This window comes from Shewanella sp. 4_MG-2023 (assembly GCF_030548015.1).
Lineage (GTDB): Bacteria > Pseudomonadota > Gammaproteobacteria > Enterobacterales > Shewanellaceae > Shewanella.
On sequence record NZ_JAUORL010000033.1, the window covers coordinates 1 to 52648 of the forward strand.

General features: G+C 43.2%; 44 protein-coding genes. 32 read left to right on the forward strand and 12 right to left on the reverse strand.

All coding sequences use genetic code 11. The features are described 5' to 3' along the window. Positions 1–86: 86 nt before the first annotated feature. Positions 87–3260 (reverse strand): DUF3427 domain-containing protein, encoded by a 3174-nt coding sequence (locus tag Q4546_RS15900; RefSeq protein ID WP_303446594.1) that lies wholly within the window; start codon positions 3258–3260, stop codon positions 87–89. A 290-nt stretch (positions 3261–3550) separates the two neighbouring features. Then, positions 3551–4414, reverse strand: a complete 864-nt coding sequence (locus tag Q4546_RS15905) for a YicC/YloC family endoribonuclease (protein WP_102440189.1) — start codon at positions 4412–4414, stop codon at positions 3551–3553. Between the two features lie 304 nt (positions 4415–4718). On the opposite strand from Q4546_RS15905, the gene lgt reads away from it, so the two are divergent. Further along, complete coding sequence (lgt, locus tag Q4546_RS15910; RefSeq protein WP_102520343.1) at positions 4719–5501, forward strand: prolipoprotein diacylglyceryl transferase; 783 nt, start codon at positions 4719–4721, stop codon at positions 5499–5501. A 165-nt stretch (positions 5502–5666) separates the two neighbouring features. On the opposite strand, the gene Q4546_RS15915 is transcribed toward lgt, so the two are convergent. Next, on the reverse strand, positions 5667–6731 hold the full coding sequence (locus Q4546_RS15915; RefSeq protein WP_102520342.1) for a 2-dehydropantoate 2-reductase: 1065 nt from the start codon (positions 6729–6731) through the stop codon (positions 5667–5669). A gap of 156 nt (positions 6732–6887) precedes the next feature. Between Q4546_RS15915 and rph the strand changes: the two genes are divergently transcribed. Together rph and pyrE are read left to right on the forward strand one after the other, a co-directional pair. Beyond that, positions 6888–7601, forward strand: coding sequence for a ribonuclease PH (gene rph, locus Q4546_RS15920; RefSeq protein WP_102440192.1), 714 nt, complete (start codon positions 6888–6890; stop codon positions 7599–7601). 83 nt (positions 7602–7684) lie between these two features. Continuing rightward, a complete protein-coding gene (pyrE, locus tag Q4546_RS15925; protein ID WP_303412469.1) occupies positions 7685–8326 on the forward strand; it encodes an orotate phosphoribosyltransferase in 642 nt (213 codons plus the stop codon). A gap of 95 nt (positions 8327–8421) precedes the next feature. On the opposite strand, the gene folE is transcribed toward pyrE, so the two are convergent. The 5 genes from folE to coaBC all read right to left on the reverse strand — a co-directional run bounded on the left by folE (position 8422) and on the right by coaBC (position 13703). Continuing rightward, positions 8422–9075 carry a GTP cyclohydrolase I FolE gene (gene folE, locus Q4546_RS15930; protein ID WP_303412471.1) on the reverse strand — a complete coding sequence of 218 codons (654 nt, stop codon included), beginning with the start codon at positions 9073–9075 and terminating at the stop codon, positions 8422–8424. Positions 9076–9264: 189 nt separating this feature from the next. Then, on the reverse strand, positions 9265–11235 hold the full coding sequence (locus Q4546_RS15935; protein WP_303446595.1) for a S9 family peptidase: 1971 nt from the start codon (positions 11233–11235) through the stop codon (positions 9265–9267). 185 nt (positions 11236–11420) lie between these two features. Further along, on the reverse strand, positions 11421–12014 hold the full coding sequence (slmA, locus tag Q4546_RS15940) for a nucleoid occlusion factor SlmA (protein WP_076538032.1): 594 nt from the start codon (positions 12012–12014) through the stop codon (positions 11421–11423). Positions 12015–12048: 34 nt separating this feature from the next. Next, complete coding sequence (gene dut, locus Q4546_RS15945; protein ID WP_076538029.1) at positions 12049–12507, reverse strand: dUTP diphosphatase; 459 nt, start codon at positions 12505–12507, stop codon at positions 12049–12051. Continuing rightward, positions 12504–13703 (reverse strand): bifunctional phosphopantothenoylcysteine decarboxylase/phosphopantothenate--cysteine ligase CoaBC, encoded by a 1200-nt coding sequence (coaBC, locus tag Q4546_RS15950; protein WP_102476564.1) that lies wholly within the window; start codon positions 13701–13703, stop codon positions 12504–12506. Before coaBC ends, dut begins: the two co-directional genes overlap by 4 nt. 226 nt (positions 13704–13929) lie before the next feature. On the opposite strand from coaBC, the gene radC reads away from it, so the two are divergent. From radC to Q4546_RS15975, 5 genes are all read left to right on the forward strand, one after another. Continuing rightward, positions 13930–14607, forward strand: coding sequence for a DNA repair protein RadC (radC, locus tag Q4546_RS15955; protein WP_102440196.1), 678 nt, complete (start codon positions 13930–13932; stop codon positions 14605–14607). A 122-nt stretch (positions 14608–14729) separates the two neighbouring features. After that, positions 14730–14966, forward strand: a complete 237-nt coding sequence (gene rpmB, locus Q4546_RS15960; protein ID WP_055025225.1) for a 50S ribosomal protein L28 — start codon at positions 14730–14732, stop codon at positions 14964–14966. A 6-nt stretch (positions 14967–14972) separates the two neighbouring features. Continuing rightward, the gene (rpmG, locus tag Q4546_RS15965; protein ID WP_011494790.1) at positions 14973–15146 is read left to right on the forward strand and encodes a 50S ribosomal protein L33; all 174 of its coding nucleotides are present in this window, start codon (positions 14973–14975) and stop codon (positions 15144–15146) included. A 395-nt stretch (positions 15147–15541) separates the two neighbouring features. Further along, on the forward strand, positions 15542–16867 hold the full coding sequence (gene argA, locus Q4546_RS15970; RefSeq protein WP_102440197.1) for an amino-acid N-acetyltransferase: 1326 nt from the start codon (positions 15542–15544) through the stop codon (positions 16865–16867). Positions 16868–17085: 218 nt separating this feature from the next. Continuing rightward, positions 17086–17610 (forward strand): PH domain-containing protein, encoded by a 525-nt coding sequence (locus Q4546_RS15975; RefSeq protein WP_102440198.1) that lies wholly within the window; start codon positions 17086–17088, stop codon positions 17608–17610. Positions 17611–17624: 14 nt separating this feature from the next. Here Q4546_RS15975 and rarD read toward each other — a convergent pair whose 3' ends face one another. Together rarD and Q4546_RS15985 are read right to left on the reverse strand one after the other, a co-directional pair. Beyond that, complete coding sequence (rarD, locus tag Q4546_RS15980) at positions 17625–18521, reverse strand: EamA family transporter RarD (protein WP_102476562.1); 897 nt, start codon at positions 18519–18521, stop codon at positions 17625–17627. 195 nt (positions 18522–18716) lie between these two features. After that, on the reverse strand, positions 18717–19181 hold the full coding sequence (locus tag Q4546_RS15985) for a thioesterase family protein (protein ID WP_102440200.1): 465 nt from the start codon (positions 19179–19181) through the stop codon (positions 18717–18719). A gap of 156 nt (positions 19182–19337) precedes the next feature. Here Q4546_RS15985 and recQ point away from each other — a divergent pair, with 156 nt between their 5' ends. The 7 genes from recQ (at position 19338) to glpK (ending at position 30361) form a co-directional block, all read left to right on the forward strand. After that, a complete protein-coding gene (gene recQ, locus Q4546_RS15990; RefSeq protein ID WP_303446596.1) occupies positions 19338–21209 on the forward strand; it encodes a DNA helicase RecQ in 1872 nt (623 codons plus the stop codon). Between the two features lie 763 nt (positions 21210–21972). Beyond that, positions 21973–23541 carry a 2-isopropylmalate synthase gene (leuA, locus tag Q4546_RS15995; RefSeq protein ID WP_102440202.1) on the forward strand — a complete coding sequence of 523 codons (1569 nt, stop codon included), beginning with the start codon at positions 21973–21975 and terminating at the stop codon, positions 23539–23541. Further along, entirely contained in the window at positions 23538–24632 is a 1095-nt protein-coding gene (leuB, locus tag Q4546_RS16000; protein WP_102440203.1) for a 3-isopropylmalate dehydrogenase, read from the forward strand. The genes leuA and leuB overlap by 4 nt, the downstream gene beginning before the upstream one ends. Continuing rightward, positions 24632–26035 (forward strand): 3-isopropylmalate dehydratase large subunit, encoded by a 1404-nt coding sequence (gene leuC / locus Q4546_RS16005; protein WP_102476554.1) that lies wholly within the window; start codon positions 24632–24634, stop codon positions 26033–26035. The genes leuB and leuC overlap by 1 nt, the downstream gene beginning before the upstream one ends. Positions 26036–26059: 24 nt before the next feature. Next, on the forward strand, positions 26060–26665 hold the full coding sequence (gene leuD, locus Q4546_RS16010; RefSeq protein ID WP_102440205.1) for a 3-isopropylmalate dehydratase small subunit: 606 nt from the start codon (positions 26060–26062) through the stop codon (positions 26663–26665). Positions 26666–27195: 530 nt separating this feature from the next. Next, a complete protein-coding gene (locus tag Q4546_RS16015) occupies positions 27196–28554 on the forward strand; it encodes an outer membrane protein transport protein (RefSeq protein ID WP_303446600.1) in 1359 nt (452 codons plus the stop codon). 325 nt (positions 28555–28879) lie between these two features. Continuing rightward, positions 28880–30361: a glycerol kinase GlpK gene (gene glpK / locus Q4546_RS16020; RefSeq protein WP_102440207.1), complete on the forward strand. Its 1482-nt coding sequence runs from the start codon at positions 28880–28882 to the stop codon at positions 30359–30361. A 28-nt stretch (positions 30362–30389) separates the two neighbouring features. Here the strand turns inward: glpK and Q4546_RS16025 are convergent, their stop codons facing one another. Continuing rightward, positions 30390–30659, reverse strand: a complete 270-nt coding sequence (locus tag Q4546_RS16025; RefSeq protein WP_303446597.1) for a hypothetical protein — start codon at positions 30657–30659, stop codon at positions 30390–30392. A 543-nt stretch (positions 30660–31202) separates the two neighbouring features. On the opposite strand from Q4546_RS16025, the gene mraZ reads away from it, so the two are divergent. The 15 genes from mraZ to lpxC all read left to right on the forward strand — a co-directional run bounded on the left by mraZ (position 31203) and on the right by lpxC (position 48236). Then, positions 31203–31661 (forward strand): division/cell wall cluster transcriptional repressor MraZ, encoded by a 459-nt coding sequence (gene mraZ / locus Q4546_RS16030; RefSeq protein WP_102440224.1) that lies wholly within the window; start codon positions 31203–31205, stop codon positions 31659–31661. Between the two features lie 22 nt (positions 31662–31683). Next, positions 31684–32625 carry a 16S rRNA (cytosine(1402)-N(4))-methyltransferase RsmH gene (rsmH, locus tag Q4546_RS16035; protein ID WP_102440209.1) on the forward strand — a complete coding sequence of 314 codons (942 nt, stop codon included), beginning with the start codon at positions 31684–31686 and terminating at the stop codon, positions 32623–32625. 14 nt (positions 32626–32639) lie between these two features. Beyond that, entirely contained in the window at positions 32640–32954 is a 315-nt protein-coding gene (ftsL, locus tag Q4546_RS16040; protein ID WP_102440210.1) for a cell division protein FtsL, read from the forward strand. Positions 32955–32964: 10 nt separating this feature from the next. After that, the gene (locus Q4546_RS16045; RefSeq protein WP_102440211.1) at positions 32965–34701 is read left to right on the forward strand and encodes a penicillin-binding protein 2; all 1737 of its coding nucleotides are present in this window, start codon (positions 32965–32967) and stop codon (positions 34699–34701) included. After that, on the forward strand, positions 34698–36233 hold the full coding sequence (gene murE, locus Q4546_RS16050; RefSeq protein WP_303446601.1) for a UDP-N-acetylmuramoyl-L-alanyl-D-glutamate--2,6-diaminopimelate ligase: 1536 nt from the start codon (positions 34698–34700) through the stop codon (positions 36231–36233). The genes Q4546_RS16045 and murE overlap by 4 nt, the downstream gene beginning before the upstream one ends. Then, entirely contained in the window at positions 36230–37603 is a 1374-nt protein-coding gene (gene murF / locus Q4546_RS16055) for a UDP-N-acetylmuramoyl-tripeptide--D-alanyl-D-alanine ligase (RefSeq protein ID WP_303446598.1), read from the forward strand. The genes murE and murF overlap by 4 nt, the downstream gene beginning before the upstream one ends. Beyond that, complete coding sequence (gene mraY, locus Q4546_RS16060; RefSeq protein WP_102440214.1) at positions 37604–38686, forward strand: phospho-N-acetylmuramoyl-pentapeptide-transferase; 1083 nt, start codon at positions 37604–37606, stop codon at positions 38684–38686. A gap of 6 nt (positions 38687–38692) precedes the next feature. Next, positions 38693–40018 (forward strand): UDP-N-acetylmuramoyl-L-alanine--D-glutamate ligase, encoded by a 1326-nt coding sequence (gene murD / locus Q4546_RS16065; RefSeq protein ID WP_102440215.1) that lies wholly within the window; start codon positions 38693–38695, stop codon positions 40016–40018. Then, complete coding sequence (ftsW, locus tag Q4546_RS16070; protein WP_303446599.1) at positions 40005–41219, forward strand: cell division protein FtsW; 1215 nt, start codon at positions 40005–40007, stop codon at positions 41217–41219. The genes murD and ftsW overlap by 14 nt, the downstream gene beginning before the upstream one ends. A gap of 8 nt (positions 41220–41227) precedes the next feature. Continuing rightward, on the forward strand, positions 41228–42316 hold the full coding sequence (gene murG, locus Q4546_RS16075; protein ID WP_102520412.1) for an undecaprenyldiphospho-muramoylpentapeptide beta-N-acetylglucosaminyltransferase: 1089 nt from the start codon (positions 41228–41230) through the stop codon (positions 42314–42316). 1 nt (position 42317) lies between these two features. After that, entirely contained in the window at positions 42318–43784 is a 1467-nt protein-coding gene (gene murC, locus Q4546_RS16080; protein ID WP_102440217.1) for a UDP-N-acetylmuramate--L-alanine ligase, read from the forward strand. A 152-nt stretch (positions 43785–43936) separates the two neighbouring features. Beyond that, on the forward strand, positions 43937–44665 hold the full coding sequence (locus tag Q4546_RS16085; protein WP_076538400.1) for a cell division protein FtsQ/DivIB: 729 nt from the start codon (positions 43937–43939) through the stop codon (positions 44663–44665). Next, positions 44665–45900, forward strand: coding sequence for a cell division protein FtsA (gene ftsA, locus Q4546_RS16090; RefSeq protein WP_076537973.1), 1236 nt, complete (start codon positions 44665–44667; stop codon positions 45898–45900). The genes Q4546_RS16085 and ftsA overlap by 1 nt, the downstream gene beginning before the upstream one ends. Positions 45901–45926: 26 nt before the next feature. Beyond that, positions 45927–47105, forward strand: coding sequence for a cell division protein FtsZ (gene ftsZ / locus Q4546_RS16095; protein ID WP_102440219.1), 1179 nt, complete (start codon positions 45927–45929; stop codon positions 47103–47105). Positions 47106–47315: 210 nt separating this feature from the next. Further along, on the forward strand, positions 47316–48236 hold the full coding sequence (gene lpxC / locus Q4546_RS16100; protein WP_076537968.1) for a UDP-3-O-acyl-N-acetylglucosamine deacetylase: 921 nt from the start codon (positions 47316–47318) through the stop codon (positions 48234–48236). Between the two features lie 5 nt (positions 48237–48241). Here the strand turns inward: lpxC and Q4546_RS16105 are convergent, their stop codons facing one another. Continuing rightward, complete coding sequence (locus Q4546_RS16105; RefSeq protein WP_076537966.1) at positions 48242–48694, reverse strand: DUF721 domain-containing protein; 453 nt, start codon at positions 48692–48694, stop codon at positions 48242–48244. Positions 48695–48721: 27 nt separating this feature from the next. On the opposite strand from Q4546_RS16105, the gene Q4546_RS16110 reads away from it, so the two are divergent. Further along, on the forward strand, positions 48722–49621 hold the full coding sequence (locus tag Q4546_RS16110) for a M23 family metallopeptidase (RefSeq protein WP_102440220.1): 900 nt from the start codon (positions 48722–48724) through the stop codon (positions 49619–49621). Positions 49622–49679: 58 nt separating this feature from the next. After that, positions 49680–52400: a preprotein translocase subunit SecA gene (gene secA, locus Q4546_RS16115; protein ID WP_102440221.1), complete on the forward strand. Its 2721-nt coding sequence runs from the start codon at positions 49680–49682 to the stop codon at positions 52398–52400. Positions 52401–52648: the final 248 nt, after the last annotated feature.

A 52648-nucleotide genomic window follows, 5' to 3' on the forward strand; every position in this document is an offset into this window, starting at 1 on the left:
CTTGATTATGCTTGATTATGCTTGATTATGCTTGATTATGCTTGATTATGCTTGATTATGCTTGATTATGCTTGATTATGCTTGATTTAACCCACAGCGAGTTTAGCGGTTTGATGCCATAAATAGGCTGGCATAGGGTGTTTCAGTTTCCATGTGATATTCATCGGTTGACTACCTTCATATTTCACAAAATCGATAGGGCCAAAGTTAACAAACCCCATGGTTCTGCCGTGTTGATCCTTAGCTTGTTCTCTGACAAATAAAATGAATGTTTTACCGTTTTTACTTTGGTTTATATAACTCAAACCTCGGCCTGAACATGGTTTGGAACTATTTTGGGTTTGCCAATGAAACAGGGTCGGGCTAATCGCATAATCATGATACATGGTGGTTGCTGAGAATTGTTTTTCACATTTATTTAAAGTAACAAATAGCAGCGCAACATTGGAATTTGGTATATCTAAAATACCTTCACGGCTTGATGATTTTTTATCGAAAGTACTGTCACCAAAAGCCACTAGAATATGCTCTTTTGGGTAACGAACATGCATTTTTAATGGTGACGTATCTACCACTGAATTATTAACCACTTGCATAGAGAATTCATTTACTTCAAGTCTTTCTATAAGTAGAGACATGACTTGGCTCAACTCATCTTGTAAGCTTTGATTTTGTAAGGCCAACAGGCTGTCTTTCAGAGTGTTAAATCCAGCGCTTTTACCTGTTTTATCCCAAAAATCATAATGGCACATTAGTGCTAAAAGTCGCTCGTTGGTTGAATGATTATGGAAGTTACTTTCACAGAGCGCTTTTACAAAGCGTAAATAGGAAATAGATGAACAGCTCAATAAGCGATTCTTAATCGCACGATAATAGGCTTCATAAATTGTTTTGCTATCTGGCGATACTTCTTCTCCTTTACTCAATGCCAGCAATACAGTCCATCCTCCTAATTTGTCATGTTTAACTTTGTAAATGTCTTCTAGGCTTATATTTGGGTGGATATGCAAGAAGTTAATCAAGGTTAAAGGCAGGTTGGTCACATGCGGGTAATTGATGATTAAGCTAATAAGCTTATTTTTATTGAGGGTAGCTTGGGTAATATTTTTAAGGATCATGGATTGAGTTTTTTCTTGTAACTCAATGCGGCAGCCTAAAGGTAAATGCGGAAAACCCTGCTTTATTTCTTTAGCGATCGGCTGATTAGTTTTACCCACTAATGCTCTAAATTTATGGGAAAAATCATACTCAGGTCGTGAGTTACCTACAAAGTCTAAAATGGTGCAGCATTCTTTATCATTAGTTAATCGTAAGCCGCGACCCAGTTGCTGCAAAAATATAGTTAAACTTTCAGTAGGGCGTAAAAAAAGCAAGGTGTCTAACTCGGGAATATCGACCCCCTCATTAAAGATATCAACCACAAACAAGACATTTATTTGCTTTAATTTTAACTGCTGTTGCAACACTTCACGGTCGTTACTGTTATCGCTAGTTAATACGCCACAAGCAATATTATGTAAGGTAAACTTTTGCGCCATGAACTTTGCGTGAGCTTTACTAACGCAAAATGCCAACGCCCGCATTTGGGTTATATCTGTCATTATCTCGTCAAGACTTTGCAATATCCGCTGTAGGCGTTGATCGTTATAAGTATAGAGGTGGGTCAATTCGGCAATATCATAACGACCTTTTGACCAAGATATTCGTGTTAAGTCGGTGTCATCATCAATAGCAAAATATTGAAATGGCGATAAGTGCCTTTGATTAATGGCCTCTGGTAAGCGAATCTCAGCAGCAATGACATTACAAAAGTCAGTTAAAATATCTGCCCCGTCATTGCGCTCCGGTGTTGCAGTTAAGCCTAATAGAATTTGGGGGGCAAAATGCTGTAATACCGCTCTATAACTACTTGCTGCAATATGATGTACTTCGTCAATGACGATGTAATCAAAGTAATCTTCACTCAACGCTATGCTATCAATTTGATTATTTAGGCTTTGAATAGAGGCAAATAGTTGCTGAAATTGTGTTGGTTTGTGATTACCGACCCATAACTCACCAAAGGCACTATTTTTTAACACGCCACGATATGCCGCTTGGGCTTGTTTTAGTATTTCTTCGCGATGGGCAATAAATAAGAATTTGGCTTCGGGATTATTTTGATAAAAGCGTGCGAAATCAAAAGCTGAAATAATGGTTTTCCCAGTTCCGGTGGCCGCAACAACCAAGTTTCTGTATCTGCCATGTAGCGCTCGTTCAACTTTTAACTTATCCAGAATGGTTTGCTGGTGAGAGTGAGGCTGAATATCAAAATAGAAACTCGGCGCTGTGGTACTGAATTGTCCCTTTGCTGCTTGCAGTGCTACATGCAATTTTTCACGGCTTTCAATGTTACCGTCAAAGTACTCAAAATCAGGTGACTCCCAATAGGTTTCAAAAGTACTTAACGACTTTTCAATGATATGGGGGATTTCTTGAGAAGTGATTTTTAGGTTCCACTCTAAGCCGCTTGTTAACGCTGAATGTGACAGGTTAGAAGAACCAATATAACCGGTGTGAAAGCCCGTGTTACGCATGAATAAATAGGATTTTGCATGCAAACGTTCACGATTGGTGTTGTAGCTAAGTTTAACTTCAGTGTTGGGTAGTGATGCTAGAAACTCAACCGCCTTTGCATCAGTGGCGCCCATATATGAAGTGGTAATAATTTTTAATTGCTTACCGCTGCGAGTAAAAGATTCTAGTTCTTTTTTAAATATTCGAATACCTGCCCACTTTATAAATGAAACTAACCAATAGATTTTGTCAGATGACAGGATCTCTCTTTTAATTTCAGTTTCTAGTGAAACGCCCACATTACTGCCACAAAATAACTCACTCTGCGTGAGACCTGTGATTGGCATTATGGCTTCTACGTGCTTAGGTAAATCAGCTGCAATGGGATTAGATTTATCAAATAGCGCAGTAAGAATCTTTCCTTGGCTATCGATTAAGTTTTCGTTAATTAATTCTTTATCGTGAATATGAGTACTGAGCCACTGAACGATAGCATTAGCTAAATTGATCTGCTGATGAACTCTAGTATCGCTATTGGGAACAGAATCCATGGCGATTTCAATAATGCGGGTTAAAAATCGAGATAAGAATGTGGCCGCTTCAGCGGCTTCCAATGTGCGTTCACCAACATAAAAAGAATCACGATCTAAGTTGTGCTCAACCAACTGGGTAATGAGTTGCTCGTATATACCTGCTTGATTCATTGAAGCTCGTTGTTATCTACTATTTGTCAGCCAGGATAACTTAAATGCCTGTAAAGATGAATGGTGTGAATAATATTAAGGTAATCTTTTAAAAACAGCGGTTTGAATGGATTTTAAGGCAGGGGAAGGCGATAAGGTATACAAACTTACCGCCTATAGCGTGTAAAAGTGATTTTAACGGTTATAGCGTGTGAAATTTGATTGCCTAGACAATGGATAAACACTTATCGGCACAAACACAAAACCCAGCAGATGCTGGGTTTTATTGCGTGCTATAAAAGTAAATCTAATTACTCTACATTCTGGATCTGTTCTCTCATTTGCTCAATCAATACTTTAAGCTCTACCGCTGCTGCAGTGACTTCTGCGCTGATTGATTTAGACGCTAGGGTGTTAGATTCGCGGTTAAATTCTTGCATCATGAAGTCTAAACGGCGGCCTTGTGCGCCACCTTTTTTAAGGATTAAACGCGTTTCAGCAACGTGTGCATCAAGGCGGTCCATTTCTTCTGCGACATCCATTTTTTGTGCAAGCAATACCATTTCTTGTTCCATACGTGCTGGATCAAGTTCGCCGGTGATTTCGGCTAAACGGTTAGTGAGCTTGTCACGTTGCCATTGCATCACGGCTGGCATGTGCTCGCGCACGATGGCCACTTGTTCAACAATTTGGTCTAGGCGGGTTTGCAACATAGTATTGATTGCTTCACCTTCACGGCCGCGAGCTTCGATAAATTGCGCTACAGCGCCATCAAAAGCCACCAGTAAGTCTTTATTGATGTCGCCCATGTCTTGCTCTGCGCCAGACATCACACCAGGCCAGCGTAGAATGTCGGCTAAGTTAAGCTCGCCATGGCTAGATTCTTTCTTTAACCACTCTGCTGCGTTAAGTAGTTGCTTGGCCAAGTCTTGGTTTAGGCGCATTTCACTGCTGCCAGACTCTGATAGTTCATAACGTAAGTTGACCTCAACCTTACCGCGGTTTAAGCGTTTACGTAGGCGATCGCGCAATACTGGCTCTAGGCTACGCATTTGCTCTGGTAAGCGTAAGTAGGTTTCTAAGTAGCGTTGATTGACTGAGCGGATTTCCCACGAGGCTGTGCCCCATTCGGCTTTGTGCTCAATGCGAGCGTAGGCGGTCATACTTTGGATCATTGTGAACCCTGATTAATTAGCAACGTAAATAGTGTGTCGATTATAGTCTGCTGATTGTGAAGGTCAAAGCTTAGCAAGTTTTATCAACTGGCTTTTGAGCTATTTATACTGGTTAGTGTGCAACTTAAGCGGCTTTTATCAGTCACAGCATTGCGATTAAGGTACGAGTGTCGTCTACCTATCATGGAAATAGTCTGCTGTGGTGACCATAGTCATCGAATTAAGCCGATGAATTGTTTATAGTAGCGGCAATTATTTGCTCACGCCTGCTGCGTGAGTGGTTGTTAATGTTTGGAGTAGTCAATTGGACCATTTTGTGTGGAATCTCGACCCAGTATTAATTTCATTTATGGGTTTACAAGTACATTGGTATGGGGCTTTGTTTGCGGTAGCCATTGCCAGTGGTTTTCAAGTTATGAAGCACATGTACAAAAAAGAAGGTTTAGATGTCGCATCGCTAGATAATCTACTGACTTATTGTGTGGTGGGGATTATTGTTGGCGCCCGTTTAGCGCACTGTTTTTTTTACGATCCAAGTTATTATTTTGCCAATCCAATGAAGATTTTGGCCATTTGGGAAGGCGGTTTAGCCAGCCATGGCGGTGGTTTAGGTGCCATTTTAGCGCTTTACTATTACAAGCGTAAAACCGATATGCCGTTTTTGTTTTTACTTGACCGCTTAGCCATTGCGACAGCGATATTTGGCTTTTTTGTACGGATGGCAAACTTTGCCAATTCAGAGATTTTAGGGCTACCGACCACTAAACCGTGGGGCATTATTTTCGAACGTATTGATATGCTGCCGCGCCATCCGGCGCAGTTATATGAGGCCATTAGCTATTTAGTTATCTTTATTGCTTTGTTTGCTGTGTATAAATTTACCAACTTAAAACAAAAGCACGGGGTTATTTTTGGACTGTTCTTGTGTAGCGTATTCAGCGCACGTTGGGCCATCGAAATGGTCAAGGTTAAGCAAGCCGCTTATGCCACAGATTGGACCATGAGTGCAGGGCAATTATTGAGTATTCCATTTTTAGTGGTAGGTGTGGCGCTGTTGGTGCTGCCTATGATTAAAAAGACTAAGTAGATTTAGCGAGACTATTTACGACTATTAATTGTTTTAAGGCGTTAAAAAGCCGAGTTGGTTGCTGCATGCAGTGATGAGCTCGGCTTTTTTGTATCTAGCTGAAAGCAATGCTAGCGGTATATCAGGGCTAACTTTCTGTAAGTGCTGGCGCTATATAGGTGCGAGTTAAGCTCGGATCATGCGGTAAATCTCATCGATACTGATTGTCTTGCCTTGCTCTAATTTTTTAATTCCTGCGACTATGGCGCTGTTTACTGGGGTTGCCACTTGGTGGTTGAGCCCAAGCTTTACGACTGCGCCATTTAGGTAATCAATTTCTGTGGGGCGCTGTGCGTGTATATCTTGCCACATCGATGAACGTGCGTGCGGGTCGATTGCCAACATGGGTTTTGCTATCAAGGTAAATAAGCTATCAGGTAGCGATAAAATCAGCGGTAGCAAGCGGGGTTTAACTTTGGTGAATTGGGCCAGTGGTAAGTGTGCTTGTTTGCAGACCTTAAGCCACTCTTGCATTGCCATGGCCAGCAGTTTTCGGGTTTTGCGCTGGCTTAATTGCTGCTTTATCGGTACATCACATATGGCGTTTAAGGCGTTATTGAGGTTGAGCAGTAATTTACCATTAATAATGGCCGTCATATCGGTTGCTAATGTGCAGCTGATATTTGCCTGTGCATTGTTCATCGCGGTGTCAATGGCGTGAGTTTGCGGGCATGTTTCGAAGGTAAATACCCCTTCAGTGCCTTTATGAAAGCTGGCGTTGTCTTGCTGCAATACATTAAACGGGGTGATGCCCTGAAAGATTTGCCTTACTTGATTGCGGTTTTTAAAGGCTTGCTGAAGGATTTCAAGGCTACCTAGGCCATTTTGCATTAATACGATGGCGCTTTGCTGGGTTGATATTGCTAATAAGTCATCGATGATGCTGGTGAGTTGGTGGCATTTTAGGGTGACAAAGATGACATCGAATTGCGTTATTTGCTCATTATCGCCGCTATTATTATCACTTTTATTACGGCTCTTATTAACAGACTGGTTGATATCGGTCATCAGTGCATCTGGCATGACGCGTTGATCTAAGCCTTGATAGTCGGTAAGCCGAATACCGTTATTTTCAATAATGCTGTGTTTAATCCGTGGCCGGCAAATAACACTGACATCAAGCTTAGCGAGCTTGAGTTCGCCTGCTAAAAAACAGCCTGTTGAGCCGGCACCAAAGATGGCAATTTTCATGTGTCTCACATCATTTAAACAATATTTAATCCCTCAGTGTGCCGTTTTGTTAATAAAAATCCAATAAGGGTTTTGTTAAGCGTGGCATCCACTGAAACAAGTCACTATAATATGCTGCGAAATTAAGTCATCAATTCCACACTATAGGAAATGCATATGCGTCCAAGCGACAGAACACCTGCACAATCTCGTCCAGTTACGATTACTCGTCAATTTACAGCTCACGCTGAAGGTTCGGTGTTGGTTGAATTTGGTGACACAAAAGTTTTATGTACTGCCAGTTTTGAAGAAGGCGTACCACGTTTTCTTAAAGGCCAAGGCCAAGGCTGGGTAACTGCTGAATACGGTATGCTTCCGCGTTCGACTCATAGCCGTATGCAACGTGAAGCTGCACGTGGTAAGCAGTCTGGTCGTACTCAAGAAATCCAACGTTTAATCGGCCGTTCATTACGTGCTGCTGTAGACATGAAAGCATTGGGTGAAAACACTATCGTTATCGATTGTGATGTGATTCAAGCTGATGGCGGTACTCGTACTGCTGCAATTACTGGTGCCTGTGTTGCATTAGTAGACGCATTAAACTGGGCGCGTGGTAAAGGCATTTTAAAAACTAACCCGCTTAAGTTCCTTATTGCTGCTGTTAGTGTTGGTATTTATAAAGGTGAGCCAATCTGCGATTTAGAATATATCGAAGATAGCGCTGCTGAAACTGACATGAACGTTGTTATGACAGAAACCGGTAAGATGATTGAGATCCAAGGTACTGCTGAAGGCGAGCCATTCAGTCATGAAGAGCTATTAAGCTTACTTGAGTTAGCCAAGCACGGCATCCGCGAAATCGTGGACATTCAGAAAGCGGCATTAAGCTAAAAATTGATTTGAATTAAGGGCCCATTAGGGCCCTTTTTTAAAATGTATTCTACAAAAAATGATAACAGTATAAAGGAGATAATGTGAAAGCATATCAACGTGAGTTTATTGAATTTGCGCTTGAGCGTCAGGTATTACGCTTTGGTGAGTTTACCTTAAAATCAGGCCGTACTAGCCCATACTTTTTTAATGCGGGTTTATTCAATACGGGTCGTGATTTAGCACGTCTTGGTCGCTTTTATGCTGCTGCATTAGTTGATTCTGGTATCGATTACGATTTAGTGTTTGGCCCTGCTTATAAGGGCATTCCAATTGCAACGACCACAGTGGTTGCCTTGTGCGATCATCATGATAAAGATGTGCCATATTGCTTTAACCGTAAAGAGGCGAAAACTCATGGTGAAGGCGGCTCATTAGTGGGTAGTGAACTTGCTGGCAAAGTGATGTTAGTGGATGATGTGATCACCGCGGGCACCGCAATTCGTGAATCGATGGAAATCATTGAAGCCCATGATGCAAGCCTTGCAGGCGTATTGATTGCCCTAGACAGACAAGAAAAAGGCAAAGGCGAGTTATCAGCTATTCAAGAAGTTGAGCGTGACTTTGGCTGTGACATCGTGTCTATCGTTAAGCTGTCTGACTTGATCAGCTACTTATCTGAAAAACCAGGTATGGAAAAAGAGCTAGCGTCAGTGAGTGCTTACCGCGAGCAATACGGTATTTAATCCGTCTTCACTTAAAGCTAAAAGCAAAAGCCAGTCATATGACTGGCTTTTTTGATTCTGTTGTTTGGCAATGCTACCAATTTATACCGAGCAAATTAGCACTTAGATTGATGTAAAAACTCAGCGCGGGTAGCAGGGTTTGATTTAAAAATCCCGCCTAATGCAGTGGTGGTGGTTGAGCTAGTTGAGTCCATAACGCCGCGAGATTTAACACAGTAATGCACCGCATCCATTTTTACCGCCACATCTTTGGTTTCAAGCAAGGTTTGCAGGGCAACCAGCACTTGCTGAGTCAGTCTTTCTTGTACTTGTGGACGCTGGGCAAAGAAGCGCACGATGCGGTTAATCTTCGACAGGCCAATAATCTTAGTACGGGGCAGATAAGCAACTGTAGCAAAGCCATCAATGGTCACTAAGTGATGCTCACAGGTGCTGGTGAGGCTGATGTCTTGCACTCGCACCATTTCATCAACGCCCATCTTATTATCGATGACAGTGATTTTAGGGAAGTTTTGGTAATCAAGGCCGGAGAAGATTTCATCGACATACATTTTGGCAATACGGCGTGGGGTGTCCATCAAGCTATCATCCGATAAATCCAGCGACATTAATGTCAGGATTTCTTTCATATGATGCTCAATTTTCTGCTTACGCTCTTCTGCTGTGTAAGTTTGAGGCAGCATTGGGGTTTCAAGCCCTTGTTCAGTTAGTGCTGCTTTAACTTTCAACGCGGCTTCACTTAGTGCCATCTTATCCTCCAACCACAGGGGTAATACTTAATGAGTGTATGCTAAAAATGACGTTAACGCTTTATGGGCAAGCGCTGCATCAAAGATCAGGGACGGGATAATAACGTGATTTAGGTCAAATTAATATTATTGAAATAAAAAAAGCCGACCTTTTTAGTCAAGTATCGGCTTTGGTGTGAGGCGACAAAATTACAACTTGAGATTATCTTTCAAAAAACTCAACATCTTATTGTAGTATTTGGCTCTATGTTCATCATTATAAAAGCCATGACCCTCATCATCCATGACTAGTTTTTGATAAGGGTATTTGTGCTGCTTTAAGCCTTTTTCTAATGACTCTAACTGCTCAATGGGTGCTCTCTCATCATTGCCGCCATGAACGAGTAATAAGCTGGCTTTAAGCTTATCGGTATTAAAGGCGGGTGACATGGCTTTAAGTTGTTGAGGGTTTTCCCCAAGCACATCTTTTAAATAGCTAGTGCCACTTCGAGATTCTTGTACATCACCTTCTTCAAACATCATTTCTAAATCGTAAACACCGGCAAAGCCAATGGCGCACTTGAATAAATCAGGCTCAATAATGGCACTTTGTAGGGCGCTGTAGCCGCCAAAACTGCCGCCCACAATACAAATGCGATCTTTATCTGCAAAACCTTGGTCAACTACATATTTGGTGCCATCAATGATGTCGTATTGAATCTCAGAGCCCCACTTTTGATAACCATCTTGTTGAAATTGTCCACCAAAACCACCTGAACCTCGAAAGTTAACCTGTAATACCGCCATGCCTTGATTCGCCAGTAACTGATTTTGTGGGTCAAAACCCCAATTGTCGCGGATATAATGTGGGCCGCCATGGGGGTTAACAATCAGTGGTAGGTTTTTGGCTTCTTTACCTGCGGGCAAGGTGAGGTAACCAGAAATCGTTTTGCCATCACGACTGGTGAAGCTGATAGGTTTCACTTCAGCCATGGCATCAGGGTCTAGCCAGCTTTTTTCAGACAAAAGATATTCAAGTTTGGTGTTTTCGGTATCAAATAAGTAGTAATCACCAGGGTTGCGATCGTTGAAGGCTTTAATGATAGCGAGTTTAGCGTCGTTAGTTTCACTGACTATTTGGATTTGATGTCCAGGTAGTGATGCCAGCAATTGTTTAACTAGTTTGGAGTGGGGATCTTGTTTATCTACAAAGGCATAAGTTGGATATCCGCTATCGAATTCGACGGCATAAAGCTGTTTGGTTTTTTTATTAATCCAATAGTTGCTTGGGTCAACATCTTCATCTTGAACAACCAGTTGCTTTTCGCCGCTAGTTAAATCAATTTTATACACCCCCAAGGTGTGATTGTCTTCTCTGCCTGCGGCAAAAATGGTGTCAGGGTTATTGGCGAATGAAATGGGATAAAAATCAGTCAAACCAAGATTAAGCTTGCTACTGTTCAGCCAATCGCCTTCATGGCGATAAAATATTTGGGTTTTATTTTGACTATCGATACCAGCTACAAATTTTACTTCGCCTGTATGATTGGTTAAAAAGCTAGCTTTACCTATGGGAGAGGTAACGATTTTGCGTCTTTTACCAGTATAGAGATCGACACGATATACATCTTGAAGGCTATCATAACCTCTCGAAAGCGCACTGCTCCATGGTATCGCATTGACCAGCATGTGTTTATTGTTTTCTGGCATTGGATCAAGTATGAATGCAGTGGCATTAATAGCGGTGTTTTTCTTTATATGGGAACCGGTTTGTTGCTCGCCACTGTTATAGCCAAATAAGTATTTTTTGCGTGAGCCATCAGCGTTAATAGCAAATAATTCGCCATAATATTGTGGAATGTCGGACCAACCTTTTAAATAGACTTTTTGTAGCACAATACGTTCATGGTTTGCCCATACATAATTGCCGACTTCGGCATTACCTGGAAAGTTGAGCGCATTGAGCAGCTTTTTGGTTTTTGTTTCTAAAATAACTAAGGTTTTTTTGCCATTGTGGCTAGTTAATGCACTGAGGTAATCACCTTCTGGAGAAATTTTGACATCGCTAAACTTTGCCCCTTTACTGAAAAGGCTCGCATCAGATAATGATGCCGCATGAGATATTGAGGGAATAAAGGCCAGCAGACAGGCTGCAATAACAGCAGTGTGTTTCATAAACATCCTTGTTAATTTTTGTAGTGGTAATATTTATCGATAGCTATCGATAAACTAAAGCCAAAGTACGACATTTAATTAACAAATACAATTTATCGGCAATAAAAAACGCACCGAAGTGCGTTTTAGATATGTTGTTGTTTTGTGTTAATTCAACGACCATAATAAGCGATATTAACAATGCTAATAGGTTAGCTTCTCAACAGTTGCTGCTGAATAAACTGCCACTGTTCATCGAAGTGCTTAGTGGGCTTTTGTTTGAACTCACTACGCACAAACTGAGCGATTCTCCCTTCTGCTACTGCAAGCAGTAGGTTGGCAAGTATGGCTTCGTCGATATTAAAACCTTTGCCTTCACGGAGGGTTTTTTCACGCAGTATTTGTTTGATTTGGGTTTCAATTTTGGCAAACAGTGCGCTAATGCGGCTGCGTAAACGTTCATTTTCACCTAAAAGTGCATCACCATTGAGCACCCGTGAGATCCCCGGGTTACGCTCTGAAAACACCAGTAAGAGTTGCAGTACCAGCTCACAACGTTTCATGGTGTCTTTTTCTTCATCCATGATGATATTCAAGCGCGATAAAATCGCATCTTCAATAAACTCGATCAAGCCTTCAAACATTCTCGCTTTACTTGGGAAGTGGCGATATAACGCCGCTTCTGAAACACCAACTTCAGCTGCCAACTTAGCAGTGGTAATACGTTGACCAGGGCTGGTTTCCAGCATATGCGCAAGGCACTGTAAAATGTGCTCACGACGATTTATTTTTGGGCTAGCCGCCATTATTTATTCCTAGGATTGTGACTACTTGTAAAGGTTATTTGGTGCCAGAATGACCAAATCCACCTTCACCACGTTCTGAGGTATCAAACTCATCGACTAAGGTAAACTGCGCCTGTACTACAGGCACAAAAACTAACTGCGCTAAACGATCGCCTATTTCGATGCTGTAGGCTTTATCGCTGCGGTTCCAGCAAGACACCATTAAGGGGCCTTGGTAGTCTGAATCAATTAAGCCGACTAAATTGCCTAATACGATGCCATGTTTATGACCTAAGCCTGAGCGAGGCAAGATCACGGCAGCTAAGCTTGGATCGGCAACATGTACAGCTATGCCAGTTGGGATTAATACGGTTTCACCTGGCTCGATAACCATAGTGGTATCAATCATGGCACGTAAGTCCATACCTGCACTGCCTGGGGTGGCATAAGCAGGTAAAGGAAACTCGCTGCCAATACGCGAGTCGAGAAGTTTAAGTTCTACAGGTGTTTTCATGATGTTTTAATCTTTGCTGCTATCAAAGTAAGTAATTGCGTTGCCAGTGTCAGTTTGTCTGTTGCGGGCAGTTTTTCACTACCGTCTTTCCAGAACACCTGCAGCGCATTGTTATCGGCGTTAAACCCTAGACCTGCAATTGATACGTCATTGGCAGCAATAAGATCTAATTTTTTGCGTTCAAGCTTGCCACGGGCATATTCTTCTACGTTATCGGTCTCTGCAGCAAAACCTACAGTGAAAGGTCGATTTTTTAGCGCTGAAACGCTGGCTAAGATATCAGGATTGCGAACGAGCGCAAGTTGCATATGCTCAGCCGACTTTTTGATTTTAGATTCAGCGACGGTGGCGATGCGGTAATCGGCCACTGCAGCGCAGCCGATAAAAATAGCTTGGTCTTCAATGTTTTCCATGACGGCATCTAACATCTGTTGTGCTGATTCGACATTGATGCGCTTAACGCCTGAAGGTGTGGCCAGATTAACAGGGCCGCTAATGAGGGTGACTTCAGCGCCCATTTGGGTTGCGGCTGCGGCTAATGAAAAGCCCATTTTACCTGAGCTATGGTTAGAGATGTATCGAACCGGATCGATTGCTTCACGGGTTGGGCCCGCAGTCAGGATCAATTTGTAACCGTTTAATGGTTTTTCAGCTGGGGCGAAATACTGCACCAGTTGCTCAGCAATGGCCAAGGGCTCTTGCATTCGACCTGGGCCGACTTCGCCACAAGCTTGATCGCCACTGGCAGGCCCCCAAACGGTGATGCCTTTACGTTTAATGTTGGCAAGGTTCTCTTGGGTTGCAAGGTTGCGATACATTTGCTGGTTCATGGCTGGGCAAACGATAATTGGCGCTTCAGTAGCAAGGCAGGTGGTGGTTAACAGTTCATCTGCCATACCTGCATTAATACGCGCAATGAGGTTAGCGGTCGCTGGTGCGACGATAACCACATCAGCCCATCTGGCGAGCTCAATATGTCCCATTGCGGCTTCAGCTGCTGGATCGAGTAAATCTGAGGCCACAGGATGACCTGATAGCGCTTGAATTGTCAGTGGGGTAATAAACTCCATGGCGCTTTGGCTCATGACCACACGAACATCAGCACCGCGCTCTTTAAGGCGGCGTATTAAGTCGGCACTTTTATAGGCAGCAATACCACCACCTATGCCTAGAAGGACTTTTTTATTTGTCAGCATGTTTTGCTCAATCCTGCTCATCGCGATATTGCGGCTAAGATATCACAATCTAAATAAGGATGATGATCCGAAATTAAAAATATAGACCATAATGATGTGCTAAGGGTCACAACAACTAAGGGTCACAACTCGCTATTTACAAAAAGTTATTGCTACCCACTATCTATAACTTACTCATACAAGTATGAGTGCCCCCATCACGGATGACATTAAACAAGGAGTGTTTATGGCGATTAAAGACTGGCCTGAAGGAGAAGGGCCAAGAGACAAATTATTACATTTAGGTGCAGGGCATTTATCGGATGCCGAGTTACTGGCGGTTTTACTGCGAAATGGCATAGCAGGTCAAAATGCGGTCGATCTTGCCCGAGATATGATTGGTCAGTTTGGCGGATTAAGGGCTTTATTTTGTGCACCGCGTAGTCAAGTTTGCCAATTGTCGGGTGTTGGGCCGGTAAAATATGCCCAATTACAGGCGGCATCGGAGATTTCTAAGCGAATTTCGCAAGAAAATCTGCGTAGAGGGCAAATTTTGGTAAATCCTGATTTAACTCGGGACTATTTAATGAGACAATTAGCAGACCGATCCTATGAAGTGTTTGCATTACTATTGTTGGATAGCCAACATAGAGTGATTCAATTTGTAGAATTATTCCGCGGAACGATTAATTCTGCATCAGTCTACCCACGTGAAGTGGTGAGCTTGGTGTTGGAAAAAAAAGCTGCGGCAGTCATAGTGTGTCATAATCACCCGTCTGGCATTGCAGAGCCAAGTCAGGCAGATCGGCAAATTACTGACAGATTAAAAAAAGCCTTATCTACTATCGATGTTTCTCTTTTAGATCATATGGTTGTAGGCGATCAGGAGATAGTTTCTTTTGCTGAACGCGGGTGGATAAATTAAACAACGCTTGACCTTATTTTTGTTATCGTGTATAAAATGCGCCCTCTTTGTGCCTCGGGCGACGGCCACACGAGGCACATAAATGCTCGAGCGTTTTAAAATTGTTTTTGGAGAAGATTGACATGTCAAGAGTATGCCAAGTTACTGGCAAGAAGCCTATGGTTGGTAACAACCGTTCGCACGCTAAAAATTCGACTCGTCGTCGTTTTTTACCTAACCTACAAAACCACCGTTTTTGGTTAGAAGAAGAAAAACGCTTCGTGCAACTACGTGTATCTACCAAAGGTATCCGTATCATCGACAAAAAAGGTATTGAAGTTGTTGTTAAAGAACTTCGTGCCCGCGGCGAGAAGGTATAATAGAAAATGGCTAAATCTAAAGGTAATCGTGAGAAGATCAAATTAGTATCTAGTGCTAAAACTGGTCACTTCTACACTACTGAAAAAAATAAGCGTAACATGCCTGAAAAAATGGAAATCAAGAAATTTGATCCAGTTATTCGCCAGCACGTTATGTACAAAGAAGCTAAAATCAAGTAATTGATTTTGTTCTTTTAAAAAAGTCCCTTTATGGGGCTTTTTTTTTGCCTGTCAAAAATGTAATCCAGATCTCCGCGTTATCAATTTCAATCAGTTATGCTTTTCTCTTGCTTTATAAACAACGCCTTACAGTGATAGAGGTCGTTACGCTTATTTTGTCTTCATTATTCACTTATTGACGCTATATTGCCGCCTTATGCATAAACGCCATTTGAACTATTTGGCGGTTATGTGAGCTTATTTACTGCTTTATAGGCACTATTTATGGTCTAAAACTATTACTAATGCGATAAAATGCTTTTAAAGTGAATTTAAATGCAATATTATTGCGTAATTATATTTGTTGGTGGTTTTGTCACTGACTGTTCTGATTGATTATTTGTTTAGGGGTTAATGTGCCTTTAAGAACCACAGAGCTGGTTGATGGTTTCCGCCATTCAGCGCCATACGTTAATGTTCATCGCGGAAAAACCTTTGTTGTCATGCTTGGCGGCGAAGCCCTGCTGCATAATCAATTTAGAGGCATCTTAAACGATGTCGCCTTGTTGCACTCCTTAGGGATTAAAGTGGTGTTGGTCTACGGCGCAAGGCCGCAAATTGATAGCGCCATGCACAGTGCGGGTATTGAACCGAGTTATCACAACGGCGTGCGCATTACTGATGAAGACTCATTAAAAGTGATTAAACAAGTTGCAGGCTCAGTGCAATTTGATATTACAGCAAGGCTGTCAATGAGCCTTGGCAACACCCCAATGCAAAATGCACAAATCAACCTTGTCAGTGGCAACTTTGTTATTGCTCAGCCTTTGGGAGTCGATGACGGGGTGGATTTTTGCCTAACGGGCAAAGTGCGCCGTATTGATACTCAAGGTATTGAACGCCAGCTGGAAAAAAATTGTATTGTATTGATGGGGCCTATTGCGGTTTCTGTCACTGGCGAATGTTTTAACTTAACCGCCGAAGAAGTGGCCACCAAAGTGGCTATAAAGCTTAAAGCCGACAAAATTATTGGTTTTAGTAATACCCACGGCATTTTGGGCAAAGACGGCGAGGTGATTGCTGAGCTGATGCCAAATGGCGCGCAGTCCATCTTGGATGAAATGCAAACGGCGGGTAAATCCTGTGTGGGCACCATGGCATTTTTAAAGGCCAGTATTGATGCTTGTCGTAATGGCATTCCACGTTGTCACTTGGTGAGCTACCTTGAAGATGGCACTTTGCTACAAGAGTTGTTCTCCCGTGAAGGTATTGGTACCCAAATTGTTACTGAAAGCGCTGAGCGCTTAAGACGCGCCACCATTGGCGATATCGGTGGAGTATTAGACCTTATTCGCCCATTAGAGGAGCAAGGGGTGCTAGTGCGCCGCTCCCGTGAGCAGCTAGAAATGGAAATTGAGCAGTTTATGTTGATTGAGCGCGATAGCTTAGTCATTGGCTGCGCGGCGTTATATCCCTTTGAAGAAGACAATGCCGGTGAGTTTGCCTGTTTAGTGGTGCATCAAGACTATCGTGATGCTGACAGAGGCAGTGTGTTGCTGAACAATATTATTGGCCAAGCACGGGTTCGAGGTTATTCGAAACTGTTTGCGTTAACCACCCGCAGTATTCATTGGTTCTTGGAGTTCGGCTTTAATATTGTTGATGTTGAACAACTGCCTAATGCGAAAAAGAAGCTGTATAACTTCCAACGCAATTCAAAAGTTCTGGCGTTAGATTTGTAAGGTTTCTGAAGGCTAAGCCGCTATAGCAATGCCACCGTGGAGGTTACTTTACGGTGGCATTTTTGTGTATTTCAGATGTTAACTCATCATGGTTACTGATTTTTAGGCAAGATTTGGGGTGATAAAACTATGCCGGTCAGCATGTTATGAAGATTATGATAATATTGAAAAATGAATAAAGATGTATCCTTATAAAAACACATCACTAAGTAGGAAAAATGACTGAAATAGCATTAGCAGGATTAAGCAGTCACGGCATGTTCAATTTTGTCGGGGTGCTGGTTGGGTTAGTAGGGCTAACGGCGCTGATTTGGGTAAAGAAATTACCGAGCACTGCGTTGTATGTTAGCTACGGGATTATTTTATTCCTGTTTATGCTGTTCTCATGGACCCTGTATCAAACCAATAATAGCCAGTTGACGCTAAAGCCTGACAATAAGCCTTTGACGTTATCGATCCCCCTTTACAGTCAGGATTTCAACACGGATGAATTACTTTGGCAGCAAGTGAGAGTAGTGGACTTAACAACTGAATTAGAATTAACGCCACAGTGGCGTACAAACGGCATAGGCATTGCCGGATACTCACTAGGATGGTTTACCCTTAAAAACGGCGATAAGGCGCTGGTGTCACTCACAAGGGACGATGCCTTGCTACTGCCAACCACTAGAGGCTATGTAATGCTAGTAACCCTAGAGGATAACGAGGCCGCAATGAAAGCCATTGCGGCAATGAAGCATTGAAAAGGCGATAGCTATTAGCTTTGCTTTAAACGGCGACGGCGCTGCAGCGCCATATCAGCGGTAAACAACACTAATGCACTCCAAATAAAGCCAAATGTGACCCCTTTTTCAATATCAAAAGGCTCTTTGAATAAAAATATTGCCAACATGAACATGATACTTGGGCCAATATACTGGAAAAAACCTAGCATGGATAATGGGATACGAATGGCTGCCCCTGCAAAGCACAATAGTGGAATGGTGGTAACAATACCTGCGGCCACTAAGGTTAAGTTCATTCCAATATCGTTAGTGAGCATATTTGCCGATGCGGTATCAAGCGTTAGGGCTAAATAAGCTAATGCCACAGGCAGTAAAATAGCGGTTTCAACCAATAAACCCGCTTTAGCATCAATGTTGACTTTTTTACGTAATAAACCATAAAAACCAAATGATGCTGCCAGCGCTAAAGACACCAATGGGATAGAGCCAAAGGAGATGAGCTGGATGAGCACCCCGATACAGGCAAGCGCCACCGCAAACCACTGTAATTTTCGTAACCGCTCAGATAAAAATACCATTCCAAGCAATACGTTAAATAGTGGATTAATGAAATAACCTAAACTGGCATCGAGCATGTGGCCGTTGTTGATCGCCCAAATGAAAATCAGCCAATTAAGTGCAATCAGTACCGAGGTCAGCGCCAACACCAGTAATTGTTTTGGCTTTTTCAATAACAGTGTTAGGCGTGAAAATCCGCCAATAAACTGCATTAAAATGATGATAAAGATAAAGGACCACACCACGCGGTGAGCCAAGATTTCGAAGGCTGACACATCAGCCAGTAATTTAAAATACAGTGGTGCTATGCCCCATAAGCAATAAGCACAAATGGCGAGGATAATGCCTTTACGTGTTTCAATATCTTGCATGAATTTCCACAAACAACTGACAAAGAGAGGGCGATTGTAGGTTGCCTTTGCCGATCTCTCAAGCTAATAGCTGGATCATTTTTCAATAAGATCCACTAATTAGCCTCAGCATTATCGCAGTTGGTATAAATCGGCAAGCTAATATGTTTTAAGTTTATGTTTATGTTCGTTTTTTATGGATTTAGTCCTAATGAGTTAACCCACCATATAGGTCCCAGTACCGAAGGCGATATGGGTACCTTGTTCATTATGTAATTCCATGCGACAGACTGATACCCGATTACCTGAACGAATGACGCAACCAGTGCCAGTAAATATTTCTCCACGTCCAGGGCGCAAAAAATCAACCCGCATATCAATAGTGCCTAAGGTGGTTAGACGTTGTTGTAATTGCTCCAAGGTCCAGTCGTCTCTGCTTGATACTAAGCCGGCAAAACAGGTCAGCCCGCCAACTACATCGAGCAAGGTTGCCGTCACTCCGCCGTGTAAAATATTTTGATGAATATTACCAATAAGCTCAGGCTTCATTTTTATCACCACTTCGACACCATTTTCGTCATAGCGCTTTATCTCTAAGCCGAGTAAATTATGAAATGGCACATGTTGGTCAAATATTTCAGCGACTTGCTTTAATGCTTGTAGTTGGACATCCGTAGTCATATGCAGCCTAATTTCTATCGTTATTATTGTAGAGCATTTAATCTAGCCTAATCCCTTTGGTAAAATCAATGCTGCATATTTGAGCTGTTGCGGTTTGTGTGCAGACATCTTCGCCTCAGTGCTTTAAAATGCTGCATCTGATCTCAAGCCCTATTAATGGATAATCTTATTTCTAGCCCAGTCGAGTCTCAAGTTCCAGCGCAAGCGATTGTCTCAGCAACCCCAGTTGTGGAAGATGTGCTTGGACAGCAATTACAGCAAATCTTTGGTTATCGTGACTTTCGCGAAGGTCAGCGTGAGATCATTGAGCAGACCTTAAGTGGCCAAGATACCCTAGTGATTATGCCAACCGGTGGCGGTAAGAGTATGTGTTATCAGTTGCCAGCATTGATCCTCCCGGGATTAACCATTGTGGTCTCGCCGCTGATTTCGTTAATGAAAGATCAAGTTGATAGCTTGACTCAGTCAGGTGTTGCCGCCGCATATTTGAATTCCTCTTTACCCCGCGATGAAACCGTTGAGATTTTAAAACGCTTACACAAAGGCGAAATTAAACTGCTTTATGTATCACCAGAGCGTTTGCTGCGGCCTGACTTTATCGAGCGGATGCATGAGTTACAAATCTCACTGTTTGCCATTGATGAGGCTCACTGTATTAGTCAATGGGGTCATGATTTTAGACCTGAATATGCCGCCCTTGGCCAACTGAAACAGTTGTTCCCGTATGTGCCACTGATGGCGTTAACCGCGACGGCCGATCAGGCCACCCGTGAAAGTATTTGTCAGCGCCTTCAAATCAGTCCTTTTTGTTTACTCTCCAGTTTTGATCGCCCCAATATTCGCTATACCGTGGTTGAAAAACTTAATGCCGCTAACCAGCTCAAACAGTTTTTACAATTGCAAAAGGGCAGTAATGGCATCATTTATTGTAGTAGCCGTAGGCGAGTCGATGAAGTTGCCGATCGCTTAAAACTGCAAGGCTTTAGTGCAGCGGCGTATCATGCGGGGATGACCCAAGAAGAGCGTGGCGCGATTCAAGATAAGTTTTTAAAAGACAAAATCGATATTGTGGTCGCCACTGTGGCATTTGGTATGGGGATTAACAAATCCAACGTCCGCTTTGTGGTGCATTACGATATCCCCAAAAGTGTAGAGTCTTATTATCAAGAAACAGGCCGTGCCGGCCGTGATGGTTTAGATGCCGAAGCTTATATGTTGTTTGATCCTGCCGATATAGGCCGCGTTAAGCACTTGATTGAGCAATCAGAACCTGGCCCACAGCAAGACGTTGAATTACATAAAATGAATACCATGGCAGCCTTTGCTGAAGCGCAAACCTGCCGTCGACAAGTATTACTGCATTACTTTGATGAAACTGGCTCAAAACCTTGTGGTAACTGTGATATTTGTCTCGACCCTCCTAAGCGTTATGATGGCAGCGAAGATGCCAAAAAAGTGCTGTCGTGCATTTTTAGACTCAATCAATATTTCGGTGTTAACCAAGTCATTGATGTACTGCGGGGCTCAAAAGCCGCCAACGTGATGGATCGCGGCCATAACAAGCTGTCCACTTGGGGCATTGGTAAAGATCACAGTCATGAATATTGGCTCAGTGTGATTAGGCAACTTATTCATTTAGGTTTAGCGAGCCAAGATATTACTCGCGGCTCTTCAGTAAAGCTAAATGAATCAGCACGACCAATATTACGCGGGGAAGCCAGCTTACAGCTAGCTGAACCTCGCATTCAATTAGTGACTACTAAGCGCCGCACCAGTTCATCACGTGCACCGCAGCAATATGATCGTAAATTGTTTGCCAGGCTCAAGCTACTGCGCCGTGAACTGGCTGAAAAACATGATGTGCCACCATACTTGGTGTTCAATGATGCCACCTTAGCGGAAATGGCGGCGATGGTGCCCACCAGTGCCGGTGAAATGCTGGCAGTAAATGGTGTCGGTGAGCGAAAGCTAAGTCGCTTCGGCGGTGATTTTCTTGATGAAATTAGTCAGTATTTGATTGAGAATTAACTCACTCGCCTTCAAGGCTATGTTAATTGCTTTAGCTTAACCTGCTTATCTGCAGCATTGGCGGTGACTACTTAGCCGCTAATGCTGGTTCTAGTTCCTGATAAACACTCCTACCTAATCATTTGATGGCTTTGATTGCCCTAGTCTGTTTGCATTTTAAAACAAGCATGTCATGGTTTATCTTCCTCGCTTAGCCTCGTAAAGAGCTAAGCTTCTTTGTGCTTAGATATAACTAAAGCCTTCCTTTAAACAGATTAATATTAGAAATTTCAAATCCATTTTTTTGCATATTAATAAAGTCAAAAATAAACGATAAATTACGTGTAAACAGCAGTGTACGGGCATGTGGGGATTTATTTGTGCTTAAAAGCGATGAATAATTCAGGCTTTTAAGCTGCAGTGTTGCACAAAAGATGAATAAATTGGGGTTGACACAGCCAGCTGGTCAGGATAAAAAGTGGGTATAGATAAATTAATCGCAGAATAATTAGTTAAATAAAATGAATATTTATAGTGGTAACATTTTACTGGGTCTCCTTCTTCTCTTACGCAATATTTGCGCGGAGTCCTTTGTGTTACAAGCTAAATAAGTTTACTAGTATTCACAAACCCCGCGCTAATAGCCGCGGGGTTTTTTGTTTCTGCCTCTGATTGATTTATATAACAAACAAAAAGTCTAATGAACTAAATGAGCAAAGCACTCAAATCCATTAGCAAAGCGAACAAACTTTAACGTGAATAACCAGGTTCGATGGAGAAAAAGATGTCCGATAGAGTCATAATATTTGATACCACATTAAGAGACGGCGAGCAGGCGTTAGCAGCCAGTTTAACGGTTAAAGAAAAGCTGCAAATTGCATTGGCTCTTGAGCGTTTAGGTGTTGATGTTATGGAAGTGGGCTTTCCTGTGTCATCGCCTGGTGATTTTCAGTCAGTGCAAACCATTGCAAAAACCATTAAAAATAGCCGAGTGTGTGCCTTATCTCGTGCATTAGAAAAAGATATCGATGCCGCAGCGCAAGCATTATCTGTTGCTGATCAGTTTCGAATTCATACCTTTATTTCAACCTCAACCATTCACGTTGAAAGCAAATTAAAGCGTTCATTTGATGACGTATTAGAAATGGCAGTGAGTGCGGTTAAATATGCCCGCCGCTTTACTGACGATGTTGAGTTCTCTTGTGAAGATGCTGGGCGTACCCCCATTGATAACCTTTGCCGTATGGTAGAAGAAGCTATTAAAGCGGGTGCTAGAACCATTAATATCCCAGATACCGTGGGTTACACCGTCCCAAGTGAGTTTGGCGGCATTATTCAAACCTTATTTAACCGAGTGCCGAATATCGATCAAGCGGTGATTTCGGTGCATTGTCATGATGATTTAGGTTTATCGGTAGCGAACTCAATTACTGCTGTTGAGCATGGTGCTCGCCAGATTGAATGTACGGTTAATGGTATTGGTGAGCGCGCTGGTAATTGTTCATTAGAAGAAATAGCGATGATTTTGGCAACCCGCAAGAATTTACTCGGGCTTGAAAACAACATTAATGCCAAAGAAATTCACCGCACTTCATCCCTTGTAAGCCAGCTATGTAATATGCCGATTCAGGCTAATAAAGCGGTAGTGGGGACTAATGCATTTTCGCATTCATCGGGTATTCACCAAGATGGCATGCTAAAAGCTAAAAATACCTATGAGATCATGACGCCTGAAAGCATTGGCCTTAATCGTAATAACTTGAATATGACTTCGCGCTCAGGTCGCCACGTGATTAAGCACCGCATGGAAGAAATGGGCTATAAAGAAACCGATTATGATATGGATAGTCTTTACGATCAGTTTTTGAAATTGGCAGATAAAAAAGGCCAGGTATTTGATTATGATCTTGAAGCCTTAGTGTTTATCGAAGCGCAATCTCAAGATGATGATAAGTACTCACTGCAACATTTAATGGTGCACTCAGATTCAACTGAAGGTGTAGCCACTGCCACGGTGCGTATAGTGGTTGATGACAAAGAAATAACCGAAGCGGCAACCGGTAATGGCCCAGTCGATGCAGCATACAATGCTATTGCCCGTGCAACTGGTCGCAGCATCAATATTACTAATTACAAATTAAGCGCTAAAGGCGAAGGGCAAAACGCCTTAGGCCAAGTGGATATTACAGCTGAATACAATCAGCAAACATTCCATGGTGTCGGCTTGGCAACAGATGTTGTCGAGTCATCGGCTCAAGCGTTAGTTCATGTCATGAACTTAACCTATCGCGCCGATAAAGTGGCTGATTTTAAACAACAGATTCATAAAGAAAGGGAGTTAGGTGGAGTATGAGTTATCAAATAGCTGTATTGGCCGGAGATGGTATTGGGCCAGAAGTCATGGCTGAGGCACGTAAAGTGCTTAATGAAGTTGAAGCCCGATTTGCGCTGGACATTGAATATGCTGAGTACGATGTGGGTGGTATTGCCATTGATAACCATGGTTGCCCGCTGCCTGATGCAACCTTAAAAGGCTGTGAAGCCTCAGATGCCATTTTATTCGGCAGTGTTGGCGGGCCTAAGTGGGAAAACTTAGCCCCCAATGATCAGCCAGAGCGTGGCGCATTATTACCGCTACGTGGTCACTTTGAACTGTTTTGTAATTTACGTCCGGCAAAATTACACGCAGGGCTTGAACATATGTCACCATTGCGAAGTGATATCTCTTCACGTGGCTTTGATGTGTTATGTGTGCGTGAATTAACGGGTGGCATTTACTTTGGTAAGCCAAAAGGTCGTCAAGGCGAAGGCCTGGATGAAGAAGCCTTCGATACCATGCGCTATAGCCGTCGTGAAATAGAGCGTATTGCCCGAATTGCGTTTCAGTCTGCTCAAGGTCGCCGCAAAAAAGTCACCTCAGTAGATAAAGCTAACGTATTAGCCTGTTCAGTGTTATGGCGTGAAGTGGTTGAAGAAGTGGCTAAAGACTACCCTGATGTGGAGCTTGAACATATCTACATCGACAATGCCACCATGCAATTATTACGTCGCCCAAATGAATTTGATGTGATGCTGTGTTCGAACCTATTTGGTGACATAGTGTCAGACGAAATTGCCATGTTAACCGGCTCAATGGGGCTATTATCTTCAGCAAGCCTTAACAGCAGCGGTTTTGGTATGTATGAACCTGCTGGTGGTAGTGCACCTGATATCGCAGGTCAAGGCATTGCTAACCCTGTGGCGCAAATTCTATCTGCAGCCTTATTACTACGCCATAGCTTAAAACTTGAAGATGCCGCGAGTGCGATAGAACGCGCAGTAGGTAAAGCCTTATCAGCTGGCTATTTAACTGGTGAGCTATTAAGTAGCGATGAGCGTCATAATGCAAAATCAACCAGTGAAATGGGTGACTATATCGCTAATGCTATTAAGGAAGGTGTCTAATGGCAGCAAAAACCTTATATGAGAAAGTATGGGATGCCCATATTGTCGCATCACCTGACTCAGAAGCGCCGATTGTTTATGTTGACCGTCACTTGGTTCATGAAGTGACATCACCACAGGCTTTTAGTGGTTTAAAAACAGCGGGTCGTAAATTACGCGCCCCTGAAAAAACCTTTGCCACTATGGATCATAATATTTCGACCTTAAGTGCTAGCCTTGATGCCATGAGCCCAATGGCGCGTATTCAGGTGGAAACCCTAGCGCAAAATTGTAAAGAATTTGGCGTGAAGCTATATGACATCCATCATCCAAATCAAGGCATAGTCCATGTCATGGGGCCAGAGCTTGGTATTACCTTGCCCGGTACTGTGATTGTTTGTGGTGATTCACATACAGCAACCCACGGCGCTTTTGGCGCATTAGCATTTGGTATTGGCACCTCTGAAGTTGAGCATGTGTTAGCCACCCAGACGTTACGTCAGTTAAAAGCTAAAACCATGAAAATTGAAGTCCGTGGTCATGTGGCTGAGGGCATTACGGCTAAAGATATTGTATTGGCTATCATTGGCCGTTTGGGTATGGATGGCGGTACCGGTTACGTGGTTGAGTTTTGCGGCGAAGCCATTGAAGCTTTATCAATGGAAGGGCGCATGACCTTATGTAATATGGCCATTGAAATGGGCGCCAAAGCTGGCATGGTCGCACCTGATCAAACTACTTTTGATTATCTTGAAGGTCGTGAATTTGCCCCTAAAGCTGATGCTTGGACGCAAGCAGTTGCAGATTGGACCGCACTTAAAACGGATGCTGATGCAGTATTTGATGCCGAAGTGGTACTTGAAGCTGCAGAAATCGCGCCGCAGTTAACTTGGGGCACTAATCCAGGCCAAGTGGTATCTATTGATGCACAAGTGCCTAACCCTGAGTCTGAGCCCAATGCAACTGTGCGTGACAGCATGGAAAAAGCGCTTGAGTATATCGGCCTGACTTCTGGCACCAATATGGTGGATATTGCGGTTAATAAAGTCTTTATTGGCTCATGTACTAACTCCCGTATTGAGGATTTACGTGCCGCAGCCCATCATGCTAAAAACCGTAAAGTGGCCGAAGGCGTCACCGCTATTGTGGTACCGGGTTCTGGACAGGTGAAACTGCAAGCAGAAGCGGAAGGTTTAGATAAAATATTCCTAGAGGCAGGGTTTGAATGGCGCTTGCCTGGTTGCTCAATGTGCCTGGCAATGAACGATGACCGTTTAGAGGCTGGCGATCGCTGTGCATCTACTAGTAATCGTAACTTTGAAGGTCGCCAAGGGCGTGGCAGTCGAACTCACTTAGTGAGCCCTGCTATGGCTGCAGCTGCAGCGATTGCCGGTCACTTTGTTGATATTCGTAAGCCTTATTAATTGCCAACCCACTAGGAGAAACAGATGCAAGCTTTTACAGCACATACGGGTTTAGCGGTTGCAATAGATAGCGCAAATATTGATACCGACCAAATTATCCCGAAGCAATTTTTATCAAAAGTCACTCGTGATGGTTTTGGGGTGCACTTATTTCATGATTGGCGTTATTTAGATGACGCGGGCGAGCAGCCTAACCCGACTTTTTCACTTAACTTACCGCGTTATAAAGGCGCGTCTATATTGCTAGCACAAGAAAACTTTGGCTGTGGATCAAGTCGAGAACATGCACCGTGGGCATTAGCTGACTTTGGGCTACGGGTGATTATCGCGCCAAGTTTTGCAGATATTTTTTACGGTAACTCCATTAACAATGGCTTATTACCTGTGAAGTTAACCGCAGCGGAAGTGAGCCAATTAATGGCTGAAGTTGATGCTCAAGAAGGAGCTGAAATCAGTGTTGATTTGCAAGCTCTTACTGTAACGTCACCACAAGGCAGTACATTTAGCTTTTCATTGGCAGAGTCAGCAAGGCACAAGCTGCTTAATGGTTTAGATGCCATCGGCTTAACGCTGGAATTTGCTGCGGCAATTAGCGACTATGAAGCCAATATTCCTGCTTGGCGTGGCTGATGTAAGAGTGACGAGTCAATTGTAAGTTCAACATTGGCGATTAACATTTAAGCTTACACTTGTACCTACGTGGTATTAAATAAAGCCTTCTAGCTAACCCTAGAAGGCTTTTTTATGTGTCTCAACAATAATTTACTATATATCACATTGTATTTATTGGTTTATTTATTCATAAGATTTGGCGGTTTATATCGGTAGTTAAAAAAACTATAAAATTCAGCGCAGGTTTGTGAGTTGTATATTCTTTAGTAAGTTATTGAATATCAATATTAAAAATATTTTGGTTAACTATTTTTAATATGCTTCAGCGAATCAATTAGTGTAATTGACGCTTTTTCTCGCTTGGTGTGTGATCCTTATCACTTAAAAATATTGCAAACACCGAAAAGGTAGTTATTTCTTCTGTTTTTAGGCATTTAGTTGTAAATATATTCTGCATCAGTACACTTGCCCCGATTTCAAATTGAGCTATTGCTCTAATGATGTAAGAGATTAAGCAAATAATAAATTTGCATACCCGGGGACAAATGATGAAAAAGAAATTATTAACCGTGGCAGTAAGCGCCATGCTGTTAGGGGCAACGACTCAAGTAAGTGCAGCAGGCTTTCAATTAGCTGAATATTCTTCTACAGGTTTAGGCCGTGCTTTTGCTGGTGAAGCTGCGATGGCGGATAATGCTGGCGCCCAAACTAAAAACCCTGCCATGTTGACTTACCTTGAAGGTCGCCAATTGTCTGCAGGTGCTATTTATATTATGCCTAATGTTGATGTGCTGGGTGAAACCAGTATTTCATCGCCTTTATTAGGGGCTGATCCAATTGTTATCCCAAGCAACGCCATCGATTTTGCCGGTGATGCGCTTATCCCAAATTTTTATTACTCGAATCAGTTAAACGATAACTGGACTTGGGGCCTGGCTTTTCATTCAAATTACGGCTTAGCGACAGAATTGGATGCAACTCATTCAGCAGCGATATTTGGTGATGATACTGCAATCACCACCGTAGAATTTAACCCAAACATTGGCTATAAAATCAATGATGCGGTTAGCATTGGTGCGGGTCTGCGTATTGTTTACGGTGAAGGTAATGTTGGCGCATCAATGCCAGGTTGGATTGATGGTATTAAAGCTCAGTTGCCTGATTTAGCACCTATGCTTCCGGCTGCTGGCACAAGTCTTAAATACATGGAAGGTGATGATATCGCCATCGGTTGGAAAATTGGTTCTAGCTGGCAGATTAATGACAAGCACCGTTTAGGTTTTGCTTATCACAGTGGGGTAGAGCTAGAACTGGACGGCCATGCGTCTGGGCTACTTTATGACGGTGGTCAAAATGTTAGTATTGAAGGTTACTTACCGATTGAGATCCCTGCTTTTGCAGAGCTTGCATCTCATCACCAATTAACTGAAAACTGGGCCATGCACGCCAGCGTTAACTGGACTCAGTGGAGTGTTTTTGATGAGTTGGTAGCATACTTCCCTGGCGAAACTAAGCCAATTGACGCAACAACGGGTTTACCATTGGAGTCTGATTTAGTTAAAGAAGAAAACTTCAAAGATAACTGGCGCTTTGCACTAGGTACCACTTACCAGCTCAATGACAAGTGGTTAGTTCGTGGCGGTATGGCACTAGATCAAGGTGCTGCGCAAGACGAATACCGTTCCACAACAATCCCAGATTCAGATCGTTTATGGTTTAGTGCCGGTGCGGGTTATCAAGCCAGTAAAAACCTTACGGTTGATTTTGCCATCACTTACATCAAAGGCATTGGTGATGCACCAATTGATGAGACTCAAGACTTATTAGGTTTAGCGTCTGTGAACTACAGCGGTGATGTTGAAGCCGATGTGTGGTTAGCAGGTGTGCAGTTTAGCTACAAAATGTAGTCGACAGTATTATTAATACATTTAAAGCCTCGCAATTGCGGGGCTTTTTGTTATTTGAAAATCATAAGACTAATATCGATACGCCAGCTATATTTGACAAGCCAAAGTATGAAGTAAAGCCATCGTCATATGCTAAGTTATTAGGTGCTTACTGGCTTTACCCCAAAGTGACATAGCATGTCTAGGTAGAATAAACCCTTATAACTGTGATGACAGCACAAGCATTGCAATGTAAAGCATGATAAATCACATAAATAAACGGGTAGTTGATTCACTACTTTCAGTTTATGTGAACAAACTAAAATAAATAATATGAGATAGTGATATGCAAGCTAAGAAATACATTATTGCATTAGATCAAGGCACAACCAGCTCTCGTGCCATTGTATTTGACCATAAAGCCAACATGGTTGCGGTAGCGCAGCGTGAGTTTACCCAGATTTATCCTCAGGCCGGTTGGGTCGAGCATGATCCAATGGAGATTTGGTCATCTCAAAGTTCATCATTGATTGAAGTGCTATCTCGAGCAGGTATTAGCGGTGATGATGTTGCCGCTATGGGCATCACCAACCAACGTGAAACCACCGTAGTGTGGGATAAAAAAACCGGCAAGCCGATTTATAACGCCATTGTGTGGCAGTGTCGTCGCAGCCAAAGTATATGCCAGCAACTCAAAGCCGATGGTTATGAAGCTTATATTAAATCCGCCACAGGCTTGGTGCTCGACCCGTACTTTTCCGCCTCAAAAATCAAGTGGATTCTAGATAATGTTGAAGGTGCAAGAGAAAAGGCCGAGGCCGGTGAGTTGTTATTTGGCACCATAGATACCTGGCTGGTGTGGAAGCTCACAAAAGGCAAAGTACATGTTACTGAACCCACCAACGCCTCACGGACCATGTTGTTTAACATCCATCAGCAGCAGTGGGATGACAAGTTATTAACGGCCTTTGGTATTCCGGCTTCGATGTTACCTGAAGTGAAACCCTCTTGTGCGGTCTACGGTTCAACCAGCATTGTCGGTGGCGATATTACCGTGGCGGGTATGGCAGGGGATCAGCAATCGGCATTATTTGGTCAATTATGTTTTGAACCTGGAATGGCCAAAAATACCTATGGCACAGGCTGTTTTTTACTGATGAACACCGGTGATAAGGCAGTGGTATCGGATCATGGCCTATTAACCACCATTGCTATAGGCGCTGATTTAAAGGTTAACTATGCCCTTGAAGGGGCAGTATTTATGGGCGGCGCGGTGATCCAATGGCTGCGGGACGAAATGGGCTTGATCCAAGATGCTCATGACACTGAATACTTTGCCAATAAAGTGGACGACACCAATGGGGTATATTTAGTACCAGCCTTTGTCGGCTTGGGCGCTCCGTATTGGGAAGCGGATGCCAGAGGCGCGATTGTCGGACTTAGCCGCGGGGTTAATCGTAGCCATATTATTCGCGCAGCGTTAGAAGCCATTGCATATCAAAGCAAGGATTTACTCGAGGCAATGATACAAGACTCAGGGGTCGAACTTAAACAAATCCGCGTTGATGGTGGCGCAGTGGCAAATGAGTTTTTAATGCAGTTCCAAGCCGACATCAGCAATGTTGATGTGATCCGTCCGCAAGTGACTGAAACCACAGCCATGGGAGCAGCCTTTTTAGCAGGTCTTGCGGTTAACTTTTGGCAGTCTACAGAAGAGTTACAAAACATTGCCGTGGCTGATAAGCATTTTTCACCAGCAATGGATGATAGCTGTCGTCAGGATTTGTATCGCGGATGGAAAAAGGCGGTGAGGAAAACCATCGGCTAAAGGGCATTTTTAAATCACTGGTAAACGACTAAATTTCAATATCAATATGCTTGAAGTTTGTATCGTCGTTAGTGGCCGGATTTGCATCATCGGTGTTGTTGGTTTGAGCAAGCTGTTTTCTGGTTAATGGCGCTGGTGGCAATTGTGTTTGCGGCGCTGGTGGCAATTGTGTTTGCGGCGCTTCATGGCTATCAGCACTGATAACAGCTGAGTCAGTGACTTTTTTCACCTCTTTTTTAGGCGTGGTGACTTGTCTTGGCGGTCTGGCAGTCACTGCATAGAGAATATCTAGGTTCATTATTACCTCCTTCAAGGCTGTATTCAGTATATCTTGTTATCGGCCGTTTTGATTGTAAATTGAGTGGCTAATGGTTTGAATATATGACGCCAGCAGTCATCCTTGTTTGAGGATGTTTTAGCGTAAAGGCAATATTAAAAGTTTGGAATTTGCTTAGGTTTAAAAGCGCAAGGCAGCAATAAAATTTGTTGAACTGGTTTTTCTCACATCGTGAGCGAATATTTATTATACAAGATATAACTTTGATACAGTGGGCATTGTCATTTTAAGATGATAATGGTCAATTTTTAGCACATTTTAGTCACATTTTACTCGATAGAGTCGTTGTTATGTGTATGGTTTCGTTCATTTAGCCCCATAAAATCCACTTTCCTCCACCTAGAACAAATTAAATCAAATTTGCTGCGAACCCGCTTCAGAACTGGATTTAATTAATCTTCTCATCCCTTGACAATACTTGTGTTGTGTCCCTAAACTTAATGGTTGTGGGGAATTGTGGATTTTTGTGGGAATTTTAATAACAAATCATAGGGATTAATGATCGTGTTTCGGGGCGCCAGTGCGATAAATATGGATGCAAAAGGACGGATCGCAATACCAATGCGATACCGAGAATCCTTGCGTGTTGAGCACAGTGGCATTGTCGTCATCACCGTTGATATCCAATCAGCTTGTTTATTGATTTATCCAATCCATGAATGGGAACTGATAGAAGCAAAACTAATGCAGCTGTCAGACACCAATCACATTGAACGATCCATGAAACGAAGATTATTAGGCCACGCTCATGAATGTGAGTTAGATGGTAATGGTCGTGCGCTCGTTCCCCCCGCATTAAGACAATTTGCCAGCCTGCAAAAGAAAACCATGCTGGTGGGTTTGCTGAATAAGTTTGAGTTGTGGGATGAAGCCGCTTGGCAGTTGCAGATGGACGAAAGTCATCAGCTAATTCAAGCAGAAGATCTCACTAGTCATGAAAGATTAGCTAATTTTTCATTATAAATAATTAATTAAGAAGAGTCTGATGAGCCAAGAATTTGCCCATTTATCTGTACTGCTACAAGAAACCGTTGATGGTTTAAATATCCAAGCGGATGGCATCTATATTGATGGCACCTTTGGTCGTGGTGGTCATTCAAGGCATGTGCTGAGTCAGCTCGGTGAAAACGGCCGCTTGATTGCCATCGATAGAGATCCGCAAGCCATTGAAGCGGCTAAACAGTTCGCCGATGATCCTCGCTTTCAAATTGTGCATGGTGGCTTTGGTCAGTTGGCCGAATACGTTACTGAGTTAGGTTTGAAAGGCAAAATCAATGGCGTGTTATTGGATTTAGGTGTGTCTTCACCGCAATTAGATGATGCTGAGCGTGGTTTTAGTTTTTTACGTGATGGTCCATTGGATATGCGTATGGATAACAGCCAGGGTCAAACGGCCGCTCAGTGGTTAGCGAGAGCTGAAATTGAAGATATGGCTTGGGTATTTAAAACCTATGGCGAAGAGAAAAACTCGCGTCACATCGCTCGCTGTATTGCTGCTGATCGAGATGAAAAACCCTTTTTAAGAACCAAAGATTTAGCTGACCTTATTGCCCGAATTACTAAAAATAAAGAGCGTAATAAGCATCCTGCAACGCGGGTGTTCCAGGCGATTAGAATTTATATCAATAGTGAATTAGAGCAAATTGATCAAGCCCTTGAAGGTGCTGTGTCGGTACTGGCCCCAGAAGGGCGTTTATCGGTGATCAGTTTCCATTCATTAGAAGATCGTATGGTGAAGCGCTTTATTCGTCGCCATAGCCAAGGTGAAAGCGTACCTCATGGCTTGCCCATCACTGAAGCTGAAATTAATAAATCTAAAAAGTTAAAAGCCATTGGTAAGGCGATGAAGCCTTCTGATGTCGAAATTGAACAAAACCCACGAGCAAGAAGCTCGGTGTTGCGCGTTGCGCAGCGACTTGATTATTAATTACTGAGGTTATATTGGCACCGTCATCAATCAATTTATCCCGCATTGTGTTAGCCGATATTTGGCAGCACAAGTGGATATTATTGCTGACGCTAATTGTAGTCGGCAATGCGATGAGTGTGGTGTATACCAGCTATGCGACCCGAAAACAGACCTCGCAATTAGATCAGCTATTACAAGAACGTGATCGTTTAGATATTGAATGGCGCAACTTGTTGCTGGAAGAGCAATCTAAGTCAGAACACAGTCGAGTGACAAGGATCGCCACTAAAGATTTAAAAATGGTGCGACCACTACCTAAAGAAGAAGTGGTTATAAGGCTGCAATGAGAAAGGAATAATGAGCAGACAAGCTAAACGTAAATTAAACCCTGAACTGATCCCATGGCGACTATTCGTTGTGGTGGGTTTTGTGCTGCTGCTGTTTACTGCGTTAATTGCCCGTGCCGCCTATATTCAAATTATTGAGCCTGAAAAACTACGTCACGAAAGTGACATGCGCACCTTACGCACCACCAGTAATCAAGTACAGCGCGGCCTAATCACCGACAGAAATGGTGAAATGCTGGCAGTGAGTGTGCCAGTACGAGCTGTGTGGGCTGATCCTAAAATTTCCCACGATAAAGATGCATTTAAAGATATGCGCCGCTGGAAAGCGCTGGCAGATATTTTACATGAGCCAGTTGATGAGATTGTGAGTAAGGTGCAGCGCGACCCTAAAAGGCGCTTTATTTACCTTAAGCGTCAAGTGACCCCTGCGGTAGCGGAATACATCAAGCAACTGAAAATTGCTGGCATCTATTTAAAGTCTGAATCACGCCGCTATTATCCCGCAGGTGAAACTGCCGCCCAGCTAGTGGGTTTAACTAATATTGATGATGTAGGCATTGAAGGCATCGAAAGTGCTTACGATAGCTGGCTTACTGGTACCCCTTCAAAACAAAAAGTCCGTAAATCCCGCGATGGTAAAGTAGTACAGCGTTTAGATATGGTGGAAGAAGGCGAGAGCTCAAATGATTTAGTCTTGAGTATCGATCAACGCATTCAGCAGCTAGCTTATCGCGAATTAAAACGCGCCACAGAAATAAACCAAGCCACTTCAGGCTCAGTGGTGGTACTTGATGTACACACCGGCGAAGTACTGGCGATGGTGAATACACCGTCATATAACCCCAATTCTCGAGAAAACTTACAATCTCACCGCATGCGCAACCGCGCCTTAACCGATACTTTTGAGCCGGGCTCCACTGTAAAACCTTTTGTGGTCGCAGCTGCGCTGCAAGCGGGCACTGTTGAACGTGATGATATGATTAACACCTCACCAGGCTGGATGCGTGTTGGTGGCCGTCAAGTGCGTGATACGGTTAATTACGGCAATATGACCTTAGATAAAATCTTGGTTAAGTCTAGTAACGTGGGGATCAGTAAAGTCTCTTTATCGATGCCCGTGCAAGAATTATTGGGGACTTACCAGTCAATGGGCTTGGGTAATTATTCAGGAATTAACTTAGCAGGTGAAAGCGCCGGCCTTATCCATGATCGTCGTCGTTGGTCTGACTTTGAACGCGCGACCTTATCTTATGGCTATGGTTTAACGGCCACCCCACTGCAATTAGCCAGAATGTATGCCACTTTAGGTAGCGGCGGTGTCTTGTATCCAGTATCAATTTTAAAGCTAAAACAAGCACCTAAAGGTGAACAAGTTATTTCACAGCAAGTCGCCCAAGATGTCATGGAAATGATGCTAGGGGTAACTGAACGTGGCGGCACCGCCACCAAAGCCCATATTGATGGTTATCCTATTGCGGGTAAAACGGGTACTAGTCGTAAGTCTGTCGCCGGTGGTTACGGTGATGATTATGTCGCACTGTTTGCCGGGGTTGCGCCAGTGCATAATCCCCGTTTAGCTATTTCTATTGTGGTTAATGAACCCAAAGGCGACCGTTATCACGGTGGCGATGTGGCAGGCCCCGTATTTGCAAAAATTATGTCTGGTGCGTTACAGATGCTGAATGTAGAACCATTAAATGAACAAGAAAAAGTTAAATTGGCCGCCATTGCTAAGAGGGCTGAATAATGCTGCTTAGTGATTTATTAGCACCCTGGTTTCATTATGCTGGCGTTGAGTCAGTGGATACGCTGAGCCTTGATAGCCGCCAAGTATCCCAAGGTGGTTTATTTGTCGCCTTGCCAGGCCACAAGGTTGATGGCCGTAAATTTATCAGTAAAGCCATTGAAAGTGGTGCAGTGGGGGCGTTAATTCATACCGATAACCCTGATGAACATGGTCAAGTTGAATACCAAGATAATGGCGCGGTGCTGATATCGTTTTTTCAATTAACTCGGCAGCTTTCGGCTGTTGCAGCGCAGTTGTATCCGGTTAATCATTCACCAATGGCGATTATTGGGGTTACGGGAACTAATGGTAAAACTTCTGTTAGCCAGCTTATTGCGCAATTGGTATCACTTAAACAGCAAAAAGCTGCAGTCATGGGTACATTGGGCAATGGTGTTTGGGGTCAATTAATCGATAGTGGCAATACCACTGCTGATGCCATTACTTTGATCCGTCAATTACACCAATTTCAAGCCGAACGGGTCAATGTGTGCGCCATTGAAGTCTCCAGTCATGGCTTAGTGCAAGGCCGAGTGGAAGCCGTGCCTTTTGATACTGCTATTTTTACTAATTTAAGTCGTGATCACCTTGATTACCATGGTGATATGGATGCTTATGGCGCAGCTAAAAAGCGTCTGTTCACCTTTTCCTACGTCAAAAATGGTTTGATTAATCTTGATGATGGTGTTGGTCAGCAATGGTTCGATGAGCTAACAACAGATTCCATCTATGGCTTTAGCATTAGCGCCAATAAAACGGCGCAATTTTATACTGACAATATGCAGTTCAATGATGCTGGTGTGCAGTGTGATTTTGTTTACCCACACCTGGATAATCACAGCGGCCAAAAAACGACTTTAGCACTACGCGGACGCATTGTTTCGCCTTTATTGGGTGACTTTAACTTAGCAAACCTTGTGGCAGCCCTAAGTGGCTTGTATTTGCAAGGTTATGACATGCAAGAGTTACTTGAATTAGTGCCACTATTAACGCCCGTTGCTGGTCGCATGGAGCGCTTTAATCAGCCAAAGGGGCCCACCTTGGTAGTTGATTATGCCCATACTCCGGATGCTATCGAACAAGCGTTAAAAGCGCTGCGGATTCATTGTAAAGGCAAGCTTTGGTGTGTCTTTGGTTGTGGCGGTGATAGAGATAAAGGCAAGCGGCCTTTAATGGCCCAAGCGGCCGAGCAGTTTGCTGATACTGTGATGGTCACCAGTGACAATGCTCGTAGTGAAAATCCTGCGGCCATTATTGAGGATGTATTAGCGGGTTTGGCATTTCCTGAGCGTGCACTAACACAAGTTGATCGCATTAAAGCAATTAACACCGTGGCTTCACTGGCTCAAACAGGCGATATTGTGTTGCTTGCAGGTAAAGGCCATGAAACCTATCAAGAGGCCAATGGCATCAGAACTGAATATGATGAAAGAGCACTGGCTATCGAACTCACTCAGCCAACGTCTAACATGGCATTAAAGGAGCGCTTATGATTGCCCTGATGCTTTCACAGCTGGCGCAAACCCTTAATGGCAAGTTCGTGGGCGATGACATTTGTATTGATGATGTCAGCAGTGATAGCCGAGCGATGCAAGCCAATACCTTATTTGTGGCGTTAAAAGGCTTACGTTTTGATGGCCATAGCTTTGCAAAAACCGCCATTGATAATGGCGCTAAAGCCTTATTGGTTGAACGTCAGCTTGAGCTTGATATTCCGCAAATTATAGTGGCAAATAGCCAAATAGCCATGGGCGAAATCGGCGCGTTAGTGCGCGCTAAAGTAAACCCTAAAGCCATCGCTTTGACGGGCTCAAATGGCAAAACTACAGTAAAAGAAATGGTGGCAGCTATTTTAAGCCAGCATCATAGCGTGCTTTATACCGCCGGTAATTTTAATAATGAAATCGGGGTACCGTTAACCTTATTGCGATTAACCCAAGAGCATGAATATGGCGTTTTTGAACTGGGCGCCAATCATCAAGGCGAGATTAACTATACTTCATCTTTGGTGATGCCTCAGGTGGCGCTGGTAAATAATATCGGCCATGCACACCTAGAAGGTTTTGGTTCAATTGAAGGCGTGGCTCACGCCAAGTCGGAAATCTTTAACCACCTCAGCGCAGATGGCACCGCCATTATCAATGCCGATGATGACTTTGCTGAGTTTATGGCGCAAAAATCAGCCGCATTTAAGCAGCTGCGTTTTTCTAAAGTAGCCACCACAGATGCAGATATTAAAGCATTAGCGCTTAAAGCTGATGCAAGTGGTTGTTATGCCTTTAATTTAGAAGTTTCTGGCCAGTCCCATTTTGTGCAGCTTCCTTTAGCAGGAGAGCATCAGGTCAGTAATGCTTTAGCTGCCAGCGCCATTTGTACTGCATTAGGCGTCGCCCTCAAAGATATTATTAACGGGCTTTCAAGCCTAACGCCAGTAAAAGGGCGAATGGTGCCGCACAAGCTGGGGCGTATTTTACTGGTTGATGATAGTTACAATGCCAACCCAACATCAGTGGACGCTGCGATTAACTGGTTACAACAAACTCGAGGTTTTCGATGTTTAGTGCTGGGAGATTTGGGTGAATTGGGCGACAATAGCGCCCTTTTGCATGCCGAGGTCGGCCAACAAGCCAAATCAGCGGGTATTGATGCCTTGTTTTGTTGCGGACAGCTAAGCGCTGAAACCAGCAAAGCCTTTGGTTCTGAACACTTTAGTGATTCAAAATCCGTCGCGCAGGCAATGATTAAAAAAGTAAATCAGTTATCGGGTGAGGTAACTATTTTAGTTAAAGGTTCACGAAGCGCAGCAATGGAAACTGTAGTCGAAGTGTTGTTGGATGCCAATGGGCGTGGGGAGTTTGTGTAGATGCTGGCTTATTTAGCTGAGTATTTAACCCAATTTTATAGCGGGTTTAATGTTTTTTCATATGTAACGTTTAGAGCGATCTTAGGTTTGATGACAGGGCTTATTTTCAGCTTGTGGTTTGGTCCTAAATTGATCGAACGTTTGCAGTTATTACAAATTGGCCAAGTGGTCAGAAATGACGGCCCAGAGTCACATTTTAGTAAGCGTGGCACCCCTACAATGGGTGGTTTGCTGATCTTGGCAGGCATATTTGTCAGTGTTTTATTATGGGGTGATTTATCAAATCGATATGTCATCGTCATGCTATTTGTATTAGGTACTTTTGGCGCGATTGGTTTCTTAGATGATTATTTGAAAGTGGTAAAAAAAGACTCTAAAGGTCTGATTGCTCGCTGGAAATATGCATCGCAATCCATAGCGGCATTAGCGGTAGCCATCTATTTATATAGCTCGGCAACGCTGCCGGGTGAAACCCAGCTAGTGGTGCCATTTTTAAAAGATGTGATGCCGCAACTTGGACTGCTTTATATTGTTCTTGCGTACTTCACCATAGTGGGTGCCAGTAACGCGGTTAACTTAACCGATGGTCTTGATGGTTTAGCTATCATGCCAACTGTTATGGTAGCAGCTGCATTTGCATTGATTGCCTATTTATCAGGTCATGCACAGTTTGCGAGTTATTTACATATTCCACACTTGCCGGATGCTGGTGAACTAGTGATTGTATGTACCGCGATAGTCGGGGCTGGTTTAGGGTTTTTATGGTTTAACACCTACCCAGCGCAAGTGTTTATGGGTGATGTAGGCTCATTAGCATTAGGTGCAGGATTGGGCGCCATTGCAGTGTTAGTCCGCCAAGAAGTGTTATTGGTGATTATGGGCGGCGTTTTTGTGATGGAAACGGTGTCGGTGATTTTACAGGTGGGTTCATATAAATTGCGCGGTCAGCGGATTTTTAGAATGGCACCTATTCACCACCATTACGAATTAAAAGGTTGGCCGGAGCCAAGAGTGATTGTGCGCTTTTGGATTATTTCACTATTCCTAGTCATGCTAGGGCTGGCAACGCTTAAGTTAAGGTAGTTAGCAATGCAAACATGCTATTCACACATCGTATTGGGATTAGGCGCAACAGGTATTTCTGTTGTGCGCTACTTAATGTCCCAAGGTATTACCCCACTGGTGATGGATAGCCGCAGAACGCCGCCTGGAAGCGATACTCTGGCAGCAGAGTTCCCTGAGGTTGAACTAATTACTGGTGGCTTTATGTGCCGCTCTTTAGTGCAGGCGCAGCAAATTATTGTCAGTCCAGGCATCGCTATTGATACGCCGGAAATTCGCGCGGCGATGGACATGGGTATTGAAGTGATTGGCGATGTGGAGCTGTTTGCCCGTGCGGTTGCTGAAAAGTCACCTTGCGTGGTAGCGATTACTGGCTCAAACGGTAAAACCACTGTGACTACCTTGGTTTACGACATATTAAAAGCAGCCGGTAAAAAGGTCGCTGTTGGCGGCAATATTGGTATTCCTGTATTAGATTTACTGGCAACCGATGCGGATATTTTTGTATTGGAGCTATCTAGCTTTCAGCTGGAAACCACTTTTAGCTTAAATTGTGTGGCGGCAACCTGCCTTAATATTAGTGAAGATCATATGGATAGATATCATGATCTGCATGCTTATAGAGAAGCTAAGTTACGCTTATATCCACAAAGCCGCTTTGTGATGTTTAACCGTGATGACCCACTGACATTTCCTGATGAGCCAACAAACCAAAATACCTTTGGTTTAGGTGTACCTGAAGGCGATGCTTGGGGGATTGCTGATGGCAAGATTTTCCACGGTGAAAGTGAAATCATGAATCTGCATGAGGTCAGTTTAATCGGCAGTCATAATCACGCCAATTTACTTGCTGCTATGGCACTAACCGATGCTTGCGGTATTGATAAAAAGTTTATGACCGAGGTTGCCAGCAACTTTAAAGGTCTTGAACATCGTTGTGAAATGGCGGGTATTAAGCAAGGCGTTACCTATATAAATGACTCTAAGGCGACTAATGTTGGTGCAACTGTAGCGGCATTAAATGGTTTAAGTGATCATTTAGGTGACTTAGTACTGATTGCTGGCGGAGACGGTAAAGGCTCAGACTTTAAAGAGCTGAGGGAGTCGCTCAATAACGTCACTCAATTAATTACCTTTGGTAAAGATGGTGCAAAAATCGCAGCTTTAAAGGCTGATAGTATTCAGGTCAGCGATCTTGCTGCAGCGGTCAATAAAGCCGTAGAAATAACGTTCTCAGGCGATATCGTATTGTTGTCACCAGCTTGTGCGAGTACTGATATGTACAAAAACTTTATGGAACGCGGCAATGACTTTAAGCAATTAGTGGAGCAAATTGCCGATGGCGAAGGCTGAGCAGCAACTTAGCTTATTCCAACAAGTCCTCAAGCGGCCGTGGCCTAATATCTTGTCTGATAGTGGGCCTAGTGAGCAGCTATATGACCGCAGTTTATTGGTTGCGGTAATGGGCTTGATTGCATTTGGTTTTGTGATGGTGATGTCTGCCTCAATGCCAGAAGCGCAAAAACTGACAGATAACCCATTTCATTTTATTTATCGTCATGTGGCGTATTTAATGGGTTGTGGCGTGATTGCTTACGCTGTGCTCAATATAGAAATGAAAACCTGGGAACGCTATAGCGCGTATTTGGTGCTGGCTGTGTTACTGATGCTGGTTGCAGTCTTGATTGTCGGAACCACAGTTAATGGCGCGACGCGCTGGTTAAGTGTTGGACCGGTGCGAATTCAAGTGGCTGAAATCGCAAAGTTTGTGTTTATTGTTTACATGGCGGGATATTTAGTCCGTCGTCATGGTGAATTAAGGGAGAACAGTAGGGGTTTTATTAAGCCTATTATCGTATTTACCTTATTCGCAGTATTGATTTTAGCGCAACCAGATTTAGGTACCGTAGTGGTATTGTTCGTCTGCACTGTAAGTCTGTTATTTCTTGCTGGTGCACGGATTTTAGACTTTTTAGTGTTGATGTTTTTTGGTATTGGCTCGTTTATCTTTTTGGTGATTTTTGAGCCTTACCGGATGCGGCGGGTAACCTCATTTATGGACCCGTGGGAAGACCCATTTGGTAGCGGATATCAGTTGACTCAGTCATTAATGGCTTATGGCCGTGGTGACTTATTCGGTCAAGGTTTAGGTAATAGTATTCAAAAATTATCTTACCTGCCTGAAGCGCATACCGACTTTATCTTTGCCGTGATTGGTGAAGAGTTAGGCTTCGTAGGTATTGTTTGTGTATTAACAGTATTGTTTTTTGTGGCATTTAGAGCCATTCGATTGGGCAATTTATGTTTGAGTATTCAACGCCCGTTTGAAAGTTATTTAGCCTACGGTATTGGTATTTGGATTTGTTTCCAAACAGTGGTTAACGTTGGCGCCAGTATCGGTATGTTACCGACTAAAGGCTTGACGTTACCTTTTATTAGTTATGGTGGCAGTAGTTTGTGGGTGATGACAGCGGCAGCGATGTTATTGATCCGCATCGACCATGAACGGCGAATAAGTTTGATTCAAGCGGTGCAAGGGAGAGTAAAAAAATGAGCCCTAATATGACCAACGCACCGAAATTATTGGTAATGGCGGGCGGTACAGGTGGACATGTGTTCCCTGCATTAGCGGTAGCTAAAGCGTTAGCAGATAAAGGTTGGCAAGTTAGTTGGTTAGGGACGGCCGACAGAATGGAGGCAAGGTTAGTGCCTCAGCATGGGTTTGATATTGAGTTTATCGATATTAAAGGGGTGCGTGGCAATGGCATTATTCGAAAATTAGCCGCGCCTTTTAAAATTTTACGTTCAATCATTCAGGCAAAAGCCTTTATTAATGAATATAAGCCCGATGTTATTTTAGGCATGGGTGGCTTTGCCAGTGGCCCTGGCGGGGTTGCGGCTAAATTATCAGGCATTCCACTGGTGCTGCATGAGCAAAATGCCATCCCAGGAATGACCAACAAGTTGTTATCTAAGATTGCCAGCAAAGTATTGTGTGCATTTCCCAATACATTTTTGCCCGCAGTTAAAGCGGAGGTGGTCGGTAACCCTATTCGTCAAGAGTTACTTGAGTTAGGACAAAGCGCCAAATTTGCTGAAGATGAAGCCTTAAAAGTATTAGTGGTGGGCGGCAGTTTAGGCGCCAAAATTTTTAACGATGTTATGCCAGCTGTTGTGGCGCATATTAGCCTGCATCATTCGGTGACCGTTTGGCATCAGGTGGGCAAAGGCAATGAAGCGAAAGTAAAAGCGCTTTATCAAGATAAAGGTCAAGCTGCTAGCGTCAATGTAGCTGAGTTTATTGATGATATGGAAGCGGCTTATCGCTGGGCAGATGTGGTTGTTTGCCGTTCTGGTGCATTAACCGTATCAGAGCTGGCAGCCGTAGGACGCGGCAGTATCTTGGTGCCTTATCCACATGCTGTGGATGATCACCAAACTAAAAATGCTTCAGTATTAGTTGAAGCGGGAGCGGCATTTTTATTACCGCAAACCATATTAAATGCAGATAATTTAGCTGAGAAGTTAACCCTCTTTGCTGAAAACCGACAAGTTGTTTCACAGATGGCACATCAAGCCAGAAGTGTTGCTGTATTAGATGCAACCCAACGAGTCGCGAGTATTTGTGCTGAATTAGCACGAAAGGATTGACATGACCAAGACAGAAAAGTACGCCCAATTACGCACCATGATCCCAGAAATGCGACGGATTAAGAAAATCCATTTCGTCGGTATTGGCGGTGCTGGTATGGGTGGAATTGCAGAAGTATTAGTGAATGAAGGCTACCACATCAGTGGATCTGACATCGCTGAAAACACAGTGACACAAAGGTTAGCCAGTTTAGGCGCTAAGATTATTATTGGCCATCAGGCGCAAAGCGTGGTTGATGTGGATGTGGTGGTCGTGTCAACGGCTATTAACAACGAGAACCCAGAAATCATTGAAGCGAAGCAGCGCCGCATTCCTATAGTGCGCCGTGCTGAAATGCTTGCTGAGTTAATGCGTTATCGCCATGGTGTAGCCATTGCAGGCACGCACGGTAAAACCACTACAACTAGCTTAATTGCCAGTGTTTATGGCCAAGCTGAGCGCGATCCGACATTTGTGATTGGCGGCTTATTAAATAGTGCTGGTACTAATGCGCGTTTAGGCACTAGTCGTTATTTGATTGCAGAAGCCGATGAAAGTGATGCCAGCTTTCTGCATTTGCAGCCAATGGTGAGTGTGGTTACCAATATTGAAGCTGATCATATGGATACCTATGGCGGCGATTTTGAAAAATTGAAAACAACCTTTGTCGACTTTTTACATAACCTGCCTTTTTATGGTGTTGCGGTGATGTGTATTGATGATGAAGTGATCCAAGAGATTATGCCAAGAGTTGGCCGTCAGGTTGTGACTTACGGTTTCAGTGAGCAAGCAGATGTACAGGCGCTTAACTTCAAGCAAGTTGGTCATCAAAGCCAATTTAGCGTGCGCCGTAAAAACCGTGATGATTTAGATATCGTGTTAAATCTACCTGGCGAACACAATGTACTTAATGCGCTTGCTGCTATTGCAGTGGCATCAGAAGATGAAATAGATGATGAAGCGATTGTAACAGCCCTTGCTGACTTTGAAGGCATTGGGAGACGTTTTCAGCATCTTGGCGAGTTTGATACCGCTAATGGCAAGGTGATGCTAGTTGATGATTACGGTCATCACCCAAGTGAAGTATTGGCAACGATTAAAGCCGCTAGAGCAGGTTGGCCAGATAAGCGTTTAGTGATGGCCTATCAGCCTCATCGTTACAGCCGTACTCGCGACTTATATGATGACTTTATCGAGGTGCTGTCACAGGTAGATGGACTGCTATTACTGGATGTCTATGCCGCTGGCGAAAGTGTCATTCCTGGTGCAGATGGACGCGCTTTATGTCGCTCTATCCGTTTAAGAGGTCAAGTGGAACCGATATTTGTGGCTTCACCTGAGCTATTAACCGATGTATTGCCTGACGTATTGCAAGAGGGTGATTTATTGCTAACCCAAGGTGCAGGTAATATCGGCGCTTTGTCCAAATTGCTAGCTACAACCAATTTAGGTTTTGATAATTTAAACAATGCTAAAAGTGGTGAGTAATTTTTGCACTATAAATGATTGTAAAATAGATACTTTATTACAATCGGTATGCTAGATATAATGGTGAATTGGCCAATGAAAGTGACATTGTACATTGTGGAGTTACAGTAACCGTGGCGTGGAGTGATAAAGCCCGTCAGTTACGAAGCCATTTGAGTGAAATCAACTGGTACTTGTATACCGGGTTATTGTTTTTGCTCATGGTGTTAATGACCATTGTCTGGGCCAGTTTAAAGTTAAATACGCTGCTTAATGATGCAGATGCCTTGCCCATTGAGGCCGTAGCAATTCACGGCGAGCGTTTATATACCAGTGACGCAGATATTCAAGCGGCGCTACAGGCCTTGATGCAGAGCAGCTTTTTTAGTGCCGATGTGGTTGAAGTGCAGCACGCTTTAGAGGCTTTACCTTGGGTATATCGCGCCTCAGTCAGACGCGAATGGCCAGCTAAGTTGAAAGTGAACTTGCAAGAGCAACAAGCGGTAGCGCATTGGAATGGCAATGATTGGCTTAATGTGGACGGTGAAGCGTTTAAAGCCCAGGCCCATCCCATGATTAATGCCTTGCCTATGTTGTCAGGTCCTGAGGATATGTCAGCTGAAGTGTTAACTAGCTATCAGCAATTAGCAGATTTATTAAGTATTAATGGCTTTACCTTAGCAAGTTTAAGTTTAAGCCCACGCCATGCTTGGCATGCAACATTAGATAACGGCATTCTTCTTGAATTAGGTCGAGAAGATAAGATGTCGAGAATACAAAGATTTATAAATGTTTACCCTGAAATAATACAAAATAAAAAGCCAATAGCGACAATTGATTTGCGCTATGACACAGGTGTCGCAGTTGGCTGGGATGATACTAAAACAGAGAGTCGACATTAATGACCAAGAATCAGGAAAGAAATCTTATCGTAGGCTTAGATATCGGTACATCTAAGGTCGCAGTTATTATTGGCGAAGTACTGCCAGATGGCGAGATAAGCGTGGTTGGTTTAGGTAATCACCCTTCTCGTGGTATGGACAAGGGCGGCGTAAATGATCTGGATTCGATTGTAAGAAGTGTACAACGTGCATTAGACCAAGCTGAATTGATGGCCGATTGCCAAGTATCATCAGTGTATTTAAGTATTTCAGGTAAACATATCGCCTGCCAAAACGAAAACGGCATGGTGTCAATTAATGACGAAGAAGTTACCCAAGAAGATGTGGACAATGTCATCCATACAGCTCGTTCGGTGAAAATCCCGACAGAGCGAAGAATTTTGCATGTGTTACCACAGGAATACTCAATTGACGTTCAAGACGGGATAAAAAGCCCAATTGGTATGTCGGGTATGCGAATGGAAGCCAAAGCGCACATCGTTACTTGTGCTAACGACATGGCGAAAAATATCACTAAGAGCGTTGAGCGCTGCGGCCTAACTGTTGATGACTTGGTGTTTGCAGGTATTGCATCAGCTGACTCAGTGCTGACCAATGATGAAAAAGATTTAGGCGTGTGTATTGTTGATATCGGTGGTGGCACCACAGATATTGCGGTTTATACCAACGGTGCACTAAGGCATTGCGCAGTGATATCAGTCGCAGGCAATCAAGTCAGTAGTGACATAGCTAAAATATTTAGAACACCGCTGACCCATGCAGAGCAAATCAAAGTACAGTTTGCCAGCGCCAGAAGCGCTATGGTTAGTCGCGAAGATAGCATTGAAGTCCCCTCAGTTGGTGGCAGACCTTCTCGCAGTATGTCACGTCATACGTTAGCAGAGGTTGTCGAGCCAAGGTATCAAGAGCTATTTGAATTAGTGCTTAAAGAATTAACTGACAGTGGTTTAGAAGATCAAATTGCTGCAGGGATCGTGTTAACAGGCGGTACATCAATGATTACCGGCGCGGTGGATATTGCTGAAGCAACATTTGGCATGCCAGTAAGGGTTGCATCACCGCTACCAGTTAAAGGATTAAATGAATATGTAGATCAACCTATTTACGCTACAGGAATAGGTTTGCTTCATTACGGCGCCAGACGCGTAATCGAACGTCAGTTCGAACGTCCTGAACGTCAAGGGGTTACCAGTCTTTTGAATCGGGTCAAAAGCTGGTTTAAGGGTGAATTTTAATAACGCAGACAAACGGAGATCAGACTATGTTTGAGATCATGGACACTCATAACGACGAAGCGGTGATTAAAGTCATCGGCGTCGGTGGTGGCGGCGGTAACGCAGTCGAACATATGGTAAAGCACAGCATCGAAGGTGTTGAATTTATCGTAACTAACACGGATGCTCAGGCATTACGTAAGTCAGGTGCTGGTTCAACTATTCAATTGGGGCGTGATGTCACCAAAGGTTTAGGTGCTGGAGCAAACCCTGATGTTGGTCGTCAAGCGGCAGAAGAAGATAAAGAAAACATTCGTGCAGCAATCAAAGGATCTGACATGATCTTTATTGCCGCAGGTATGGGCGGTGGTACCGGTACTGGTGCAGCCCCTGTTGTGGCTGAAATTGCCCGTGAAGAAGGCATTTTAACCGTTGCTGTAGTCACAAAGCCTTTTCCATTTGAAGGCAAAAAACGCATGTTATTTGCTGAGCAAGGTATTGCAGAGCTGGCAAAGCATGTTGATTCATTGATTACTATACCTAACGAAAAGTTATTGAAAGTATTGGGCCGTGGTACATCATTATTAGATGCATTTGCTGCAGCTAATAACGTATTGCTAGGCGCAGTGCAGGGTATTGCTGAGTTAATTACTCGTCCTGGTTTAATCAACGTGGATTTCGCCGACGTTAAAACGGTTATGTCTGAAATGGGTAATGCCATGATGGGTACAGGCGTTGCAACTGGTGATGATCGCGCTGAAGAAGCGGCAGAAGCTGCTGTGGCTAGTCCATTACTAGAAGATATTGATCTTGCTGGCGCTCGTGGCGTATTGGTGAATATCACCGCTGGTTTAGATATCAGTATTGAAGAGCTAGAAACAGTGGGTAACCACGTTAAAGCTTATGCATCTGATAACGCAACAGTAGTAGTCGGTGCAGTAATTGATCCTGAAATGAGCGAAGAGCTACGCGTAACTGTAGTTGCTACAGGTATCGGCGCAGAGAAAAAGCCTGATATTCAATTAGTGACAAAACCAGTTTCACGCCCAGAGCCTGCACCAATTGAAGTTAAAGCTGAGCCAGTTGAAGAGCAAGTTGCGGCAACAAATTATGTTGCACCAACAGGTAATGCTGTTCCTGCTCAGCAACCAGTAGCACAGCCAACAGCTCGCGCAGATGGTGACTATTTAGATATCCCAGCATTTTTACGTAAACAAGCTGATTAATTACAGTTTGGTAGTAAAGTTAGAATGTTGAATGCACAAGATGTTGATAAAATGTTGCTTGTGTAAGTAGAGGCGTATTAAAAACCACTAAATGGTACTTTTTTTGTGAAAAGGCAATTTTATGGTAGTATACCGCCTCAGCTTGCTGGGTAAACTCAGTATATATAGCGCATGAATGTTTATTTTAAAGTGATTAAAACGGGTAACTGAATGATTTTTCAAAGAACTGTTCAAAAGATGGTGAAGAGTACTGGTGTCGGGCTTCATTCCGGCAACAAGGTCACTCTGTGCATTATGCCCGCACCTGTCAATACTGGTATCGTACTTCGTCGTACAGATTTAAGCCCTGCAGTGGAAATTCCTGCTAAGGCTCATCTTGTGCGTGAAACAACTATGTGTACGGCATTAGTTAATGATGAAGGTGTTCGCATTTCAACTATCGAACATTTATTTGCAGCACTTGCAGGCCTTGGCATTGATAACGCAGTTATTGAAGTTGATGCTCCTGAAATCCCGATTATGGATGGCAGTGCAAGTCCGTTTGTTTTTTTACTGCAAAGTGCAGGTATTAAAGAGCAAGCAGTCGCTAAAAAATATATCAAAATCAATAAAACTGTGCGTGTTGAAGACGGCGATAAATGGGCAGAGTTAAAGCCATTTAAAGGCTTTAGAGTGGATTTTAAAATCGACTTTAATCACCCAGAAATCTCTCGTAGTCAACAGCATATGGTTATGGATTTTTCAACATCTGCATTTGTGAAAGATATCAGCCGTGCAAGAACATTTGGTTTTATGCGAGATATTGAATATCTTCGAGCCAATAACTTAGCACTGGGTGGCAGCATGGAAAATGCCGTCGTGCTTGATGAATATCGTGTCCTTAACCCTGATGGTCTGCGTTATGAGGACGAATTTGTTAAGCACAAAATTCTTGATGCTTTTGGTGATTTATATGTCGCAGGGCATGCCATTGTTGGTGAGTTCTGTGCGTATAAAACGGGTCATGCTTTAAATAACCAATTGGTTAGAGCGTTATTAGCCCAACAAGAAGCGTGGGAGTTAGTCAGCTTTGAAAATGAAGTCGATGTACCGTTAAGCTTTATGGTACCCGGCGCAGCGTCTTTCGCATAATATAGTTAAGATTGCCTATTACGGCTGGCCAATGCAGCCAGCCGTTTTAGTTTTTCACCTAGTGACCCTTCAACATGATCAGCCAACGTTTGTAAATGTTCTGCCGCGACAGGGCTAATAGTTGCGTAATTAGTTGAGGTTTTGCTTGGTGATATTGCTAACCCTGGGTTAACTTTAACCTCTATAGCGGTAAGCATTGGAAGGGTTTCTTCCTTAAGTTGTTGCAGTAATTTGGTCTTTTGGAAGTTTATTCTAGCAGCCCAAGCAGCCGATGTAGTTTCAATTACAAGAACACCCTGCCGAAGATTAGCGACTTTAAGCTGTTCAACAACAGGACCTGTTAAACTCTGCTTTACGTAATTATTAAGTTGATTTAATAGTTCTGCTTTTTCAGCCAATGCCGGTAATTGTCCAGATTGATGTAGTAAGCTACTGAGATCTTGCGGGGGCTTTTTCATATGATAATAAGATGGCTGAGTTAGGCTATGAGTGTAACAGTTTTTATCCAAGGTCGAAACGGAGTAACTCGCTGGCATCCTAGCAAGCGTTGGTTACTTCTACCTATCCTATTAGTTGTAGCGGGAACCGGCATCTATCAACAAAGTGCCGATCGTTTTGCTGAGCAACAAACCAAAGTTGATGAAAATAAAAAGTTGCGCGAGCAACAAAAGCAGCAAGTCATTAGCCTCAAACAAGCAACAGAAACCCAATTAGCCACATTGGTGACTCATGTCGCCTCTATGCAAGCAAAAATTACCCGCCTCGAAGCCCTCGGTCAGCAAGTTGCTGAAAATAATTTACTCGAAGATCAATTCGACTTTGCCACAGAAGTGGGTGTCGGAGGATTGAGTGAAATAGGCACAGGCGTGGAAATAAACCAACTGTTAAATGATATGACCCAGTTGGTATCAAGAATTGATAATAATAATGTTCAGCTGTCTCTACTTGAAACAGTGTCAACTAATCTCCATATAGATGAAGAACGTTATATATCAGGGCGGCCAATCGTAAAAGGTTGGTTATCTTCGCCCTACGGTTTACGGAATGACCCTTTTAATGGTCGTAGAACAATGCATAAAGGTATTGATTTTGCGGGCACTGAAGGCGGCGATGTTATTGCAACTGCTGCAGGTGTAGTAACGTGGTCTGGAAATATGCTTGGATATGGTGGGTTAGTCGAAATTGATCATGGAAATGGTCTTCGAACCCGCTATGGACACAACAAATCTATGTCAGTAAACCTAGGTGACGTCGTTGCCAAAGGCGATAAAATTGCCAGTATGGGAAGCACAGGCCGTTCAACTGGTCCCCACGTGCATTACGAAGTTTTGCGAAACGGACAGCAAATAGATCCAAGAAAGTTCGTCTATCGCAAAGCGAGTTAATAACATTTTCGGTTAAGTCGCTCATTTGAGCTCAACCTACAAGAGATAAGTGATTAAGATGTTAGGCAAATTACTGACAAAAGTATTCGGCAGTCGTAACGACCGTACCTTGAAAGGTTTAGGTAAAGTTGTAACTAAAATTAATGCATTAGAAGCTGAATATGAAAAGCTGACAGATGAACAACTAAAAGCAAAAACAGACGAGTTCCGTCAGCGTATTGAAAATGGTGAAACCTTAGATGCGCTTATGGCAGAAGTATTTGCCACAGTGCGTGAAGCATCTAAACGTGTTTTCGAAATGCGCCACTTCGATGTGCAATTACTCGGTGGTATGGTACTTGATAGTAACCGCATCGCTGAAATGAGAACCGGTGAAGGTAAAACCTTAACCGCAACTCTGCCAGCATATTTAAATGGTATTACCGGTAAAGGCGTCCACGTCATTACCGTGAATGATTACCTTGCGCGTCGTGATGCGGAAAATAACCGTCCATTATTTGAATTCCTAGGGCTTAGCGTTGGTATTAACGTGGCAGGCCTTGGTCAAGCAGAAAAGAAAGAAGCGTATAACTCTGATATTACCTACGGGACTAACAACGAGTTTGGTTTCGATTACCTGCGTGACAACATGGCGTTCTCTCCTCAAGAGCGAGTTCAACGTCCGCTGCATTACGCACTGATTGATGAAGTTGATTCAATCTTAATTGATGAAGCGCGTACACCATTGATTATCTCTGGTGCAGCAGAAAATAGCTCTGAGTTATATATCAAAGTAAACACCCTTATTCCTAACCTTATCGTTCAAGAGAAAGAAGATACAGAAGATGAGATTGGTGAAGGTGATTTCAGTATCGATGAAAAAGCCAAACAAGTTCATTTTACAGAGCGTGGCCAAGAAAAAGTTGAATTACTGTTAGTTGAGCTAGGTGTGCTCAATGAAGGTGATTCACTGTATTCAGCAGCTAACATCTCATTACTGCATCACGTAAATGCAGCATTAAGAGCGCATACCTTATTTGAACGTGATGTTGATTACATTGTTCAAGACGGTGAAGTGATTATTGTTGATGAACATACTGGCCGTACCATGCCAGGTCGTCGCTGGTCAGAAGGTTTACATCAAGCTGTTGAAGCAAAAGAAGCAGTCAACATTCAAAATGAAAACCAAACATTAGCGTCAATCACATTCCAGAACTACTTCCGTCAATATGAGAAGCTAGCAGGGATGACAGGTACAGCTGACACTGAAGCATTCGAGTTCCAACATATTTATGGACTTGATACCGTCGTGGTACCAACTAATAAGCCAATGGTACGTAATGATATGCCTGATTTGGTTTATCTTACAGCAACAGAAAAATACAATGCCATCATTGAAGACATTAAAGGTTGTCGCGAACGTGGTCAGCCTGTGCTTGTGGGTACGGTATCAATCGAGCAATCAGAATTATTAGCGACCTTATTAAAGCAAGCTAAGATCCCACATTCAGTATTGAACGCCAAGTTCCATGAAAAAGAAGCAGACATTGTTGCTCAAGCAGGTAGCGCTGGAGTAGTGACTATCGCAACTAACATGGCCGGTCGTGGTACCGATATCGTGTTAGGTGGCAACTGGAAAGTTGAAGTTGATGCATTAAAGGATCCAACTGAAGATCAAATCGCTCGCATTAAAGCAGAATGGCAAGTTCGTCATGATGCAGTTATTGCTTCGGGTGGTTTACACATTTTAGGCACCGAGCGTCACGAGTCACGTCGTATCGATAATCAGCTTCGTGGTCGTGCAGGCCGTCAAGGTGATGCGGGTTCATCGCGCTTTTATCTTTCAATGGAAGATAGCTTAATGCGTATCTTCGCATCTGAAAAAGTATCTGGCATGATGAAAAAACTGGGTATGGAAGAAGGCGAAGCCATCGAACATCCTTGGGTATCTCGTGCAATTGAAAATGCGCAACGTAAAGTAGAAGCGCGTAACTTCGATATTCGTAAGCAATTACTTGAATATGATGATGTCGCTAACGATCAACGCCAAGTTGTTTATTCTCAGCGCAATGAGTTAATGGACGCAGAAAGCATTGAAGACACCATTTCAAATATTGAACAAGATGTCGTTAGTGGTGTGATTGATCAATATATTCCACAGCAGTCTGTAGAAGAGTTGTGGGACGTACCAGGTCTAGAGCAGCGTCTTGCCCAAGAGTTTGGTCTTCAACTAACCATTCAACAATGGTTAGATACAGAAGATGACCTTCACGAAGAAACTTTACGTGAGCGTATTGTATCAAGCTGGAGCGAAGCATATAAAGCTAAAGAGCAGATGGTTGGTGAGCAAGTGCTACGTCAGTTCGAAAAAGCAGTCATGCTACAAACATTAGATGGTCTGTGGAAAGAGCATTTAGCAGCAATGGATCACTTGCGACAAGGTATTCATTTACGTGGTTACGCACAAAAGAATCCAAAGCAAGAGTATAAACGTGAATCATTTGAGTTATTCCAACAAATGTTGGAGTCACTAAAACACGATGTCATCAGTGTACTCTCTAAGGTACAGGTTCAAGCACAATCAGATGTTGATGATATGGAGCAGCGTCGTCGTGACGAAGAAGCCAAGATCCAACGCGAATACCAGCATGCAGCATCAGAATCGCTAACAGAGAATAAAGAAGCTGAAGCAGCAACGCCAAGAACTGTGATTAGAGACGGTGAGAAAGTTGGCCGTAATGACCCTTGTCCATGTGGCTCAGGTAAGAAGTACAAGCAGTGTCACGGTAAACTGACCTAAAACACCGCAATATTTAATAATTTAAAAGGCAGCTATTTTTAGCTGCCTTTTTTGTACCTAATAAATAGTATAAAAAACAGTCGCCTCAAGTGTTTTTGTGGATAACACTGGGGGTAAAATCTGGGTAACGTGTGATTAATAAAAAAGATCGCAAATAATGCGAAAAACTTTTAAAAAGCCCTTGCACCAATTCAGAATCTGCCTATAATGCGCATCCACTGACACGGCAAACCACGCACTAGCATGGG

Coding starts and splice junctions, on each gene's coding strand:
- rph (WP_102440192.1), top strand. CDS start 6,888: ATGCGTCCAAGCGACAGAACACCTGCACAATCTCGTCCAGTTACGATT.
- leuA (WP_102440202.1), top strand. CDS start 21,973: ATGTCCGATAGAGTCATAATATTTGATACCACATTAAGAGACGGCGAG.
- mraY (WP_102440214.1), top strand. CDS start 37,604: ATGCTGGCTTATTTAGCTGAGTATTTAACCCAATTTTATAGCGGGTTT.
- leuC (WP_102476554.1), top strand. CDS start 24,632: ATGGCAGCAAAAACCTTATATGAGAAAGTATGGGATGCCCATATTGTC.
- Q4546_RS16110 (WP_102440220.1), top strand. CDS start 48,722: ATGAGTGTAACAGTTTTTATCCAAGGTCGAAACGGAGTAACTCGCTGG.
- recQ (WP_303446596.1), top strand. CDS start 19,338: ATGGATAATCTTATTTCTAGCCCAGTCGAGTCTCAAGTTCCAGCGCAA.
- Q4546_RS16105 (WP_076537966.1), bottom strand. CDS start 48,694: ATGAAAAAGCCCCCGCAAGATCTCAGTAGCTTACTACATCAATCTGGA.
- Q4546_RS16045 (WP_102440211.1), top strand. CDS start 32,965: ATGAGCAGACAAGCTAAACGTAAATTAAACCCTGAACTGATCCCATGG.
- folE (WP_303412471.1), bottom strand. CDS start 9,075: ATGGCACTAAGTGAAGCCGCGTTGAAAGTTAAAGCAGCACTAACTGAA.
- murD (WP_102440215.1), top strand. CDS start 38,693: ATGCAAACATGCTATTCACACATCGTATTGGGATTAGGCGCAACAGGT.
- Q4546_RS15915 (WP_102520342.1), bottom strand. CDS start 6,731: ATGAAAATTGCCATCTTTGGTGCCGGCTCAACAGGCTGTTTTTTAGCA.
- Q4546_RS15905 (WP_102440189.1), bottom strand. CDS start 4,414: ATGATCCAAAGTATGACCGCCTACGCTCGCATTGAGCACAAAGCCGAA.
- murF (WP_303446598.1), top strand. CDS start 36,230: ATGATTGCCCTGATGCTTTCACAGCTGGCGCAAACCCTTAATGGCAAG.
- Q4546_RS15975 (WP_102440198.1), top strand. CDS start 17,086: ATGACTGAAATAGCATTAGCAGGATTAAGCAGTCACGGCATGTTCAAT.
- Q4546_RS16015 (WP_303446600.1), top strand. CDS start 27,196: ATGAAAAAGAAATTATTAACCGTGGCAGTAAGCGCCATGCTGTTAGGG.
- rarD (WP_102476562.1), bottom strand. CDS start 18,521: ATGCAAGATATTGAAACACGTAAAGGCATTATCCTCGCCATTTGTGCT.
- rsmH (WP_102440209.1), top strand. CDS start 31,684: ATGAGCCAAGAATTTGCCCATTTATCTGTACTGCTACAAGAAACCGTT.
- dut (WP_076538029.1), bottom strand. CDS start 12,507: ATGAAAACACCTGTAGAACTTAAACTTCTCGACTCGCGTATTGGCAGC.
- ftsW (WP_303446599.1), top strand. CDS start 40,005: ATGGCGAAGGCTGAGCAGCAACTTAGCTTATTCCAACAAGTCCTCAAG.
- rpmB (WP_055025225.1), top strand. CDS start 14,730: ATGTCAAGAGTATGCCAAGTTACTGGCAAGAAGCCTATGGTTGGTAAC.
- radC (WP_102440196.1), top strand. CDS start 13,930: ATGGCGATTAAAGACTGGCCTGAAGGAGAAGGGCCAAGAGACAAATTA.
- Q4546_RS15985 (WP_102440200.1), bottom strand. CDS start 19,181: ATGACTACGGATGTCCAACTACAAGCATTAAAGCAAGTCGCTGAAATA.
- ftsZ (WP_102440219.1), top strand. CDS start 45,927: ATGTTTGAGATCATGGACACTCATAACGACGAAGCGGTGATTAAAGTC.
- leuD (WP_102440205.1), top strand. CDS start 26,060: ATGCAAGCTTTTACAGCACATACGGGTTTAGCGGTTGCAATAGATAGC.
- slmA (WP_076538032.1), bottom strand. CDS start 12,014: ATGGCGGCTAGCCCAAAAATAAATCGTCGTGAGCACATTTTACAGTGC.
- Q4546_RS15935 (WP_303446595.1), bottom strand. CDS start 11,235: ATGTTTATGAAACACACTGCTGTTATTGCAGCCTGTCTGCTGGCCTTT.
- Q4546_RS16025 (WP_303446597.1), bottom strand. CDS start 30,659: ATGAACCTAGATATTCTCTATGCAGTGACTGCCAGACCGCCAAGACAA.
- coaBC (WP_102476564.1), bottom strand. CDS start 13,703: ATGCTGACAAATAAAAAAGTCCTTCTAGGCATAGGTGGTGGTATTGCT.
- lpxC (WP_076537968.1), top strand. CDS start 47,316: ATGATTTTTCAAAGAACTGTTCAAAAGATGGTGAAGAGTACTGGTGTC.
- ftsA (WP_076537973.1), top strand. CDS start 44,665: ATGACCAAGAATCAGGAAAGAAATCTTATCGTAGGCTTAGATATCGGT.
- leuB (WP_102440203.1), top strand. CDS start 23,538: ATGAGTTATCAAATAGCTGTATTGGCCGGAGATGGTATTGGGCCAGAA.
- murC (WP_102440217.1), top strand. CDS start 42,318: ATGACCAAGACAGAAAAGTACGCCCAATTACGCACCATGATCCCAGAA.
- rpmG (WP_011494790.1), top strand. CDS start 14,973: ATGGCTAAATCTAAAGGTAATCGTGAGAAGATCAAATTAGTATCTAGT.
- murG (WP_102520412.1), top strand. CDS start 41,228: ATGACCAACGCACCGAAATTATTGGTAATGGCGGGCGGTACAGGTGGA.
- glpK (WP_102440207.1), top strand. CDS start 28,880: ATGCAAGCTAAGAAATACATTATTGCATTAGATCAAGGCACAACCAGC.
- secA (WP_102440221.1), top strand. CDS start 49,680: ATGTTAGGCAAATTACTGACAAAAGTATTCGGCAGTCGTAACGACCGT.
- Q4546_RS15900 (WP_303446594.1), bottom strand. CDS start 3,260: ATGAATCAAGCAGGTATATACGAGCAACTCATTACCCAGTTGGTTGAG.